We start from the raw sequence: 57,671 nt of genomic DNA, 5'->3' as shown, positions 1-57,671 counted from the left end.
AGTTTTTGAGCCGTATCTGGTTTCAGTTGTGCTTTTTTGATTGAAATTCCCAAAATCAAAATAATCATAAGGGTCATAACCTACTGAATTTGGACCGCTTTCACATTTAGTGGAGGGTGGAAGCCATACCGCGGTAATCCCGGCGCTGCCCCAGGAGGCGACTTTTCCCTGCAGTACACCCCACCAGGTTCCTCCCGTGGGCACATTCCAATAAAAGCCCTGAATCATCACAGACTTTCCGGGAATCAAGGCAAGACTCGAAACATCAAACTGTTCGGATTTGTCGGCAACCAATTTCATTTGGGGTGAAGGCACTTCACTTTTCCGACAGGATCCAAGGATGGCAATAAACAGGATAAACAATCCCGTGTTTCGAATCGTAGACACGCTTTTTGTAAAAGCGATTTTTGGTAAGCAAGCATACTTTCTCATAATAATCTGGTTTAATTGGTTAGTAAAAAATGTATATCAATTGCTAGAATTGCAATTTCTGTACAGGTAAATAAATTCTATATCGGTTATTTTGACAGACACGGTTAACGGCATTTTAAACTCTTGGAATATAATTATGATCAACGATGCGCCACACGTTATAACCAACTCAATTACAATATTTTAAATAGATTCATTCTCAAAATTCCGGCAATAACAAGCCTAAGGTCCTTTGCTGAACCATTCATTTTTATTGCAAGAAGTTTTAGTGGAATGACTATATCGGCCAGGCGAACGCGATCAATTTGACATTGCCCAAATCCATTTATTTAGGGGTTGCCTTCGTCCGAATGATGCCGTACCGGCGATGCTTTTAACCCAAGGATAAACCCCGTGGGACTCATATCAAACTGCCGCTGAAAGTCACGCGAAAAATTGGCGTGTGAAGGATATCCGATCATAAAGGCGACCTCATTCACTTTATAAGTACCTTCCGCGAGCAGTTCTGCTGCTTTTTTAAGTCGGGTTAAATTGATCAGTTCATTTGGGGTCATATCGGAAAGACTCTTGATCTTCCGGTAGAGTGTCGGACGGCTCATGTTCATCAGGCTGGAGAGTTTTTCGACATCCAAAGCAGTATCGAGGATATTACTTTCAATCATTTTGTTGAATTTTGTTAAAAAATCAGCGTCGGCCTTGGAACTTGCAATTCCCTTGATATGCGCAAGGGGGGCATGCGCAAAATAATTTTTTAACCGGTTCCTGTTACTCAACAGGCTGTTCATTTGAGCGATCAGGTGGCTAAATGAAAAAGGTTTTTCGATATAGGCATCAGCACCAACATCCAGCCCTTGTATTTTGGAGGTGAGTGAATTTTTTGCGGTTAACAGGATTATCGGTACATGACAGTACAGCAGATCAGTTTTCATCCGCTTGCACAGCTCAATGCCATCCATTACCGGCATCATAATATCGCTGATCACCAGGTGAATATTCTCTTTATCGAGTACATCGAGTGCTTCCGTTCCGTTTTCAGCTTTGATAATGGTATAATTTAAACTTAGCTCATTGAACATATAGTTTAAAATATCCCTGTTATCCTCAACCAATAATACAGTGAATTTAAAAGCGTCTGAAGAACCGCTTATCTCCTGTCTCGGGGATTCCGGCACCTGCAGGAGTTCTTCCCGGTCTCCGATGTGTAATTCCTGTTCTTGGTGCATGGGTATTGAAACCCTGAATATATTGGTAACTTCTGTGGTTCTGAGTGAAATATTTCCTTTATGTAAAAGTGCGAGCGACCTGGCGAGGGGCAGTCCAATCCCCGTTCCGGTTTCGCTCTCGGTTTCCTTTATCCGAAAAAATGGCTCAAAAATTTTCTCAAGGTATCTGTCCGGGATGATAAAACCATCATTCTGGATTTCAATATTAAAAACCTCATCTTCCGTATTTAACGGCATCAACTTTACTTTCACAACGCTTGAAGCATATTTTACGGCATTGTTGATCAGGTTTACAAAAATTTTCTTCAATGCCTCGCGGTCGACATAGGCATTGACCGTAATGAGCTTTGGCACCTCTACCTGATAATCTATCCCCTTAGACTGAGCATGAAGTTTAAAGTCATCGTACACCTCATTCAACAGTTCATTGATATCTGTTTTTGTAAAGGTCAGCCTGAAACTATTGGCCTCGGTTTTACGGAAATCCAGAAGCTGATCTGTCAGATCGATTAATCTGTCTGTATTTTTTTGGATCATGGCTAAGCTTAAGTTTAAATTGGGATGATCGTATATTTCGTTTATTATTTTTTCAAGCGGCATTTTGATCAGGGTAAGCGGTGTCCTAAGTTCGTGTGCGATATTGGTAAAAAATTCTATCTTGGCGCTGTAGATTTCCCGCTCCGTTTTCATTTTGATCGTTTCGATCCTTCTTTTGTTTTTTTCGCTGAGTGCAAGGGCGTTGTAACGGTAAATGATAAACAGTATCCCCCCGGCCAAAAGTGCATAAAACAGATATGCCCATACCGTTTTCCAAAAAGGCGGCCGGATGGTGATCAACATTGTTCGTTCATCTCTGTTCCAGAGACCATCATTGTTCGACCCTTTAACCCTGAACAGGTAATCACCCGGCGGCAGGTTGGTATAATAAATTTTTCGTTTCGCAGTCAGTTCAACCCAGGTACTGTCTATCCCATCCATTTTATACCGGTAATGGTTACTCTTTGGAGAGATATAGCTTAACGAGGCCACATCGAGGGTTATATTTGCAAGATCATACGGCAAAACCAGTTTTTTGGTGTGAATAACTGAAAGCCTAAGAGGCCCACTTGTACTGGCAACTACATCTTTATTATTGATCTGTAAAGAAGTGATATAAACGGGTGGGACAAAATTATTCTTTACGATCGTTTCCGGTCTGAAGCTGATCATGCCCCGGAGTGTTCCAAAATACATCGTACCATCTAAGTCTTTAAAAGAAGAATTGAAATTAAACTGCTCGGTGGGCAGTCCATCGGTGGTATGATAAGCGGTAAAGGTATTGTCCCTGGGATTAAAGCGGGCCAGTCCCTTGCCGGTAGCGATCCATAAAAAACCATAACTATCCTCTAATATACGGAAGGTTCGTGCATCGGGAAGTCCCTCTTTAAGACCAAAATTCCTGAATATCTTTGTGCGTGGATTAAACCGGCTGAGCCCTCCTTCTGTACAAAACCAAATGCTGCCTTTACTGTCCTCAAAAATTCCATTTACGTCCTTACTTAAAAGTCCCTGATCTTTTTTCGCAGAGTAGTTGAGCTGCCCGGAAACCCCGGTTTCAGTATTCCGGTAAAGTATACCAAAACCGTAGGTACATGCCCAAAGTGTTCCGTCTGCAGACTCATGAATAGCCTGCAGATAGCGGTTGAAAAAAGGAACGGGAGCAAAGTTGTCCTTTTTCCGGTCATATCTGATCAAACCTGAACCTGTTCCGGCCAATATCTCCCCTTTTCTGGTCCTGTAAATGGTAATGATAAAATTATCGGTTATTCCACTCTTATGGTCCTCCTTTCTGTAACGGCGTATTACTTTACGGGTCTTCAGGTCCATCAGGTCCAGACCTCTGGAAGAAGTCCCGATCCACAGCCTATCACCATCTGCAAGTAGTCCCTGAATATTTTTGTAACCGATAAAGCCTTTTTTTTCGCTTGGAATAAAATGACTGAAGAGACCTGTTTTCAGATCGAGACTGTTAAGGCCGGCATCTTCGGTACCGATCCAAAGGTTATTAAATCCTTCCCTTGTAATTTCATGGATTACGTTGCCGCTCAGGCTGTTTTTACCGGGCTGTGGAAAGTATTTTGTAAAATTCTGATACTGGCTGTGGTTATAATTGATACCTCCGTCAAAAGTACCGATCCAGTTGCCGCCTTCTTTGTCCCTGTAAATGGCCCGTATACCGTCATCGGCCAGTGCATATGGGTCTGTGTAACTTTTGCGCAGGTGCTGAACGCTCTTACTGGCTATGTTTACAATAAAAACACCACTTTCGGTTGCTAACCAAAATTCGGTTGCTCCCGACTGGAATATCGAATAAGTAAAAATATATCTGTTGCCATTTCCGGCAGAAAACAGTTCATTTACTTTTCCTCTCCTGTAGTTATAATGGTAAGCGCGGGCGCTATCGCAAACGATCAGAGCAGAATCCCCAACAGGCAGGATGCGCATAGCAAAAAGCGGTTTTTTACTTAAGCCTATCCTGGGCATTGGCACATCGGTAAAAGCGCCACTTTTTTTATCAAAGCGTTTAACCTGGCCGCTACTGGTCGTTATCCATGGATTTCCCGTTTTATCTATGATAAGTGACCTGGCCTGATTGTTCTTTAAATTATGGATAACTGCTTTTTCATTTGATTTGTCATAACTATAGATGGTCCAATCTGAAATGACCCACAACTTTCCGTTCTGTCCCTTTTTTATAAAGGTGGCATTTCCGGGTGGAATATTTTTCAGTGGAGTGAAATCTTCCTTTTTTTCGTCGTAGGCGAATATCCCGTTCGCTGTTCCCACATATAGCTTATCAGCCTCACACAAGCTTACTATTCTATTACTGCCCAGACTCTGTGAATCGGTGGGATTATTAAGAAAAACCTTGAAAGTGGATCCATCAAAACGGTTGAGCCCGTTTGGCGTACCAAACCACATGAAACCGTTTTTATCCTGGCATATACTACCAACAGTATTGCTTGACAGGCCATCTTCAATCTGGTACCGCTTAAAATAATAACTGCTCTTCTGGCTGTAGCCAAAAAAAGGAAACAAGAGGAGCAGAAAAAGCATACATGTGTTTTTCAAGATTAATATCGGCTAGAGGATCAGGTTATATTTGGTTTCCTAAATATAGGACTATAAATAACTGATCTCAAAGACCATTTCTTTTTTGAGACGATTTGGATACATTTTGATTACAGGGGGAAAGATTGATAGCAATAAATGATATTACTTCGTACTGTCAATTTTTGAACGTGCACAGGTCATCTGATTATCGATAACCTACAGCGATTCTGAAATCCAAAACAAATGACCAGATATATGATAACTGAAGTTAATACCCCGGCATGTTTCCCTCTGCACTTGCTTCCCCCTCCCAGCACTTAACATGCAGAATAGGATCAAATACTAAACGGATACAATCATTAAAATTTATGACCAACCAAATATAAATGAAGACAATTTTACAACATGGTAAACTACCAATAAAACGGGCAGGCTACACGCCTAAAATAATCCTTCTGGCATTCCTGACCACCTTTTCGTTCTTGCAGACTGATGCTAAAGCAAAACCGGCCGCAATATCTGCAAAGGTAATGGAAGCAATGGAAATGAACGTCACGGGCAAAATTTCTGACGAAACCGGGCAGGGTATACCCGGGGTTAACGTTAAAATAAAGGGCACCACCACCAGCGTGTTCAGTGACGACAAGGGTAACTATAGCATCATGGTGCCCCAGGATAATTCAGTACTTATTTTTTCTTATGTGGGCTATGTGACCCAGGAATTCCCCTTAAACGGAAAGTCCCTGCTGAATATCAGGCTTGTTGCGGACAATAAATCCCTGAACGAGGTTGTTGTTATCGGATATGGAAGCCAGCGTGAGAAAGAAATCAGCAGTACGATCACCCACATTGCCGCTAAAGACCTCTCTACCGTAGGTGGAAACAATGCATTGATGTCTCTGCAGGGCAAGGTTGCAGGCCTCTCTATCAACAATTCGGCAACTGCAGACCCCAATAACGGACCTAGTATACAACTGCGCGGGGTATCATCGCGCAGCGCGGGACTAGGGCCTTTGTATGTAATCGATGGCATACCCGGGGGCAATATTGATAATCTAAACCAAGTCGACATTTCCTCAATTGATGTCCTAAAAGGTGGCGCCGCATCAGCAATATACGGTACCAGGGGCAGTAACGGGGTAATATTAGTGACGACCAAAAAAGGTTCATCAACTGAACAGACCAATTACACCAACTATTTTTCGTTTGATGTTCCCAAAAATTCCCTGAAGGTGCTATCAAAAGAAGACTATCTGGCAAACAAACTGGGAACCGACTACAAAGGCGATACGGATTGGATGGATGCAGTTCAGCGCGATTATTCGTTTGGGCAACGCCACACTCTTTCGGTATCTGGCGGCAACGGCCGAACCAATTATTATCTTTCGGGCGATTACCGGAATGCAAATGGAATTGATCTCAGGTCATCAAAAATGGAATACGGGATGAGGGCCAACATCACCCATACGCCAGCCAGTAACCTATACACCCTTAGTTTCAGCATTGCCCCCCGGTTTCTTCACTCCAATAACAGTGATAGGAGCTGGTTTGCACAGGCATTAACCCTTAACCCCACTGAACCTATTCTAAATCCAACCAATCCCAACCTGTATTACCGTACTATCGCCGGGCTAACTTCACCATTCAACCCAGTTGAAGCCTCTAAAGTCAACCTGTCGGGTACTGATGGAAAGTATTTGGACTGGAGCGGTTCTGCCAAACTGAATATTCTGTCCAACTGGGATACACAGCTGACCCTGAGCCAGTCGAACAGAAGTTTTTTCGATTTTAATTTCAGTCCTTCCACCAATACACAGATCGTGGCTACAAACGGCGGAAGAAGTACAGCAAGCCGAAACTATAGTGTAGATGATACCAAAAACCTGGAATGGATCACCAATTATTCTCTGAAAATCCAGAAGCACAACCTGAAACTGCTCGGCGGTTATTCCTATTCCTATTTCAATAACCAGGGACTGAACGGATCCAATTCACAGTTCCCATCAGACGTGTTCACTTATAATAATCTTGGCGCTGGTATTTATAACTTGGTAGCAGGCCAGAATAACGTTGGCAGTACCCAAGGGGACTCCCGTCTAATTTCATTTTTTGGGCGTCTGAACTATAGTTTTGCCGATGAAGTATTTTTATCTGCGAGTCTGCGCCATGAAGGATCTTCAAAATTCGGCGAAAACCGCAAATGGGGAAATTTCCCAGCAGTGTCAGCTGCCTGGGATATCACCCAACGGCCATTTATGAAAAACATCAGGTGGATCGATAACCTAAAAATCCGCGCTGATTACGGGGTAACAGGCAATCAGGATTTTGCCAACTATCAGTCTTTAGATACTTATGGCGGATATGGCTATTACCAATATAACGGTGTCTATTATCAGGTCTACGGACCGAACAACAACACCAATTATGACCTTCACTGGGAAAAGTCCGTCAACTATAACGCCGGTATCGACTTTAGTCTTTTCAAGCACCGCCTGAGTGGAAGTATCAACTATTACATCCGTAAAAACCAGGATTTATTAGGGACATACAATGTACCCTTACCACCAAACGTACAGGGTACCATCTTTTCAAATGTAGGTTCTATGGAAAATTCGGGTATTGAGCTACAGCTAACCGGCACTATCATCCGCAAAAAAGACTTTAGCTATGAGGCCTCGTTTGCAGGATCAACGCTAGAAAACAAGTTTGTTTCGTTTTCTAACGACACTTACCGCGGTCAGAGTTTCGTAGATGGCGCGGGGCTTCCCGCACCGGGCAATCCCGGCAATACCCAAAGATTGCAGGAAGGAAAACGGATCGGCAGCTTTTATATGCTTAAATCGGCCGGAGTTGACGATCAGGGCAGATTGCTGGTTTACAATGCAGCAGGAAATATTATTCCGGGAAATACGGCCAATGCCAATGACAGGCAGTTTGTGGGCAATGGCCTGCCAAAATTTACTGCAAGTTTGGGCAACACTTTTAATTATAAGAAATTTGACCTGTCGGTGTATTTCAGGGGCGTGTTTGGTTACCAGATTTTCAACACCAATGCATTCTACATCGGTACTCCAGCCACTAAAGCATCGAATCTGCTCAGCACAGCGTATACCGATGAAAAATATTCGAAGTTAACCAATCCAGTTACCCTTGCTGTTGCTTCTGACTACTTTCTGGAACCTGGTGATTTTGTGAAACTGGATAATGTGACCTTTGGCTATACCTGGAATATCAACAAAAAATACATCAAGTCGGTAAGGTTTTACCTGACCGGAAGAAATCTTGGAACTTTCACCAAATATAAGGGTGAAGATCCGGAGGTTACGCCGACCAATGGCTTATATCCAGGCGTAAATGCCACCTTAAGTTATTATGCACAGACCCGTCAATACCTGGGTGGTCTTCAAGTAGGTTTTTAATCTTAACGATGAACTCAAAATGAAAAGATATTATAAAGTAATTACTGTAGTCAGCATCTTCACGGCTTTGTTATTCAATAGCTGCACTAAACTGGAAGAAAAACCATATAGCGTGATAACTTCAAAAAGCTTCCTTCAGACCAAGGATGATGTAATCAGGGACTTCTTACGATCGTTTGAACATGGCTATTATTCTATTCAAACTACATTTCCCCTTCAGGAAGATGCCTCGGATGAAATGATCACGCCTAATCGGCAGGGCGACTGGTTTGATGGTGGAACTTACCAGCGGCTTCACTACCATACCTGGACCTCGAATGAAAGCTGGCTGCCTGACTGCTGGAACATCATGTACCAGGGCATCACACTGGCGACAAACTCAATGGAAGACATAGAAGCGATCGATCCGGCTAAATTTGGAATGAGCCAGGCAGAAAAGGATGATTTTTTAGCTGAGCTACGTGTGCACCGTGCCTGGTTTTACATCCGTTTGCTCGATATGTTCCGCAATGTAGAGATCATTACCAAAGTCAAAGGAGAAAACTTAGGCACTACGCAGTCCACGCCGCAGGAAACTTTTTCATTTATAGAAAACGAACTGTTGCAAGCGATTCCAAATATCCCCACAAATACAACCCTTGGAGTGAACGGCCTTGGCCGCTGGACAAAGGGAGCAGCTGCATCACTCCTGGCAAGGTTATATCTGAATGCCAAAGTATATACAGGTACGGATAAATTCGCACAGTGTGCCACAGTATCCCAAGACATTATTGATGGTAAGTATGGAACTTACGCCTTAGATACCAGATGGGATGCACCTTTTGATTACACAAACGGTACATCAAAGGAAAGCATTTTCGCCTTTCCGACAACTTTCGGATATACACACTGGCAATACACAAGTGGTATGTATTTTTGGATGTACCCGGCAAATACCTACCTGTATTTTAACTTTACAGACTATGGAACCAACAATGCAAAATATTCGCTTTCACCAGGCCGGGATGTGGATGGAAATGAACTTCCGTATGCATTGGGCAAACCTTTTGTAAAGTTTCAGAAATATCCGGATGACGTAAGGCTTAAACTCTATAAGAATCTTGGGAACAGTGCCCGTGAAGGAATGTTTTTGTTCGGAAACCTACCTTATAAAAATGCGAGCGGGGCAACTGTCAATGTCCAGGGGACAAAAGGATACCCGTTGTATATCCGCGACGCAGTTGGTTACTTTTTGGCACTCCCTGCCGGGACTGTTCCTACGGATAAAGAGTCTAACATGAACCATGCGGATCAGAACTCAGGTATTTTACCTGTGAAATACCCATGGTATCCATCGAGTGACCCTAATAAAATAGCTTCAAATTATGCCGAAATCCGTCTTGCTGAGATTTATTATATGCTGGCTGAATGTAAGTACCGGGCTGGCGACAAGGCAGGGGCATCGGTATTATTGAACGCTGTACGTTCGAGATATTACCCTACAAATTCACCAAGTTTGTACAAGCTGGACGGGAGCAGTCTTAACGATCAGGAAATGATTGATGAATGGGGACGCGAGTTTGTAGTCGAAGGGCGAAGGAGAACAGATCTTATCCGTTGGGGCGTTTTCAATACAGGAACATGGTGGGATAAAAAACCTGATGCAGATAACCATACGCAGATTATTCCCATCCCACTATCGGTTATGAATATTAACCCGCAGCTTAAACAAAATCCGGGCTATTAATCTTTTAAGACCATCCCCTATTTACCATACTTTATATTTGTACTGCCTAAATTCGGCAGTACAGATATTTATGACTTTAAAAACGTATTTCCCAAATTCCACTCATGAAAAAGCATTTCTTCCTTTATCTTTTTTTATTTTTCTGCTCCTTTAGTTTATATGCGCAGACCCAGCCAAATTTCTATAACGATGTTAAAACGATAAAGAATTACGATAAAATGTTTCAGCAGCCGCCAAATCCTATTTTATTTGTGGGCAGCTCATCGATCAGAAAATGGGAACATCTCCAACAGGCATTCGGTACCTACAATGTGATGAACCGCGGAATTGGCGGGGCAGTGATAGACGACATTACTTTTTATCTTAACGATATTGTATTCCCTTACAAACCAAGGCAGATTGTGCTATATGTTGGCGAAAATGATGTAATATCAAATATTGCCACTGCTGATACCATTTTAAACAGAACCATTAGGCTTTACAAAGGGATAAGAAGCAGGTTACCAGAAGTACCGATAGTATATATTGCATTAAAACCAAGCCCATCGCGAGACAAATTTATGGCTAAGGCAATAAATGCCAACCGCTTAATCAGGGAATATCTTTCTCATGAGAAGAATACAGCTTTTGTGGATATATTTTCGCCAATGCTCAAAGAAGGTAAATCACGGCCCGAGCTGTTTGTCGGCGATATGTTGCACATGAACCAACAGGGTTATGATATTTGGGAGAAGGCACTTAAACCCTATCTTGATTTAAATTGAAATCAAAGCGCTCATCAAAATATTAAATGTAGTATTAACCGATAGATGAAGGTTCTTAAAGTAAAAAAATGAAAAAACTGATATTTCTTTTCTTATCCGCAGGTATATTCCTAATCTCTTTTAGTAGATTCCAGGAAAAGACCTGGCAAGATGAACAACCTGTATACAATGGTAAAGATCTTGGTGTTACTTACTCGGCGAAGGTAACTCACTTTAAAGTCTGGTCCCCTACTGCCTCGGCCGTAAAACTTAGGTTGTATGCAGCAGGTACGGGCGGTGAGCCACTTAAAACGGCGGATCTCATAAAATCAGCTGATGGCACCTGGGAGGTCTCTATAAGGAATAATGTCAAGAATCTGTATTACACTTTCCAAACCAATATCGCCGATATTTGGCAAGGGGAATGCCCCGATAGCTATGCTAAAGCAGTTGGTGTCAACGGCAAACGCGGGATGATAGTGGATATGGCTGAAACTGATCCTTCGGACTGGGCAAACGACAAGAAACCAGTGCTTAAAAACTTTAATGACATCGTCCTCTATGAGTTGCATATACGCGACCTTTCTGTAAACGAGAACTCGGGGATCAAAAATAAGGGCAAATTTTTAGGGCTTACCGAACTGGGCACAAAAAGCAAGGAAGGCGAGCCAACCGGCTTGGACCATATTAAGCAGCTTGGCGTAACCCATATCCACCTGTTACCCTCTTTTGATTTCAGCTCAGTTGATGAAACGAAAAACAACGGAAAGTACAATTGGGGTTATGACCCCTTAAACTACAATGTTCCGGAAGGAAGTTATGCGACCGATCCATACGATGGAAGGGTAAGGATAAGAGAATTTAAACAGATGGTTAAAACCCTTCACAGCAACGGCCTACGGGTTATCCTTGATGTTGTCTATAACCATACAAGCGGGATAAAAGATGCCAATTTCACACAGTTTGCACCGGGCTATTTTTATCGGCACAATGCGGATGGGAGTTACTCAAATGCCACTGCTTGTGGTAATGAAACCGCCTCCGAAAAAGCGATGATGCGGAAATTTATGACCGAATCGGTTGTATACTGGGCAAAGGAATATCATCTGGATGGGTTTCGTTTTGATCTAATGGGAGTACACGACATTGAAACAATGAACCAAATAAGTGATACACTCCATAAACTCGATCCAACAATATTTATTTACGGCGAGGCATGGGATGCGGGTGCAAGCCCGTTACCAGCTGCGCAACGTGCATTGAAGAAAAACATGCAGCAATTAAACCAGGTTGCTGCTTTTAGTGATGATATCCGTGATGCGATCAGGGGCGCGCGGGTAAAAGTAAAAGGCTTCGTCAGCGGAGAAACCAATGCAACCGAAACCCTGAAGTTTGGGATAACAGGATCTGTTCAGCATCCCCAGGTAAACTATAATCTCAGCAGGTCTAAAGCGCCATGGGCGAGGGAGCCATATCAAACCATCAGTTATGCATCATGTCATGATGACAACTGCTTATACGACCGACTTAAACTCGCTAATCCCGAAGCAGACGAAGATCAGCTCATAGAGATGGATAAACTGGCCAATGCGATCGTTTTCACCTCACAGGGGATACCCTTTATTCAGGCAGGTGAGGAATTTCTCAGAACCAAACAGATGGTAAGCAATTCCTATAATAAACCGGATTCGATCAACCAACTGGAGTGGAGCAGGAAAGCCAAATATAAAACTGTATACAATTATTACAAGGATTTTATTGCCCTTCGAAAACACCATCCCGCTTTCCGAATGCCAAGTGCCGTAATGATCCAGAAGCATTTGGAGTTCCTTGATGCAAAAGATCCCGCCCTTGTCGCCTACCAGTTAAAAGACAATGCCAATAAAGACAAATGGAAAAATATACTGGTGGTAATGAACGGGAGTTTATCCGCTAAAGACTTTCAGCTCCCCCAGGGACAGTGGACACTTGTGGCAGACGGCCAGCGTGTTAATGAAGGCGGCATTAATAAGCAGATCTCTGGAAGTAAAACCTTAGCCCCTACTGCCATTTACATATTTCACCAATAAGAACCCGAGCCAGAAAAGGCCCAAATAAAAAAAATTGAGCTCATCCAATGAAAAAAGCATTATTATCCATTTTTTTTCTCATTACCATTTTTCTAAAATCCCATGCTGAAGAGATCGAACGAATTGAACCTGCATTTTGGTGGGCGGGAATGAAAAACCCGGAACTTCAGATCATGCTTTATGGAAAAGATATTTCCAAAAACAAGCTGAGCTTAAGTTATCCCGGGGTGAAATTAAAACGGGTAGCTAAGGTTCAAAACCCAAATTATCTCTTTGTTTACCTTGAAATTACACCCATGGCGAAACCGGGAAATATCTGGTTGTCCTTTATCCAGGGGAACAAAAAATTTAGAAGGTCTTACCCTCTATTACAGCGCAAGAAACAGAATGGTGCTGCAGGCTTCTCCTCCAGGGATGTGATGTACCTTATCACGCCCGACCGCTTTGCAAATGGCAATACAGACAATGATGTTCTTGACGGCTTGCAAACAGACAGACTTCAACCAAACGCCCGCCATGGAGGAGATCTCCAGGGAATTGAAAAAAAACTTGACTACATTGCATATCTGGGTTTTACCACCGTCTGGTTAAATCCTGTGCAAGAGAACCGGATGCCCGGAGGCTCTTATCACGGGTACGCGATAACTGATTTTTACAATGTTGATCCCCGGCTGGGCACAAACAACCAATACCGGTCTTTAATCGAAAAAGCCCATTTCCGTAAAATGAAAGTAGTTATGGATATGATTTTTAACCATTGCGGCTCTATGCACTGGTGGATGAAAGACCTTCCCACAAAAGATTGGCTGAACAACAGTGGGAAATTCGTCCAGACCAACCACTATAAATGGACAATAATGGATAACCATGCTCCGCAGAGCGAAAAAAATGTACTGATCAATGGATGGTTTTCCCGCGGCATGCCAGACCTTAACCAGCGCAATCCATATTTAGCTAAATACCTGATCCAGAACAGTATATGGTGGATAGAATATTCCCAGATAGACGGGATCAGGATGGATACCTATCCCTATGCGGATTATAGTTTTATGACAGAGTGGTGTAAACAGGTGGAAAAGGAATACCCTGCTTTCAGTATTGTTGGAGAGTCATGGTATCCTAAAGAGTCTGCATCTGCATGGTGGCAGCAAAATTCGCCATTGAACCCTAAAAACTCAATGCTTAAAACGGTTATGGATTTCCCACTGACCTTCATTATGCAAACTGCGTTTGACGAGCAGACAGATTCAGAGGAGGGCAAAGAGGCTGGCCTGTTCAAAATTTATGAAAGCCTATCTCAGGATTTCATGTTTCATGATCCGGACAATATGCTCACATTTTTGGACAACCACGATATGGGCAGGTTTATCAGAAAAGATGAAAAAGATCTTAAAAGGTATAAACAGGCATTGGCGTTTTTACTGACGACACGTGGAATCCCACAGATCTATTATGGTACAGAAATACTGATGAGCGGTACCAAAGATGAGGGGGATGGCCTGATCCGGAAAGATTTTCCTGGCGGCTGGGCAAAAGACTCCATAAACAGCTTCGGTGAAAAGGGCCGTACATCTATACAGAATGATGCCTGGAACTACATGCGCAAACTGCTGCAATGGCGCAAAACAAATCCTGCCGTTACTGGTGGCCGGTTGATCCATTATACCCCGGATCAATCCGGTGTTTATGTTTATGCCAGAAAAAAAGGTGATCATATTGTTCTGGTGATGCTAAACGGCACATCCGTTGATAAAACGCTAAAAATGGACCGGTTTGCCGAAATTACAGGAAATTACCCTCACGGAAAAGATCTTCTCAGTGGTGAAACTTTAGATATCTCCAAAGATGTTAATGTACCTTCCCGGGGCACTTATATACTGGAACTATCTGAATAAAAAGCCAGGGCTATATCAATTTTGACACTGATGAACAAAGACCCAACAACCTGCTGATAAATGCATGAATACATCAATGACAATTGTTTTAAGTGGGCAATTTCGCCTCTTGAAAATTTGGTTAGGCACAGGGTATTGCCGGATAGCATGCCCTTGCCATTTTATTTGTCGATGCGAAAATAGCTGATGGCAACAAATTGACCAGATATTTAGACATTTCTTGAAAATTATTTCCTGATAATATTGTGATATGCAAACACAAGGCCAGTTTTAAATTTTAATAAGATCTGGCTTATTGTTCACGGTCCATCTAATTTTCTTTCCTATCCTGGAAAGCGAACTGGGAATTTTATATTTTATTCGCACTGCAACGAATTAACAGAAAAACACGGGGCAAAACATTGAACTAAATGGCGTTAATCCAATAATTATTTTTGAGACGATCTGGATATATTTTGATTACAGAGGGAAAGCATCTTTACTATAAATAATATTACTTCGTGTAATCAATCTCAGCCAGCATCAAATTTGTGGATTTATACCAGATCGCTGTCTGATTTCTGCAAAATACCGGACTACTAACCAAATATAATGAATACTAAAATTAAAAACCCGACAACTAAAGGTTTAATCTCCGCATTTTCATGTATCGGATACCACAGCGACACTGATCGCAATATTGAGAAAGCAACGGCAAATACCAACTGATTGAATAGGCTTAATACATTGAAATCGCAATCAATATTTTTCCACAAGCCTATCTCAACAGACCGCAGAACAAGCGCGCTCCTATTCATCTAAATATTACCAGTTTCTGAAGGTATATCTATTGACAATTTATTTTAATGAGACTGAGATCAATGCAAAATTTCATGTATTACTTCCATTATCGCGTTTAAATGGCGCTTACCAAATGCTTTAATGTTAGTTTATTCACAGGAAGGAGGGCTGGCCATGCATTGGTCTGACGGCCAAACTGGTAATCTATATGACATTCCGATAGATCTGGGCTACCAATGACTTTTATAAATTCTTAATAACCAATTATAAACCAACTAACCAAATTAAAATGAATGTTTTTACATGTAAGAATGTACGAAAGGTGATGTCTTCTCCGGTCTTAAGGCGAAGAATCCTAATCCTTTGCTGTCTGTTTTTATTTTCTTTTCCAGCCAATGCATTTTCTGATCCGCATGATATAGGTGGACCGCCAAGTTTGATTGAACGGGTGATTACGGGTATTGTAACAGATGAGAAAAACAGTCCCCTTCCCGGTGTAACCGTTAAAAACAAAGGCTTTTCAGGAGGAGTGATCACCGGGACTGATGGAAAATTCAAAATCAGGATAAATGAACCCGCTATCTTGGTATTCTCCTTCGTCGGATATATCATCAAAGAAGTTCCTGTGAGCGCGGATAATGACATAAAGGTTGTGCTTAGAGAGGATCTAAGTGCGCTTAATGACGTGGTGGTAATAGGCTACGGAACAAAAAAACGTGGCGATCTCACCGGAGCTATAGCTACAATATCAGCAGAAGATATTGGAGATACCCATGGAGGAACGACTGTAAGCTCCACGCTTGCTGGTAAGCTGGCCGGTGTGACTTTCAGACAATCGGAAGGCCGACCAGGCGCAACCGCGAGTATCCAGATCAGAAATATGGGAACCCCATTATATGTCATCGATGATATACAACAGGACGAAGGCCGTTTCAATAATTTATCACCGAACGATATTGAAAGTATTACTGTATTAAAAGACGCGGCCGCCGCAGTTTACGGCGTTCAGGCTGCCAATGGCGTAGTGGTAGTTACCACTAAAAAAGGCACACCAGGCCGGAATAATGTAAATGTGGACACCTACAAAGGTTTTCAGATCATGGGACGTTTTCCACATGTACTGACCAATACAGCCGACTATCTATTTTATGAGGCCGAGGCAGAAATGAACAGTAACAATACGACATCCATCACACCGGAAGTTCTTGATCTGGCAAAGGCTGGCACTGATCCGCAGTACCGCAGTTTTGACTGGAGATCTTTTGTTATCAACAACAACTACGCACCTCAAAACTCGGTAAATGTAAATGTAAACGGGGGATCCGATAAGGTTACTTATTATGTCTCTGCTACCCATCAATATCAGGAAGCAACGATTGGTGAAGATTATAACTATAAGCGCAGTAACCTGCAATCCAACCTGACAGCAAAGCTGGCAAACGGACTTAAAGCGGGTTTTGATATCAGTGGAAGATTGCAGACCACTTCGAACCCCGGTCTTTCCGGAGGCGATGATTACAGTAAGGCCAAGGAAAGTATTTTAAGGCTCACTCCGATGGACCGTCCTTTTGCCAATGACAATCCGGCCTATCCCGCCGATCTGGGAACCAATACGCTATGGAACTATGCGTTTTTAAACGACGAACTGGGCGGCAGGAATACAATTGATGCGCGCATGATGCAGGCAAACTTCCATCTGGATTATGCAGTACCCTACGTTAAAGGACTCTCTTTCCGTGGGCTGGGCTCTTATTCGTTCTATGATTTATTAAATGACAATTTTGAATATTCGCTGGATGCCTACACCTATAACCCTTCGAGCGACACCTACAGAATTACCGGAGGAACCAGCCGCAGGTGGCGCGAGCGTGAGCAGATGAAGCTCATCCGTACAAACGTACAGTTGCAGGCCAACTACAATATAAGCATCGGTAGGCACAACCTTAGTGCATCTATGGTAATGGACCGGACAACCGAAGCAAACACCAGGAATTACGTACACGCAAATCCGGTAAGTAATTCTGTCTCGTTGATCAATTATTCGATCGTGGATACTTATGATGACAGCCGTTACAATGATGCACGCATTGGCTTTGTGGGCAAGCTAAGTTATAAATTTGCGAACCGTTATTTTATAGATGCATCGGTTAGAAGAGATGCATCGTCTCTTTTCGCACCTGACAAGCGTATAGGCTACTTTCCGGGGGTAACAGCAGCGTGGCGCCTTACCGAGGAGAAATTCATAAAAAACCTGCTTGGTGAAAGAGGCAGTAAAATACTTTCAGATTTAAAGATACGTGCTTCTTATGGTATCCTTGGGGATGACAGAGGGGTCGTTGACAGGTTTGCCTATCTTTCCGGGTATTCCTACCTCTCCACTTCTACCCCTGCAATCTTAGATGGGACTGCGGTGACCACCTCGAGAGACAAAGGCGTACCGGTAACTTCAGTTTCATGGACAAAAAGCCGCACCTCAAACATCGGTGTTGACTTCAGTTTATTTGAAGGAAGAATAACGGGCAGCTACGAAAATTATTACCGGGAACGTACTGGTCTGGTAGGTAATCCCAACAATGTGACCCTTCCAATGGAGGTCGGCTTTGCTTTGGCCAACCAGAATGTGAATTCTGATGCTAATTTTGGCCAGGAGATCTCTTTGTTTTATAGGGGATCGCTCAACAAACTTAAATACAATTTCGGAGGCAACTTCTCATTTGCACAGACCAAATGGGTCAGCTCACCAAACCCAAGGTACTTCAATTCCCTGGATGAGTACCGCTATAGCACAAATGACAGGCTGAGCAATTTCGCCTGGGGGAAAACAATGATCGGCCAGTTTACCTCACAGCAGCAGATTTATGATTATCCTGTCAACATTGACGGTCAGGGAAACAAAACCTTGCTGCCTGGGGATTTTATTTTTGAAGATGTCAACGGTGATGGTAAAATTGATGGTCTGGACGACCGTCCGGTAGGTTATAACACTGGTACGCAGCCTATCTTCAATTTCGGCTTTACCATCGGGCTTAACTATAGCAACTTTGATTTCCGTGTTGATTTTTCTGGCGCTTCCGGATATGCCTGGAACCAGAATTTTGAGCAGCGTTTTCCTTTTTACAACAACGGAAACCTGAACAGTATTTTTACCGATAGATGGCACAGGGAAAACATCTATGATCCGAACAGCGCCTGGATACCGGGTAAATATCCTGCAAACAGATATAATCCGACGGGTGGCTCCAATTACATGGTGAATTCTTATTGGTACCATCACGTTACGCAATTACGGATAAGAACCTTGCAACTGGGATATTCTATACCAGCGGCATTACTTAAAAAGGTCAAAATCCAGAAAGCCCGGTTTTACATCAACACCTATAACTTATTCTCTTTCGACAACCTGAAAAAATATGATGTCGATCCGGAAACTGTAGATCAGAACGGTTTACAGATCCCACAGAATAAGGTAGTCAATATTGGTGTCAATCTTTCTTTTTAAGATCAAAAAAATTATCATCATGAAAAAAATATTTATCATCTTTTTATTTGGCCTGTTTGGTTTTATCGGCTGTAAACAGCAAAACGGCCTGCTGGACATCACTCCTACCAACTTTTTGGATAACAGCACAATTTTTAGCGACCCGGTTCTGGTTGTGTCAGTCCTGGCCGATTTCTACAATAGGTATATAGATTTTTCCAGTCTGGACAACGGCTGGGGGAGCTTTGGGGATTTTAGCGAAGCTTTCCCTTCGGACGGCAGTTATGGCAATGTGAAAAATACCAGTTGGGGCTACGAGTCATGGTCTACATGGGATTATACTTATGTCCGCGAACTGAACCTGTTCCTGGAACGCATAAAAGCCTCCCCTAATCTATTGGATGCTGACAGAAAGCGGTTTATTGCCGAGGGACGTTTTTTACGTGCCAGCTATTATTTTGAAATGGTTAAAAGAATGGGTGGAGTTCCCCTGATCCTCAACTCCCTGAGTTACGATTACAGTGGTGATGTAGGTTATCTGCTGTTCCCCCGGGAAAAAGAATCCGCGATTTATGATTTCGTGATCAGTGAAGCTGAGGCGATCAAGGACGATCTGCCTGCAAATGCCAATACCAAATCACGGGCAAGCAAAGCAGCAGCGCTTGCAATGGAATGCCGCGCTGCATTATATGCAGGTTCAATAGCCAAATATGGCGCATCAACGCCAACAGTTGCACTGCCTGGTCTGGAAGTAAGTATACCGGCGGATATGGCGAGGGACTATTATTTAAAAGCACTGGCCGCTGCAAAAGAAATCATCAACGGAAGTGCAGGTGCCTATAGGTTATACAACAACAGTACAAACCTGTCAGATAATTTCGCGAATATTTTTCTCGATAAATCCAGTGCCGAAACGATTTTTATAGAAGATTTTCTGACGGGCAAAACGCATAATTTTTCGAGGGATACCCAACCCTACTCACTCACCGAAGAGGGAGGCAACGCTGGAAGGCTTAATCCATCACTCAATTTGGTGGAACAGTTCGAAAAACTGGACAATACTTTTGCTCCCCTGGCTACGGTTGATGGCGCCAATAACCGTATTTACTATACCAACGTGACCGACATCTTTGCAGGACGTGATGCACGGCTTGCGGGAACTGTTTTATTACCCGGGGCCACTTTTAAAACAGGGACAGTGGATATCTGGGCCGGTTATCAGCTGGCAAACAACACCGTTCTGACCAGTGATCAGGCCACCAACAAAAAAGCTTTGCCAGGTACAGCTACACTGATCCAGGTGGTTGGACTGGACGGACCTGTAAACAACCTCTCACTACATACCCAAACTGGGTTTTATATCCGAAAATACCTTGATCCTACGCCAAAGTCCGGCCTGAACGGTACGGGCAGTACCGTCGCATTTATCAGATACAGGTACGCAGAGGTTCTACTAAACGCAGCCGAAGCCGCTTTTGAAACCGGGGACCCGGCCACAGCTACAAATTATTTAAATCAGGTCAGGGCCCGGGCCGGTTTAACTGTCCCCCTGACGCCCGCACAGATAAGCTTCGACAGGATAGTCCATGAACGCCGTGTGGAACTGGCCTTTGAAGGGCATATTTTATTTGATATGAAACGCTGGAGACTGGCCCACCTGGTATGGAGCGGGAGTGCGACTTCATTGACCGAACTTAAGGCCAATATTGGTAGTGCCACCAAAAAAAGCACCCAGCCCTGGGGACTCTGGCCATACAAATACTATGACCCAAACAGCGTGAACAATGGCAAATGGATATTCAAAGAAATTTTGCCAGCTGTCGTGACCGGTTACAACCGGTTCCAGATGGGCAACTATTATAGTTTTATCAATGCCGGAATAACCTCTGCAAACCCAAAAATCGTTAAACAGCCAAATCAATAAGTTTATGAATACGATCAACTATAAAACCGCAATACTAATTGCCAGCATATTTGGAATAGCTCTGCTGATTTCCTCCTGCACAAAACTCGATAATTATGATCCGCCAAGTGCTAAACTGTCTGGACACCTTGTATATAAAGGTGAGACTTTAGGGGTGGAATATAATGCGGTCCCTTATCAGATCTATCAGGATGGATTTGGTAAGACCGGTCCGATTTCTGCGACCTTTGCGCCCGATGGAAGCTATTCCACATTATTATTTGACGGAAACTATAAACTACTGATCCCCAATAACCAAGGTCCTTTCAGATGGAGGTTTACCCCTACCGGAAACCCGGATACGCTTGCCATTGCAATAAAGGGAGACCAGGTACTTGATCTGGAGGTAACCCCTTATTATATGATCAGGACACCGCAACTCACGGTCAGTGAGGGCAAGGTATCCGGTACTTTTAAACTGGAAAAGATCATAACAGATGCCAACGCCAAAACGATTGAAAGTGTAGCGATCTATATCAATAAAGGCCAGTTCGTATCCAACAACGGAAATGAGCGAATTGCAATGACCAGTATCAATGGTTCTGCTGTTACGGACCTGAACAACATATCGCTGTCAGTACTGATCCCTGCAATGGTACCTGCCCAAAATTCGGTATATGCAAGAGTTGGAGTTAAAATTACCGGTGTGGAAGACAGGCTGTATTCCTCGGTCCAAAAGCTGAATTTTTAAGACCTTATTAGCTGGGGCGCTAAGAATATCAGTGCTCCAGCTAAAAAATGATCTATCGCTTATTGATATCATGTCATCACTAGCCATGGTATCAATAATAATTTAACGAGTCAATTAGCTGGGAATTACCCGAATTGTGGTTAAAAATAAACAAACTGGATCCGGCTGGACTGGATATATTTGGATCGATCTTTATGGTGCCCTCAAGACCGGGCGGTAAAAAATGGGGTGTAAAAGTTGGGACGAACCTGGTGCAGACTATTGGCAAAATTCCCACACCAAAATAGATTAAACGCAAAAAAACAAGGTTTACCAAACTCATCGTAGCAAACCCGTTCCATTTTGAATAAAAAAATGGCTATCTTAATTTTTCATCCAACTATTATATATCTCAGTCTGCAAGCTATTTGGAACAGCGAGCGGACTAATGTTAAAAGTCTTCGTCTGCCAAGGGTTCAAGATCACTTTCAAATCTTTCACAGCACCGTCCCGTTTGATCTGTAAGGTGATCTGATCGCCTTCTTTCTTACCTTCCAATGGTTTGCTGAAAACAACCAGACTGGCTTTTTCGCTATCGATATTCAATATCTGATCCCCTGCCTGCAGACCTGCTTTCCAGGCGGGCGATTTCCAGGATACTTCCCTTACCTCAATTGCATTACCGTTCATGCCCGCAGATATTCCAAGGCTTTGCCCATCAACCCAATGGTTTGCTGTATCAATACCCAGGCCAGCATAAGCAAAATACTTGGCATAGTCTGGTGATATTGTAGTATTGGCATAGGAAAACAGCTCATCCAAGGCTACACCTGCTACCTTTTCGGCTTCGGTTCTAAACTCTTCTTCTGTAAAGCCCCTGTTTTTCTGCTTATAATAAATTTGGTAAAGCCCCCGCATCAGATCGTCTAACGATAGCTTATTCTGCCTCTCATGCCTTATCTTCAAATCCAGCATCAGCCCCAATGCACAGCCCTTGTCGTAGACCGAAATCGTTTTGCTTAATGCTTCGGCATTACGGTTGTTGGGATTTCCTTCCATCTCCCAAATGGCACGACTGGCCGCCGCTGCAGACTGATGAAGATGCCCTTCCTTATTCTCGTAATTGCTGATACTTTCCTTAAAGTTATCAAGTACCTCTCTTTCTGTCATCAGCTTAGCCCGTTTTGTGATTAGGTTCTCATAATAGACTGTAAAACCTTCAGATATCCAGAGCAGATTGGTATAATTTTCTTTGCTGTAATCAAAAGGGCCTAACTCAATCGGCCGGATGCGTTTTACGTTATAGGCATGAAAATATTCATGTGCGAGAAAATTATAAAAACGCACTTTGTTTCTGGGCGAAAGCAGGTTTTTGTTCCCAATGATCAGTGAGGCCGAATTCAGGTGTTCAATGCCGCTGAATCTCCCACTTTGTGGCGCGCCGACTGCCAGAAAAGTATATTGCTTATAAGGGATATCTCCAATAATCTGGCTTCCGCTTTCAAAAATCTTCTTCAAATCTGCCGTTAGCTGTACCCGGTCGAGATCTCCAAGGTCATAACCGATAAACTGGTGCGGAACCCCACTTACCATAATAACTGGCAACGCTTCCAGACGTCCCATGAGTATGGGACTATCATACAACTCATCGAAATTTGCTGCTGTAAAACTGTTGGCCGTCCCAGGCAGCCTGTTAAGCCCAGTAGCCACAAGTTCAGGCCAGTAATGGTAAGGTTTCACCGTCAAAGTCACCGGTAATGCCAAGGCCTCTTTAACGTAGAGCAGTAAAGCACCCGGGATAATGTAGCCATAATCTTCTGTAAGGTTGATATTGGCGATAAAGGGATTTATAGCCTTAACATCATACGCTATTCGAACAAGCTGTTTCTTTGCGGTGACCTCCCAGGTGGATTGACCAGTCTTTCTCCACTTGACAGGTTTATTACCGGCATCCCTTGCACTAAAGTTAGTCACTGCTGCGGCATAATCCATAATAGAGTAAAATCCAGGCGTCCATACCGGCAGGCAAAAATCGAGCGTTTGCACTTTCGCGGGCCTGTATTCCATTTCCACATGGTAGAGGTGTTTAGCCGGGTCAGGCATAGAAATCACAAAATTCATATCCGCAGACTGGGCAAGCGAACTTGATGGGATCAATGCTATGGCTGTCAGTGCAAATAAAAAATAAGTTTTTGCCTGGAGTATCGAATAATAAAAATTCATAATTAAAATAGGGAATAATTTTTTAAGATAACAGGTAATGGGAAATTGTTACAAAATTCTACATCTTTGACGTCACCTTGACTAGCTGCAGAAAAATGGTAATACAAAACATAGCCTGCGAGAGTAAAGTACAATGTGTCTTGTTTGGGTTTTACTTGTCGTTATCAACCCATACAAATTATTCACTTTATTTTATATAAAACTGAAAGGAGCAATATCTTGCTCCTTTCAGCGCCAAATAATTTTAAAAATACTCTTTTACAATAATTATTTTGAGCGTCCTGGTTTGGGAAATACCTGATTCGCATTTGCCCAATTTTTCCAAAGCACTTCAAGTTCTTTTACTTTATCCGGATTCTGCCCTGCAAGATCATTTGTTTCCGCTTTATCTTTAGACAAATCAAAAAGATGCCAAGTGGTATCATTACTCAACGAAACCAGTTTCCAATTCCCAGATCTGGCATATCGGGCACCGAAGTGTTCGTTGAAAAGTGTAGTATGCCCCACGTTTTCATTTCCTTTTAATGACGGCACTAAACTTATGCCTGGGGTAGGAATTATGCTTTTCCCTTTATAAGTAGTTGGATATTTTGCACCTGCCAATTCAACAAAAGTTTTCATAAAATCCATTACATGGCCACGCTGATTGCTGTAACTTCCTTTCTTTGCTTTAATTCCCTGGGGCCAATAAGCAATCATTGGGGTGTGAATTCCGCCTTCAAAAGATTCAGCCTTGGCGTATTGATAAGGTGTGTTTGCTACATTGGCCCAAACCCTCCCTATAGAACTATATGTCGTTTGCGGACCGGGCATGGCCTGCTTCTGAGTTGCATAAACAATCGGAGATCCCTTGCGCGTTTCACTCGGACGATCGAAACCTGGACCGTACGCGGCGGCATTTTCAGGACTTGCCCCATTATCTGACAAGAATATAATAATGGTATTATCCAATTTCCCGGTTTTGCGTAAGGCATCTATAATGCGCCCAATACCTTGATCCATTCTATCAATCATAGCGGCATGCACAGCCATCGCCTCTGCATCCCAAACTTTGTCCGGATTATTCTCCCAAGAAGTGGTACGACCGAGCGGTTTTGATAATTTAGTCGTATTGGAATCAATAAGACCAAGCTTAACCATCTTTTTATATCTTGCCTCTCTAATTATATCCCAACCGCCTTTATACGTATCCTTATATTTTGCTATATCTTCAGGCTTTGCCTGCAAAGGCCAATGAGGTGCATTCTGAGCAACATATAAAAAAAACGGTTTATTTGTTTTTTTCCACGAGTTGATGTAAGCTACTGCCGTATCATTGATCGCATCAGTTTGGTAATAATCTTTTGGGACAGTTTTTACCGGCTTTGTTCCACTCACTAAACTAAAAGGATCGAAGAAATCTACAACACCCCAAATCGTACCGAAAAACTGATCAAAACCGCGGCTTGTTGGATATTGGCTTATTGGAGAAAAATCACCAAAATCCTTTTTATGATTTAGCCATTCCAACTGCGCCTTTGGATCTTTCTGAACATTGGTATTGGATACGTGCCATTTTCCAGACATTGCAGTATTGTAACCAGCGGTTTTCAGTACTTCAGCAATGGTTACAGTGTTATCCGCAAGCCGGCCTAAGTAACCTGGCTCGTCTTCCGCATCTGTCATTTTACCAATTCCTGCTTGTTGATTGTACAGTCCGGTAAGTAACGATGCTCTGGTTGGACAACATCTGGAGGTATTATAAAACTCTTTATATCGTAAACCATTGCTTGCTAAAAAATCGATATTGGGCGTGTTGATTTCGCCGCCATAACATCCTGCATCAGAGAAACCCATATCGTCGGCCAAAATGACCACAATATTAGGCCTTTCCGGTTTAGTTTCTGTTTTGATTTTTTTAGGGTTTTGATCAAACGCACTTAAAAATATCAGCGCTGAGCCTGAGACGACCGCTAGGGAAAAGAATATTTTTTTTGATTTCATTTCTATTTTTTTTATTGAACGATCTTATTTTTTACCATTGAGCGTCTTTATGGTTTTTACCTCGTTTTCACTAAAAGGCGTTTTATCTTGCCTGAAGATATCATGAAACCATAATTCAGGTTCTTTCCCTCCTGGCATTGGGGTATCCCAGGCATAAATCGTATTGGTTTTACCAGATACAAAACCCCAGTTAATGGCACCGACATTTTCGGCTTTTAACATTGGTAAAATTGTTTGAAATAAACTTCCGTTCCTTCTGGCCATATATTCTGTACAAACCAGTGGCCTTTTATAAGCTTTTAGATCTGCAATTTTAGCCTGATGGCGATCGATATATCCATAGTGGTGGTAGGTAATGATATCTGAATTTTCAAGCTGGAACTTGTTTAGGTTCTCAAAGTGAGCACCATAATTCCAAACGCCCGCGGTAAGCGGTTGACTGGGGTTTACAGTTTTAGCCCAAGAAAAGACCTGTTTTAAAAGATTTAGGCTTTTATCTACGTAACCGTTATTTCCTGGTTCATTGTATAAATCCCACATCAGAATTCGCTTATCATCTTTATGCACGGTAAGAATATCCTTAACATAGGCTTCCAGCATTTTTAAGCTATCTGGGTTATTTCTGATATCGGTACCGGGATCGCGAAGCCAACCACTATTGTGTACACCGATCTTAGGTTCCGGCTGTTTGCCTGGAGCATATTTATCATTCCAGCAATCATCAAAAAACACAAGGATGGTTTTTACATTATGTTTGGCAGAAATATCCAGATAGTTATCCAATCTTTTCTTGAAACCTTCCTTATCCGATGTCCAGGCGATATGGTGAAGAAATACCCGCATAGTATTAAAGCCGAGTTCTTGCGCCCATCCAAGTTCTTTATCAATCTGAGTCGGATCAAATGTAGTTTCCTGAAACATTTCCAACTGGTTGACCGCACTGGCGGGCTGATAATTGCAACCGGTCATCCAGGCTTGCTTTTTGTACCAGGCATTCGCCTGCTCCGTTGTCCATCTGCTCTGTGCAAAGGATGCGCTGCTGCACAGGCACGTAATTAAAATAAATAGGTATCTCATAATTATTGTATAATATTTTTAGATCAACTGAAATGTCTCAATATCCAGTGTTTTGTGTGCAAAGTTTATTAGCATCTAATTCAGATTGCGGTATCGGAAACAGGACCCGATGATCCGTTGCATTGGCTATACCTCTTGCAATAGCATTGCTGATCAATTTACCCTGACGGACCAAATCTTCACGACGTTTACCTTCGGATACAAACTCCCATCCCCTTTCTCTTAAGATAGCATCCCTAAATAATTCTTTCGATGCAAAATCTGTCAACATAAGCGATACAATCCCCGCCCTTGTTCTTACTTGATTAAGTAAACCTAAACTCTCGGCAGTTGGCCCAGTCAATTCATTTAAGGCTTCAGCACGGGTCAGTAGAATATCGGCATAACGCAATACCGGTACATCCGTTCCGCTATTGTTTCCAACAGTTGCATTATCCCAATATTTGAAACTTCTGGCATTATCCCCTGTTGATAAATCCACAGTTGCATTGCTGGTATTTATATAACTTGTGCAGATTAACGAAAGTCGTTTATCATTTGGTGCAAAAGTACTTGTAAAAGCAGTTCTTAAACGGTACATCGTTGCAAAATTGGACATTGATGATGCGTAAACGTAGTTTGGAAACTGTGGACTGTTTTTATATGCCGGAGGTAAAGCACCTGCCTGATACCAGTTTCCAAAAGGATCTTCCGGACGGCATTGCAAGGCTAAAATAATTTCTTTATTCCGCTCATTTTCAACCCTAAACAAACCTTCAAATGAAGGGAACAGGGAGTAATAACTATAGTCCATTACGGCCTTAGCGGCATCAGCAGCTTTTTGCCATTGTTTTGTGTTCAGAAAAAATTTAGCCAAAATCGCATAAGCCACACCTTTATTATATCTCCCAAAAGCAGCCTCGGCACCGGGGTTAGGTAAATCAGGAATTGATGAGGTGATATCAGATTCAATAAAATCTAACATTTGTTGATTAGTTGCTTTAGCTAACGCACCAGTTTGTGTTTCTGGGGTTCTTAGCGGGACAGCGCCAAAATTATTGTAGAGAATCGCGTAAGCTTGGCCTCTAAGCACCCTTGCCTCAGCAGTGTACAATTTTTTATTGGCATCAGTGGTATTTACCGCAGCAATATTTTGAATCACACTGTTTGCATCCCGGATGGCTCTATAGTTGGGTGCCCAAAGGTCGTCAAAAAATGTTCCTGTAGTTGGATCCCAGGTATAGTTAATCAGCGTAAGTAAACCACCGTTTTCAGCTCCTCCGGTGTTATAACCAATATCGGTAGACACTTCGGCGCCGTTAATTACCCAACGTGAGTTGGTTTGGGTTTGCGCTTGTGCATAGGCACTGAAAAGCAGCGACTTTATACCTGCATCTGAGGTTAAGACATTGTCCGGCGAAAATTCTGAATTTGGAGATACTTCCAGCGATTTTTCGCATGAAGCAAACGAAAATAGCATTCCCGACAATAGTATATATGTTAATATTTTTTTCATCATGACCGATTTTTAAATGTTAAAGCTGAAGATTTACCCCAAAAGTGTAGGTTCTGGAAAGTGGGTAAGAGTTATAATCTACCTTTTGAATATTATCCCCCAAAGAGTTCGCTGCTGGATCCGATCCCGAATATTTAGTCCAGGTGTATAGGTTGGATCCATTTGCAAATACCGATAGGCTGCTTACAAATCTGTTCTTGGGCAATGGCACTTTAACCGTTAACCTTACCGCTTGTAGTCTTAGATAAGAAGCGTCTTCGACAGTTCTGGTATTAACCTGTCTCTGCCCCTGAACATCGTTAGGCAAGAAAGATGGATAATCGTTTGTTGGATTGGTTGGTGTCCAACGGTTCAGATAAGGCTCTGCTAATTTATTTCTTCGAAGATCTACCGGGTAAAGTGCATCAACTAAGCTACTGTTTAATAATTTAGCACCCTGAGATCCTTCCAGAAACACCTCTAGGTTAACAATTTTATAACCAAAGCTGGCATTAAAACCGTAGTAGAAATTTGGCATCGATTTACCAATAATGGTACGGTCATTGGCATCAATAATTTTGTTACCATCTAAGTCACGGTACTTTAAATCTCCGGGACGAACGCCTGCTTGTGCGGTTGAAAAATTATCACCGGTCTGCCAAACACCATCAACAATATAGCCGTAATAAGAACCGATGGATTCGCCCGGTTTTAAAATCCCCAATGCACCGATAGAGCCTACACCGCCGTAAATTACCTGATTTAAATCTCCAAGACTCAAAATTTGATTTTTTAGGGTTGTAATGTTAAATCCGGCATCAATGGTAAAATCTTTTCTATTTAAAATTGATCCTTTTAGGGAGAATTCAAGGCCTGTATTGCGCATGCTGCCGACATTTTGGGTTTGTGATCCAAAACCTGTACTTGCGGCCTGTGGGGTATCATAAAGTAAATCAGATGTTTTACGGTTATAATATTCAATGCTTCCGCTTACCCTCGAACTAAACAAAGCAAAATCTAAACCTAAATCTACCTGGTTAGCCGATTCCCATTGTAAATCAGGATTGGCGCTTCTAGTCGGATTTAAAGAGCTGTATCTGGTTCCGCCAAAAATGGCATTTCTACCTGCAGAATAAGTGCTGAAATAAATATAGTTGGCATTAGGTTGATTTCCGGTTGCGCCATAACTTATTCTCAATTTCAAATCACTAAGAATTTTGTTCTCTTTTAAAAAATCTTCATCATGGATTTTCCAGGCCACTGCCGCCGATGGAAAATAACCGAACCTTCTGTTCGGTCCGAACCTGGCAGAACCATCTGCCCTTAACGATGCGGTTAATAGATATTTGCCCTTATAAGCATAATTAACTCTGCCTAAAAACGAAACCAAAATATTTTCTTGCCGGCTATTGCTGACACTATTTAATGTGTTATCGCCCGTACCCAAACCATCGTAAGTTAAATCTGGCAATGCAAATGATCTTGAGCTCCCAATTAATGAACTGGAAGTATAGCGCTCATAAGTGGAACCTGCAACTGCAGCGATACTGTGATCGCCAAATGTTTTATTAAAATTCAATGTGGCCTCACCTAAATAGTACGCACGTTTACCGTCGCGGACATCAGCGTATCCATTATAAGATGCTCCTGTTAAAGTAGTTGGATCAATCCAGAAATAACGTTGGCTATCGTTTACATCCGCACCGGCTCTTACCTTTGCAGACAAGGAAGGGATAAAATAATATTCTGCATAAATATTTCCGATTGTCCTATAAGTATCGCCCATTCCATATTGTCCATTAATTACGGCCAGGGGATTGTCCATCGGATTCATTAATGCCGAACGATTGTAGCCGCCTGTAGCAGTATAAGGTGCGGCAGTTGGATCATAATTTTGAGCCATGTAAAGCGCACTAGCATTATCATTCAAACCAACGCCTGTTGCATTATAATTATCTCTGCTGTAGGAAGATTCTAAACTAATCCCTACTGCATATTTTTGTGCCACCGAATGCTCTAGGTTTACACGGCCACTGTATCTTTTATTCCCGGAATTCAACATAATTCCATCCTGATCGTATAATCCGGCGGAGATATAAAACTTGGTATTGCCTCCACCCCCGGAAAACGAAATATCATGACTTTGAAGCGATGCTGTTTTCAGTAATAAAGATTGCCAATCGGTATTGGCATTTGTGCCTGTAACACGGGTGGTTGGTAAATTGCCCAAATCAATAATGCCGTTTATGGCCTGTGTATATTCATCACCGGTCATAAATGTGAGCAAACGTGTGCCCTTTTGCGTTCCGACAGAACCATTGTAGTTTACTTTTAGTTTTCCGTTATCGCCTTTTTTAGTGGTAATAATTACAACTCCATTTGCACCCCTGGAACCATAAATTGCCGTTGCCGAAGCATCTTTCAAAATTTCTATCGAAGCGATATCTGATGGATTTAAATTATTCATCGCTGAGCGAAGATTCGGATTACTGGTTGTTCCACCGGGGGCAGAACTTCCAATTGCAGATCCATCATTAACTGGCAGACCATCGATTACATAAAGTGGGCTGTTATTACCCGTAATGGAAGTAATTCCTCGGATCTGGACACTCATTGCAGCACCGGGCTCCCCACTTTTCTGGTAAATTTGAACGCCGGATGCTCTGCCTACCAAAGCCTGTTGTACGTTTACATTAGCACCTTTTGTCAGGTCGCCGGCTTTTAGTGAAGTAACCGAACCAGTAAGGTCACTTTTACGTACCGTACCGTAACCCACCACCACAACATCCTCTAAATTCCCGGCTTCTGGTTCTAATGTAATATTTAAGCTTGCTCTTTTATTTACTTCGATTTCAATATTTTTGTAGCCCACAAAACTCACCTGCAAAACTGCATTTGAAGGCGCATCTATCGTGAAGATTCCAGATGCATTGGTGCTTACTACAATAGGTTGGTTTTTAACTTTTACAGTAGCACCAACAATGGTTTCTCCCTTTTCGTCTTTCACTACACCCGTTACGCGTGAAGTTTGGGCATAAACTGCGTTGGTTATACTGCCACAAAAAATCAGTAATACACTCAGCAATTTAAAAAGCTGGCTTTTGCCTGTAAAGGGGAAATTGAATGCCATTCTCGAAAAATCAAACCTTCGAGTTTTCATTTTTTCTTTCATTTTTAATGATGGTTAGGGAATTAAGATAAAATAAATAGCACCTGCAATTGTTTGTTGCTAAATATTCGATAGGATTTTTTTATTAATTGAGACTACCTCAATTTTACATTTTTCGACATCAGCCCGATGCCGGATATAAAACTTTAAAAATTGGCGATCTTAAATTGTAAGTTATATTCATGAAATAAGGACTGACGTGTAAATACATAAAAACAACACCAAAAAAGTCTCTAGATTTTGTTTTCTTTTTAATCAAACCCTGTCTGCACAGAATATGTCACCACTTCTATAGGTTAAACCCGAAGCTAATTTCAAAAAATTAGGTCCCTTTATTTTTTGTAGGGTTAAAGTCTACCTCCTGGGAATGGAGCTTATTGATAAGCGTCTTTTGTAAAGTTTTTTTCATAACGTTTAATATTTGGTTTGTAAGTCGATCAATTTCAAATTTGATCAATCAAATAAAAACAATTCGAATATTACATTCTGATCAATTTTTCGCGGAATTGTCTCAAAATAGTATCGTTAATTTACTTTTCGTTATTACATAGTGGTTTAATCTTTACCTTGACTTCCGATTACACCAAACAGCCCCAAAATACATTTGCAACTCTTCTTCGATTTTTTAACTTTGGATACCAAGTTATGAGCCTTCTTCAAACCAGATTATTTATTTTTTGTCTCTTTCTGTTTTCAATTAGGCCAGCGTTTGCCCAACCCTATTATTTCCGGCACTACCAGGTTGACGAAGGACTATCCCATAACACCATAATCAGTTTACTTCAGGATCATAACGGAATGATCTGGGTCGGCACAAAAGGCGGTCTAAATTCTTTTAACGGACATAATTTTAGGTCATATTTTAATAAAGCCACCAGCTATGGTACAATTGGAAACAATTTCATCAATTCATTGAATGAAGACAAAAATGGTATGATCTGGATTGGCACCGGACGAGGAATTTTGCGTTTTGATCCCGTTAACGAGGTTTTTTTTCAGATTCCGTTTAACATTGCGGACGGAATAGAACAAATTAAAGTTGATCAGGCAAATAACATCTGGTTTTTGAAAAACAACATGCTCTGCAAATACAATCAGCTAAAAAAGCGCCTCACTTACTTCCCTGGTGTTATTGGGAATGCGATGATGTTTGATAGCAATGGGAAATTGTGGATTGGAAATCATTATGGCGAAGTGTTTAAATTCGATCCCGCAAATAATAGTGTGTCGGACTTTGTTCAGGTATTGAATAAAAAATTGCCCTACAATCAAAAACTCATCAGCAAATTACTGATTCTGAAAGATCAGATCCTAATTGGCACGACCAAACATGGTCTGCTGACTTATAGCCTCATCACAAAAAAGACAAGAGCGCTTCTATCCGAAAACAAAGATAATACAGATATCTACGTGAGAGACATTATCTCTGCAGAACGAGAAAATTATTGGGTAGCAACAGAAGCCGGAATATATGTTTACAATCTCAAAACAGGCCGATTTACCAAAGTTGAGAAAGTTCTGAGCAATCGCTATTCAATTTCTGATAATGCGGTTTATTGCCTACTTAAAGATAACGAAAAAGGATATTGGGCGGGCACTTTTTTTGGTGGATTAAATTATCTTTCTCCAGAAAACATCAAGTTCGAAAAGTACATCAATATTAAAGAAAAAAATTCCATATCCGGTAATGCCGTGCGCGAAATTTGCAGTTACGATAACAAAAATATTTGGATTGGTACAGAAGATGCCGGCGTAAATCGGCTAGAGCTCAAAACAGGTAAATTTACTCAATTTACCACGACGGGGCTTTCCAATAATTTGTCTTACCCAAATATCCATGGCCTTTTAGCTACAAAAGATAAACTCTACTTAGGCCCATTTCTGCACGGCTTGGAAATCATGGACATAAACTCGGGCAAAATTATTAAAAGACATGGTTTTATTGATTCGGGAGATGGATTTACAAGCGATTTCGTAATGTCTATCTACCAAACCTCGGATAAAAGAATTTTAATCGGGACGGTTAATGGTGGGCTGTATGAATTTGACGAAAAACGGGATAAGTTTAAGCGTTTGATGTTTATGCCTGAAAACTCCAGTATATATGCACTTTGCGAGGATCACAATGGCACAATCTGGGCTGGAAGTTTACAAAACGGTGTGTTCTATTATAATCCTAATAGTGATTTAAATGGTAATATAAAATTCAACAAAAAAAATGGCTTTGACTATCAGATTCAGGGTATATATGAAGATAGCCGCCATTTTTTGTGGCTCGCCAGCGAAGGTGGGGGATTGATCCAGGTTGATCCAGATCGAAAAAAGATCACTAAAATTACGACAAGAAATGGCCTGCCAAGCAATTATCTATTTAGAATGCTGGAAGATAATGCTGGCAATTTATGGATAAGCTCACTTAAAGGATTGATCTGTCTAAATTTAACTTCCAAAAAGATCAAGATTTTTACCAGAGCCAACGGATTGATTACCGATCAGTTTAATTACAATTCCGCCTATAAGGATATAAACGGAAAGATGTATTTTGGAACGGTACAAGGGCTTATTTCTTTTAATCCTACTGATATATTGTTAAAATCAGTTGCGCCCCCACTCTACTTAACCGCATTCCAGGTAAATAATGAGGAAGTAACACCGAACAAAAACGGCGCTGTGCTTTCTCAGGCAATCCAATACACCGATACTATACATTTAAATTACAATCAATCGAGTTTTAACATTGAATTTGCCACTTTCAGTTATACTTCTCCAAAAACGATCGATTACACCTATCGAATGGAAGGCGTAGGCAACAACGAATGGACGAATCTAAAAAATAATCAAAAGGCTTATTTTACAGATTTAGCACCAGGCACTTACAATTTTATGATTAAAGCCAGTGATCATCTTGGCGGCTGGGTAAGTAAAACCCGACATATCGTTATTCAAATCCATCCACCTTTTTGGAAAAGCGGATATGCTTATTTTTTTTACCTGTTGCTGGTTTTGATTCTATTTTATCTTTCGGCAGATTATTATCGAAAGATGCTCGAATCTAAAAATCAAAGGAAACTTCAGCTTTTCGAATTTGAAAAAGACAGGGAAATATACCAGGCTAAGATCGAGTTTTTCACCAATCTTACTCATGAGATTCAAACTCCGTTAACGCTGATAAAAGGCCCGGTTGAACGGATTCTTAATCGCATTGAAGATGCACCCGAGATTAAAAAAAGCTTGCAGATGATTGATAAGAACACCAACAGGCTCCTTGCACTCACCGCACAATTGCTGGATTTCAGGAAGACCGAGATTAACCAGTTCGGATTGAGTTTTGTAAAGCTAAATATTATTCAGGTTTTAAGGCAGGAAGTGATTCTCTTCAAGCCTGAAATAGAAAAAAAACATATTAAATTCGAACTTAAGCTCCCAAAGACCATTTTAATTGCTTTTGTAGATCATGAGGCATTTAGGAAAATCATCAGTAATCTGCTATCCAATGCCCTAAAATATGCGCGTTCAATAATAATAATCGAGCTGTTGCCAACTGTCGAAGATAATAACGAATTTGCGATTCAGTTTGCTACGGATGGCGAACCTGTCCCAAAGGAATTGAGGGAGAAAATATTTGAGCCTTTTTACCGAATGAGTAGAAACATTGATAAGCCGGGAACTGGTATTGGTTTACCAATTGCCAGATCTTTAGCAGAATTACATAATGGAACGCTAGTTATGGCTGACTCCGAAAATGAATTAAATATCTTTGAATTAACATTGCCTATTCACCACTCAATAGAATTTAACTTAAGCAAGTGGAAAAAAATTTAACTAAAACCGATCTACTTCTGATTATAGATGACAGCGAAGATATCCTCGATTTCCTTACCGAGATCTTCTGCGATGGCTATGATATAGTGACTGCAGAAAGCGCAGAACAGGCGTTATCAATATTGAAAAACAATGTTATCGATTTAATTATAAGTGACATTATGATGCCCGGAATTGATGGGTTTGAGTTTTGCCAACAGGTTAAATCAGATATCGATTATTGTCATATTCCGCTGATCCTGCTAACTTCTAAAAATACCTATCAGGCTCAGATAGCGGGCTTGGAAGTCGGTGCTGATGCGTATGTTCAAAAACCTTTTTCTCCGCAGTTTCTGTTACTTCAAGTCGCCAATCTATTAAAAAACCGATTTAAGGTTAGAGAGCACTTTTCGAATACACCGGCTGAAGAGAGTTGGATTACAACACATCGTAAAACCGATGGGGTATTTATGAAAAAAGTTGAAGAATATATTCACTTGAATATAAAAGATACAAATTTAGAAATCGATCAATTGGCTTATCACATGAATATGAGCCGCCCTACTTTTTACCGTAAAGTAAAAGCAATTTCTGACGTTAGCCCAAAAGATCTGATTAACATTGTGCGCTTAAAAAAAGCGGCAAAATTAATTGAGGAGAACGGCTTAAAACTTTTTGAAGTTTCCCAATTGGTTGGTTATCGTTCGCAAAGCATTTTCGGAAAGAACTTCCTTAAATACTTTGGGATCAATCCCATTGAATATGCAACTCAATTCAAGAATGTATAACCTGTATATTCACTGATAGTACCCCTATTAGCGAAACAATGTTTTTTAACATTCAAGATATCCTCAATAGCAGAAAAAGGGAGCTTGGACAGCCCATCTCCACTCCAGAAGCACTTGTTCTTCGAGGATTCTTAAAATGTCCAAAATGCCACCGATCTTTAAGTGGAAGTTCATCAAAAGGAAAGCAAAAATACTTTACATATTACCATTGCACTTCTGCATGCGGTATACGTTTTCGTTCTGAAAAGGTAAATGAAGCATTTGCGCTAGAGCTATTGAGTTATTTACCGCGTAATGGATTTGAAGAGATATTTATTGAAACTATTGCAGATGCTTATCAAAATCAGGTTGGTTCAATTTTGGATGAGCGAAAAGTTTATTCTAAACAGATACAGGACCTGAATAAAAAAATTGAAAAGGCAAGAGATTTACTATTAGATAATGATATAGATGCTATAGACTTTAGGGCAATCAAAAATGAGTGTAGTGAGAAAATCTCTATTGCAGAATCTAAGTTATCTGAACTCCATACAAAAAACAAGGCAGTCCTGAACATCAGACCTATCGCTGAAAGAGCAATTAAGAATTTAACGAATCTTGATTTATTTTACGAAAATTCCAGTGTTGAAGGGAAAAGATACCTGGTGAGTTGCCTTTTTCCTGAAAAAATGGAATATGATGGAGACCGATATCGAACACTTTTGTAAGGCTTTGAAAGAATCGTGCATCGGACTCAAATTTTAAACCGCGAATATCCTATTTTATTCGCTTAGTCCACAGATTTTGTAACTGATCCCGTATCTACTTGATAAACAAGAAATTAGAAGGCAAAAAAAAGGGGCAAAAGACTATTAAAAATCTCTTGCCCCGTACGGGGTGGCTGATGGGGGATGAATCCAACAAAAAAGCCAACGATTTAACCGCCAATATAGTTACCTCAATTAGTACATACTTTATCATAGTTGGATTACTGACGCAAGAATTTTAATATATTTTACAATAAAATTATTTCAATCCGACCATTTTTAGAAGCTCCGCTTCTTTGGCTGGATCATTTAATTTGATTGTGATGCTGACCTCGTACGCTGACTTTACCAATACGGGGTTCGTTTTTACGTCAGACACGGAATGTACGTTTTCCATCAAATCATAAACTGAAACCTGCAATAGTTCAGCAACTTCATATAGTCTATTTATAGTTAAATCAGATTTTCCACTTTCGATTTTACTATATGCCGCCTGTTTTATGCCAAGTTCATTGGCAACATATTCCTGACTAAAGCCTTTGCTAGCCCGAATATTCCTGATTTTAAGCCCTAAATCATTCATGGATGTAAAATTATTGCATTGATTTTGAATTAGTTATGACTTAAAGTATTATTTTATTCATTAAAAAGTTGTTTTTATTCATTAAAGTAGTGAATATTGCTGTATGGAATTATTACTTAAAAGAATAAATCATTTGTTTGACTTTGTAATAATGCAAATGCAATACCTATAATTTATGTTATGATATATATAAATGAGTAATTGCCCAATAAACGTAATAGAGCAATTCCGAATATTATCGCTAAAAAGAATAATTACAATTTGACTACAAACAAATGGAAACTTTAGAAAAACGCCGAGCCACTAGAAAACCTATAGGTAAAAATGATGTATCGAAAAACAGAAAAACCCAAATAAAAAAACATACAACTATGCACACCAACACAATCCAATCACTGCTTACTGCTAAGGGCTTTAAAAAGGTAGTACCTACTGACGAAATATTGCAGGCATTAGATAACATGACTTTGCACCGTTTCAACAAAATTTTAGATAACAAAGTAAAAATGACATTAGAGGAGGCAGCGGCTTTTGCTAATTGGTTAAGCGTTCCTATTGAAGATTTAACCACCACCCCTACCCAACAAACACACACTCTTGCAGACAAATTCGGCCTAAATCATTAAGTCATGAGCAAACAAACTAAAACTATTTCGAACGCTTGGGAGGCGGAAGAATTAATAATTAAAATGATGGCACAGCAGGACGAAATTAGAACCGCTAGGGATCAGGCCAGAACTAAAGCCACAAATGCCGTCCGTGATGTACAATACCAGTTCTATATGTGCAAAGCCACAATATTTGACAACCAGTTTGTCGAGTTAACCCAAAAAATTGATCCGGTCGCTGAATTTTTAATTATACCGCAATGACACCGGCAGAATATTTAGAAAGCCAAACCAGGTATAAGGAACTTTCAAAACGACAGTTGCAGCTTGAAGCGCAAATCTTATCAAACCAAAATGATCAGAACGCTTTAAGCCAATTAAGAGCCGAATATCGGCAGGTAACAACAGAACTATCAAATATTTTAATTAACAACATTGATCAGGCATCACATGGCAACTCTAACTAAAAAAGAACTAAAAGTATTAAAAGAATTTGGCGATAACCCTAACTACAGGATCGAGACAAACAGCCGAAACCAAATCGTAGCTGTACCTGTAAAGCCAGATAACAGTATGGAACGCTTCGAAGCTGGCCAGGAATTTAAATTAAACAAAAACGCTTCTTTTTTCACAAATATTATATACCGATTTGATCCATCAACCGGTGTAGTAACCAATAATGAAGGGGTTGATGCTATGAAGATCATTGCGGCGTATCGTGATGGTTTCATAGTTGGTAGAACTGGCAGGGAATCACGAATTATCAATTTTTCGGACGTAACCTTTAACGACCATGATTAAAGATAAAAATTTCAGAGGTATAGTGTTGCGAAAAATCGATGATGACGATGAAGCAGTAAATTTCGCGATTATGGAATTAGCTACCGGCAAATTTGTAGATCATGTATCTAAAACTGGCCGGATCACCTTTAGGGTAAATCCGTTTAACGCAAACTATTTTTTATCTAGGAGTTACGCAAACCGTTGGTTAACAGAAAAAAAAATAGATGACACAAAGTTTCAAGTTGTGGCTTTCGAAGAAGCTTACGATAAAGAAACAAAGGAATTAGACGATTTTATCAATTACGGAATTTTACCTGATCTTGAAAATGACTAATAGAGATAGATTTTTAGCTGGCGAAAGCTTTTTCTATCGCGGTTACCTCTACCGGTATAGCAATGATTGGCTTTTAAATTACCTTGGTGCACGTTGGAATTATTATGCTGCATGTGATCCCAGCAATGAAACAGCGCTTTGCGTTATTTACGTCTTTGGTAACCAGGTTACTGAAATAATTGATTATACCTTACTAAGTTTTGGGACACGATGAAAAAGCCATTTGAAACCTATAACGGTGGCAAAGGTGCCAACGGTGTACACCAACAGATTATAAATCACATTCCGCAGTGTGGTTTATTTATTGATGCAATGGTAGGTAACGGTAGCATATTTTTAAACCTTTCATTACCACGGTTAACCATAATAAACGACATTGATCGCAACGTTATAGCGAAATATGACGTTAGTGGATCTAAAACTGAGATATTAAAATATAACACTACTTATTCCTGGCTGATCGTTCAATATGATGGAATGCCCGGGGTTTTCTTTTATTTCGACCCGCCCTATCATTTTGATGTTAGAAAATCCAAACAGGCTCTTTACAACACAGAATGGAATCACGATGAACATGTGGATTTCCTGGAGCAATGTATCATGGTCAAAAGTAACTGTATGATATCGCATTATCCATGCGAATTATATGATGAAATGCTAAAGGGTTGGTACACGCACGATTTTCAAGCCACGACCAGGAACGGCGTCCGAACCGAGCGTATTTATATGAACTATCCACCACCGGTAATATTGCAGGATTTCCGATACCTGGGCAAAAATTACAGGGAGCGCCAACGTATCAAAAGAAAGATCGAGCGTCATTTGAGCAAATTGGAAAGCTTACCGGCCGACGAAAGAACTGCGATACTTTCATCGATCACAGTTAAATACAGCGCTACTGCAGAAAGATTTATTAATTCAGCAACGCCACTTACAACGATATTAGAATCGACAGATTTTGCTCGAGCATCGTCAAAAAAGGAGTTGTTGGCCATAGACACTTTTCTAACCGACAAAACCAGATAAATATGAGCGACCAAACAAACAACCGTATCAATTTTAATGAAAATTGGAACGGTAAACTTCTTTGTAACTGTTTCACAACGATAAGGCTTTTTGATGTTAAATACGAATTGGGAGGTATTTACGACATAGCATTAAAAGATAAGGTATCGGGACCGGCTGAAATAGTTTTTCTTAAGGAAATAACCTTAAATCAAATAACCGTGGCAATGGCTTACACTGATATTGGTTATTCACCTACCCAGGCGCGGGAAATGATAAAACAGTTTTATCCGTCTGTTCCCGACATTGAAAATGCAAAATTTATTTACATCGTTCTAAAACGCACTACTCAAGATGTTAACCTTTCTAACCAAATTGACAAAATCGGAACTATTCAAGCTGCTGACATTCCAATACAGAGATGACTTCACTACATCAGCTTTACTATGGATGTTTATCGTAGTTATAGCCCAAAAACTTCAACTAACTTTTTTCAATTAAGAAGCACGAAAAAAGCGGTGTCACATTGGGAGTGTGTACACCGCTTAAGTTTTACCAAACAAACTAATTATGCTAACGCAAGAAACACGCCAAAAAACCAAATACAATATAAAAAAACGGTTACTTAAGCTTCCAGGCGAATATTATAAAAACCGTTACCAGTTATGTTTATTAATCGGGATCACCGATAGAACACTGATAAGATGGATTGAAACAAAAATCGATCAGCATTTTAGCATTCCTACAGACCAGTTCTACGAAATAGCCGGTTTCCTTGATTGCAATCCAACTGACCTAATCAATATGCCTGATGAATAATCTATCAACTGCCGACCTGTATAGAACAGCATACAATAATGATGCTCCTGATGTGCTGCTTAAGAAAATATCGGAACTACAGAACACTTTGGATCAGGCAAAACAAAATCCATCCAAAAACCTAAAGGCAATAACTTTTTACGAAAGTATTGTTGGCGCAATGAAATACGCATGGTCACAGATGATTGAACAGGATCAGGTATATAAACAAAATCAGTTTTTAAAGCGTGAAAACGACTTTTTAAAGGAACAGGCAGCCTATCTGAACAATGAACTTAACAAATACAAAACTGTGGAGCAATTAACGGTAAGTGGCGAATTAAACGAAACTATCGCAGCTGTTAACGAATTCCTTAAAAACAAACTTCCAAATGAGTAATATCGATATAGAAAACGAAGAAATAGACCTGTTAGAGCCGGAATTAGAGGACGGAGAAACGTTAAGCCCTCACGATGTAAAATTTTGGAAAACAACCTATGAAACTAATAAGGAGACAGGAAAAGCGCGACTAAAAAGCATTACCATCAATAAATTAAAATTATTGAAGGTATTTTTTCTTTTAGGTTTCCGAAGGCTAGACATTGACGATCAATCGACGTTTATCCGGATCGAAAATAACCGTGTAATTAAGCGTATAACAATTAACCAGGTAATTGATACATTCTTTGAATACCTGGATGAAAAGGATTTTTGGTTTGATGATGAAAAATCGCTCAACCTGGATATGATAAAAGAGAAATTTATCACGAGTCCGGGCAGTTATTTTAAAGAAGATAAATTGTACCGGCTTAATCTGTTTACAAAGGAAAAGATCGAATTTAACACTGATACGCTTAACGAAAAATTCCTTTACTATAAAAATGGATTTGTCCGAATCACTAAGGCAGGTGTTGAATTTAATGACTACAGTAAGCTTGAAAAGTATATTTGGGAGAGTGAGGTACTAACACGCAATTTTACTTTTACTAAGTACGAAAACAGTTACGTTGGCCAGTTTGTAAATAAAATCTGCCAAAGTGAAGCTGCCGACGTTGGAGATCGAATAAAAGCTTTAAAGATATTAATGGGCTATTATATGCATTCTTTTACCGATTGCAAGTTAATGGCCTTAATGCTTACGGATAGCAAGATCAGTGAAGAAAACGAAGCCAACGGACGTACAGGAAAATCTCTTTTTTGCAAAATTTTGGGGTATATGCTAAGTAGGAACCCAGAAAAACTGGACGTTAAAACTTTTATCGATATATCCGGCAAAAATTTCGATCCAAAAGAAAAACATCGTTATCAGGATGTAGGCTACGAAACCAAGATCGTTGTATTAAATGACCTAAAAAAATATTTTGATGTTGACTGTATCTACAACGACGTTACCGAAGGTGTAACGGTGGAGCGAAAAAACATGTCTCCTTACCGAGTTAAACCAAAGATAATTTTGACTACCAATAAAACGGTAAAAATCGAGGGCGACAGCTCTAAAGACAGATTTTTAGAGTTTGAGTTTTCAGACTATTTCAGTAAGAAACGCACACCAGAAATGGAATTTAAACACTGGTTTTTCCGCGATTGGGATGCTGATCAGTGGGCGCAATTCGATAATTACATGATTAGTTGCGTTCAAGATTATTTCGTTGCTGATTGTAAGCTTATGGAACCTGAGCATATTAATCTTAACGCACGCAAGCTTAAAGAAAACACGGCTGTTGTATTCCTGGACTTCATGAGCGATTTAAAAATACAGTTTAACCAATGGTACAATAAAGCGGAATTGTTTAGTGCATTTATAAGGAGATACCCTGATTACGATAACCAAAAATTCAAACAAATGCACTTTACAGGATGGGTTAAGCTTTACACCAAATATATGCCAGAGTTTGAAGAGTTCAAAAAAGAACGGGATGAAAAACGGAGTGATGATGTTATCGAAATGATGTTTAGAAAAGCTTCCAATGTGGAAGATGAAATAATGTAAAATTTAATTGAGATATGACAAATCAACTAGCGATTGAAGATTACTGCTGGTATCTATCGAGACCAACAAGTTACAACTTGCCTCCATGTATTGTATTTAGAGGCACGTTTAAAATTGAAGCCTTACCCGTATTTGGATTAAACCCAGGTGATAAAGTTAACCAGATAGGTGTCAAAGTTGGCGGGTCGGCCGCAGTAAATAGAGAAGATTACTTTAAGACTTATGTGGAATATGTGGGTATAAGACATGAACGGATGGGTGAGCGCATAGAAAAATTGTTGATGTTCAAGGTTCAGCAATCGGAATCCGATGGTACAGATGACCCAACGCACTTAGGATACATAGTCATAGAAGCCGATGGGATTACCGAATTGAAAGTACCATGCATAAAAACAAACACTAACAGAATTTTTAAGCCATATTTTAAACTATACAACAATGAAAAATTACACGAAAACACACAAAAACCCTAAAGCAGCTGCAAGCCACAACAATAAGATTAAAAAGCGTGGCGGGATTGTAACAGCAAGGAAAACGAAAAGCGGAACCGTACTTGACTACAAGTTTCCTATATCGAAGCAAAAGGAGTTATTTTAAAACAGAAACGGCCATAAGTTTAAAACCTATGGCCGTTTTCTTTAATTAACGCTCTCAATACAATAATAGCAAAATTAATTAATCTGGGCAACCGTATCGATCAAAATTTCGGCATCTGCCGCCGTAAACTGATCAGTGTTAAAATACACTTTCCATCCATCCATTGTGTGATTGATGGAACCACGGTAAAATCTATCTATCATAATGTCATAGCTCCCACTACCGCCATTTGGTTGCGACAGCTCAACATTCTTTATTTCGTCTCCGAAAGCTGCTTTAAATTCAATCTTGCTCATAAGATTTTTATTTATTACCTGTAAGAACATTTTTTTTGGGGATAAGTTTTTTGCTTGCCTCTCCCCTATCGGAGAGGTTTTTTTATTATTTATAATCTACTCTTTTCCATTTAATAAAAATATCAATATTAACCTCGTTTTCTATATATACTATTCCCTTATTCCTAAACGTAGTTAAAAAAAAGTAAATCAAGTAGTTAAGTAAAACAGTATATATTCCAAACCTATTCCGAGACTATTCCGAAGTATTCCGTTAAATGATTGCACCGGAATAGGTAAAACTGCACTTAGGACTTTTTCGGAATAGCTACGGAATACCCTATTTTACATAACTACTTGATTATCAACCAACGGGAGAGCGGAACACGTAAAACGGAACAATTTGACCCCCACTTTGTAAATGACAGTCGCTGTTGTCAGCAAACAAGCTTTAAACCGCGTTTACATAGTTCCATATTTGTAGTGTTGGTACTCCCAATACCAAACCAAACAAACTAAAAAACTAATGTCTTTAACCGAAAACACAGACCAAAACCCTGCTGCAACTGCTGTTGAGCAAAAACCCGATCCGTCTGCTGTACCTGTTCCGGTGCCAGCTGCTCAACCGGCGGTACCGGAAACGGTTAAACAACCCCGAAATCAGCATTTAAGATCAGATAATCCAAAAATCAAACAGTTTTCGGCACGCTGTACGCAAGCCCAATTTGATAAGATTGAAAGCGCAATGAAAGCAAACAAATGCGTTGATATTGTCGATTTGATGCTGTTTTCAATTAAACTGCATGAAAACGATGTGTTTTCATCATTTAAAACTAAACAGAATGCGTAGAGGTCAAAACACAGTAAAGTTTAATGAACTAGCTAAAAGAACTATGGAACTAAAACCAACAAATGAAATTTTAACCAATGATAATCCCGAAAACGCTGTTTTAGTAGAATCTGATTTGGTTGAAGTAAGTAAAACGCAGTTGAATGAACTGATCGAACAGAACAAATCAATGAAAACAGATATTGGCGAACTGGTCGGTTTGTTTCAAATCTTTACCCCGATACTTTCTGGTAAAGGAATAATTGGTTTAATGGCAGCTATTCCGACACTGGTCAGTGATCCCACTATCACTGGAAAAGTAAATAGCCTAATGCCAATTATTGAAAAGTATTCAGTTAATCAGCACCATGCACAATAAACCATTTGATTTGGGCGATGTACTTGCAGCACCGGTAAACGTTGCTGCATCGCCGGTGATGTCCGAAGAAATTTTCGATACTGAAATGGGCGAAGAAATCCTGCAACCGGTTAAAGAGCCTATTCAGGAACAACCCTTTGTTGATGATCCGCAATTTGCTATGCCGCCAAATCACCTGGCAGAAACCATTGTGGGTATGCTCGACGGTTTGCAATCGTCTCTGATCCCGCTTTGGCGTAAAAAATCCATGTTTACAGCTAAAGAACTGGAAATACTGGATAACATGGATACTACCGGCGGTCACGCTTACCTCGAAAACAGCCCCGAATTTCGCATCTTATTAAAATGGAAAAAGCATTTAGAGGTTTGCGAAAAAATGCCGTTTACAGTGTCTGAAAAGGAGCGGTTGGTCATCGCTACCGCCCGGTATTGCGCTACAATGCAGGTACAGGTATCACCGTTTACGGGGTTATTAATGGCTTTTGGCGAAGTTGCTGCAACTCGATTTGTTTACATAATTTCTGAATAGATGAGGTTTTCTATAGGTACAAAACTTGCAATATTGCTAGCTAGTTCTGGTCTTTCACTGGCTGGTGCTTCCGCAATGATCAGTGTAGAATCCAGGTCACACACGGTGCTTGTACTAGAAGATAATACGAAAGCAGTTATTCCAACAGAAAAGCGCAAGGAATCGGAAGCTATTAAAATCGATCCATACACCGGCGGACTGGATCTTAATCCCATTTCATTTAGCATGCCTGGTATGTCTCCAAAGGAATATGGTTTATCAATTTACCACGGAAATAAACGTAAACGTACTAATAGGTTACGTTTTAGCCATAATGCAAAATTAAAACGCCGATAATGTTAATTGCTTTGATATTCTTTTGTGCCGCTGTTTTCGTACTTCTTTGGTTGTTCAAGGAGGTTCTAATTTATATCCATTGCACGTGGGGTATCAGAAATTACATTTTGGATCACCTCTATTATCTGTACACACTGATAATCAAAATTTTCAATTTATGAAACGCTTTATTTTCGGCTTTACAGTTGGCTTTGTAGCTGCTGGAGCATTTATCCCACGTATGCTAAGAAATATTTTAACCGAAAACAGGCTGATCAGTGATAACGGGCATATCGAGCGGAACAAAAAACTAATGGCAACGATAACCAAAAACCAACTTACCAACCATGAACACAGAAACAACTATTCCAACAACGATTAAGGCATTCGGCAATGATTACGTTTTTCAGGCGGTGATTGACGATGCTACCGATATGGAAAACACCAAAGAAAATTGGCGCAAAGCCGGTCATTTTACAATGGTCAAAAAAGGCAATAGGTTGTATGCCAGCCAGGAAAGATTAAGAGGTTATTAATGAGCCGCGACCTTCATTACAGCGCCATTGTTGTTGGCCAAAAGGGAGTGGGTAAAAGCACTAAACTGGCAACGATTGCTAAGCAGTATCATCCCAGCTTAAAAGTTCTTATAATCGATGTAAACGGATCACCTGCATACAACGCATTTAAACAGGTTGAACCCAAAGATATAGTAAGACTTCAAAAGGGAATTTTCAGGCTCTTAGGTACGCCTGATCTGGCAACACTGACAACAATTGCAACCAAGTTTAGGGATGGACTTGTAATCTTTGAAGATTGCACAAAATACATATCCGGCGCGGTACATCCGTCGATCAAAACATTCTTAGTTGATCATAGGATGTACAATTGCGACCTGATCTTTACTTTTCACTCTCTTAAACGGGTTCCACCTTTTTTTTGGGAAATGATAAGTTATTGCGTTCTGTTCAAAACCGCAGAAGTATTTGAGAACCCGACAAACAAATTTCGCATTCCCAACTATGAAAACATGCTTAAAGCCTTTAATGAGGTGAAAACAAATAAGGATTTAAGATTTAATAAAACTGTAGAAACACTGATCTAATGACTAAACGAGACAAAGAAATTGCAGGTAAACTGTTGGTGCTTATAACTGCATACGAAGCCAATCAGATCGAAATCAAAAAGGCCTCAACTTATCAGCGTAAAAGCCCAAAAGAGGGCTATGTTTGGTACAAAATAACTTACATCGCTGACAATAAATGTGTTTACGATGGTGCTTTCGAAATGAAAATTGAGGCAGAAATGCAGCTGGGCGATAACATCAACAAATTCTTATTAAATCAATTAGCAACGGTGCTTTAACTATGGTTACTCAGGTTGAGTTTACGATAAAAGCGTATTCCATTAAAGAAATGTACATTTTCTATAATGTAACGTATAAAACGTTCATCGCCTGGTTAAAAAGAGTTGATGACCTGGGAAATTACACAGGCAAAAAATATACACCTGCACAGGTACAAAAAATTGTAGACCACTTAGGTTATCCATAATGAGCATTAAAAATAAAGCTGAAATAGGTGATCAGTTTAAATCTGGTAAATTAAATTACACCGATTGGTTGGGCATACAGAAAGGCCCTGAAAAATTTTTCAATTCAGATGAGTTCCAGAAGATTAAAAACCGGAACCGTAAGAATAAACGTTAAGATTTTACAGAATTTAATTAGAGAGCCCGACACGATCGGGCTTTTTTTTGCCCTAAAATGCCCTTGATTTCCCTTGTATACAATTGTTTGCAGTTGTTATCCCGTAGGTTCCGGAACTGATATGCACGGTCTGTACCTGCCGTAATTTTGAGGTAACGATAACAAAAAATCATAAACCAAACTCAAAAAAGCAAATGTTAAAACACATTAATTGGGGGCAGGTAGCCACAATCGTAATTGCAGCTGTCATTGTCTTTTTCTTACAGAAATACCTAACTAAAACGGTAAAAAAATCTGATGGTACAACAGTTTCCTATGTAGGTAACGACGCGATCGGCACATTTTAATTAACCGTTTTCAATTAACCAACTAACAAACCAAACAAAAAAGAAGAATTAGTATGTACATGACAGCAGAACAGATGGAAGATGAAGCAAACGGGTTATCAAACTACGGTGGACGTGGATATGATGGCCGTGGCGATGACTTTTTACAGTTTTCGGGGCCAGGTGGCGCCGGTAGCTTTGCCGACCCGGTTCATCAAGGAAAAATTTTCAATTTAACAATCACCAATACCACTTCCGGTGGTAGTTCAGCAAACTTAACTGCTTTGCTTTGCCCTGGTCTTATCAGTAACGCTACTGGTTTGATCGCCGACGGTGCATTCAATGCAGTTGGCGGTACCGCTGGCTTAACTGGTGCGGGTTCACCTGGATTGATTGCGCACTTAAATGCATTCATCCAAAAATTCCCTTCGCAGATCGTAGGTTTCAAAATCTCGTCTACCAATCCGGCCCAATTTGAACAAAACATTGTTTTACAAAAACAGTCTCCGTTCAAAACGCACACTAGTAAGCCAATCAACGTAGCTATCTATGCAAGTGAAGCTAATCCAAACACCCAATTGATCACCGTTAAAGAAACTTTCTTTATGGATGCTCAAAGCCAAATTTCTTACCAGGTATTACCGAATACTACGGTAACATTAGGTTTAGTTTTCGGTGTGTCACTTAACACGGCTGGTGCTTTGCGCAAGAAAACGCAAAAAGCTGCTGCATCAAAGTACATCGGGTAATTTGAACTCATAAGGTGAGCGATTTTAAGACAATAGCAGAGCGACACCCTGAAAGTGTCGCTCTTGTTTTTCAAAAGCACAATATAGCAGCCCCATCGAACGAAAAAAACCTGATCAATGCAATAAAAATCAAAGGTGAAGTTTTCACTTATGATTTGGCAGATGCCATTGATAACGAACAAAGCAGTTTTTTAGGGCTGTTCGAAAGCAAAGAAAAACGGGCTGCAAAAAAAGCAGCCAGGCAAGCAAAAAGGGATGAAGCTGCAAAGCTTGCAAAAGAGAATCCCGAGGCCGCAAAAAAGGGCTTTACATTAGATAAGGCACTAAACATTTTGGGTTCCGTGGCCGGTATAGCCGGTACGTTCCTGGGTAGTAAGAACGCCGCTAGATCCGACACAGCTAATAATGGTGTTGCTTCAGCTGATCCCGAAGATTTAAGAACCGAAAGGATTTTGGGAATTGACCGCAACATGTTCTATGTGTTGTCAGTTTTGGGGATCATCTTACTGTTCATGATCATACGGAAAGCTGCAAAATCTAAGTAATATGGTAGAATGGGCAAAAGGCATCACCAAAATAATAATGGTAGATGACCTGGGCGATACACCTGCAAAGGTCAACCGCCGAACCGGTGAAATGTACGGAAGCCGTAAACACCTAACCCGATTACCAAAAGAACAGGTGCTATTTATTTTCTTACACGAAAAAGCACATGTCGAATTACAGACTACCAGCGAATACGAGGCCGATGCAAAAGCCTTTCAGGAATACGCCGATTTAGGCTACTCTTTAAAGGCCAGTGTTAAGGCACTTACCCAGGTGTTGAACGACAAAAATTTAGAACATAATTACCGGATGTACCTACAGCTCCAACGGGCAAAGAAGTACGATGCCACGCATAACGGTAATGTTAAAATTTTAAAAAATGACTAGACCAAGCAGATCAATTTTAGATACAGTCGATAATACCATCAATTCCGAAGCACCTTTATTGACCGGCCTTACCAATGGTGGGCCGGTCACCCTGGGCGAACCAATGCCTTTGGATTATTCAAGGCCAAGCCGTAACGTGGGCGGTGTTTTTGGAAATACGCCATTGACCAACTCACTGAATAACGATGATGGGGATGAGGACTGGCAGGATACCGATCCGATGAGTTTTAACGACGATCAGATTTTTGAAAGTTCCGCTTTCTTAGGTATCCGTATCGGTAAAAAAGCAAAAGCCCGTGGTGCCGCTAAAAAAGCGGCCAGGCAGGCAAAAAGAGCGGAAAAACGCGCTGCTAAACAGGCGGAAGCCGATGCAATAGGACAGGACAGTGTTTGGAAACAACCCGACCTGGTTACACCTACAACCTATGATCCTTTGGGATTGGCCGGCGCTACTCCCGCTGCAGCAACATCAAATGCATCTATGCTCGAGACGCTGAACAATCCAAACAGTACATTCAATCTTAGCAATTTATTGGCACAGGCCGGCATTGCTGCTGGGGGTGTTGGTGTTGCAACCGGTTTAACTGGTTTTGAAAACACCAATACCGAAGATTACGGCTATGATCCTGATGAAGAGGGTGGAAGCCAAAGAAAGCCTAAAACGGCAAAGAACAATACTTTGCTTTATGTCGGTATCGGTGTAGCAGTTGTAGTGATCCTTATTGTTGCCTTAAAAAGTAGAAAATAATGGCAGACTTATTCGCAAAGGAAACTGATAACGTCCTCGACGTTGTAAACCAGGACAGCAGTATTGCCGACGAATTTCAGGGCGGTTTTTTCGATGATGCAGAATCCAATTTTTTGGGGATTGCAATAGGAAAGAAAGCCCGCGCCAGGAAAGCCGCAAAGCGTGCAGACCGTCAGGCTAAACAGAAATATAAGTTGGAAACCGAAAGGATACGCGCTTTGCAGGGCCAGCCGAAAGAAAATGTAGTTTCAGAGATCGCCGGCGGTATCTCAAATATCGCAAGCTCGATTTTTGGAAAGGGTGGCCAGACCGAAGCTGCCGAACCGGCGCAAACATTACTGCAACAGAGACAGGCAGCACAGCAACAGGCGCTTTATGAGCAGCAACAGGCGGCAATGGGCCAACAACAACAGGGCGGTTATGCTGCCCCCGCTCCTGCACAGCCAACAAAGAACAATACTGTTTTATATGTGATAATCGGAGTTGCCGTAATCGGCGCTGCTTTTTTCCTACTAAGAAAAAAATAAATGAAATTTCCAACCTCTTTTAATCCGTACATGGCCTATGCCAAAAAAAATTCGGGATGGATTATCATCGCCGTAATTGCTTTAGGTGTTGCGATATATATCTACTTCAAAGGTAAAAAAGACGGGAAAATTTACATTCCCGATGCGCCATACATCAATGGAGCCGAATCAATCCCTTCCGGATGGAACCCGAATACACTGGCCGACAAACTGTTTAAAGTAATGAACGATGTAATTGTTGCAAGTGGCACAAAGGACGCAGCCTGGAAAGAACTGCTGGCCCTTCCCACTGATGATATGATCATTGCCGTTTATAACACTTTCAACAAGAAATATGCGACTAAAGGCAAAGGCAGTCTAACCGAATGGGTAAATGATGAAATCTATTACGATTACCTGAGCGGTGTAAAAAGCAAACTGTACAATAAACTCAAATCTCTAAGACTAAACTAAACCAAAATGACAAACAACGTTAAATACATGGTAATCGCATTGGTTGTGGCTGGTATCGGCTATTTCCTTTACAAAAAGTACAAACAAGTAAAAAAGTAAGTTATGCGTAATAAGGCGGTTATCATTATTCCATGTGCCATAGCGATTGGCATTATATTATTTTTTGAATACAAGAAAAAATATACTAGGGCTTTAGATATGGCGAACGAAATCGCGAAAACCGCTAAAGGCATCCACAAAGAACTGGAGGTGAATTTATCTAAAGTCCTCTACCTGCCGGATTTTGCTTTCCGTTCAATTGTTAGAAGTTGGATGAAGAAAAACGGGATTGTAGAACTACGCGATACACCTTTGGTTCTTTCCCTGGGGAATTTGAAAGACCCAACCTATCAACTGGTTTCTGATTTTTATATCAGGTCAATAAACTTAAATGTTTCTGGAATTAACAACATATAAATATGACTTTTTTAGACAGTCTCTTAAAAGAAAATAAGCTACCCACTGTAAATGTGGAGGCACAGGTAAGCAAAAAATCACTCGTTGATATTGCGGTTGCCGGAATCATTATGGCGGTTGTCATTATGATGATTAACAAACTTGTTTTTAGCAGACTATAATTATGGGAGCAACAGCAAAACAGGCACAGCAATTTATTGACAGGGCCAAATCAGCAGTTTTAAACGATCCGATGCCGGGGCTTTTTGCTTCTGTAGCAATCGCGCAGGCGGCTTTAGAAAGTGGTTACGGTTTATCGGGCCTGTCTCTTAAATATCAGAACTATTTCGGCATTAAAGCTTCTTCCGGTTGGAAGGGCCAAACTTCAGTAATGAAAACCGATGAATACGAAAACGGCAAAAAAGTAACCATTAAGAGTGGTTTCCGTGTTTATCCAAGTTTACAGGACAGTATCGCTGATCGGAACAACTTTTTAAAAGTTAATACCAGGTACACAAAAGGCGGTGTATTTGCTGCAAAAACACCGGAAGATCAGGCGAAGGCTTTACAGTCATCCGGTTACGCTACTGATCCGAACTATGCCGCGAAGATCATCGCGATCATCAACCAGTATAATTTAAAGGAAACCGATCAAAAGGTTGCCGTGATCATTGCAGAAAAAGCAAAAAAAAAAGTTTAACGCTGATCATCGTCGGAATATTGGCGGTAATCATCCTGATAACACTATTTAGTAGGAAAAATGGCTAAGAAAATTTATAAAGGATCACAGCGCCCGGGCAATCTGACCGTTACCCAGCTGATCAGCAAAATCGGCCCTTACGCGGTACGTGCATGTATGAACACCGGTATATTGGCCAGTGTTGCAATTGGCCAGGCGATCAAAGAAAGCGCAAACGGCAATGATTATAAAGCTTTTGTTTTTAACAACTATTTCGGCCACATGGCCAGCGGAAGTTGGAGCGGTGACAGTGTTACAGCAAAACAGAGCGGTGCCGGTCCTTACTGGCGTATTTATCCTACAATTGAAGCTGCTTTCGAAGCGCACGTAAAAAACCTACAACAAGGTAGATACAAGTTGCAGGGGGTTGCGCTGAAAAAAACACCTTTAGCACAGCTAAATGCGCTACAGAAAGCCGGTTACAATGTCGGTGCAGATAAACATACCTATGCAACGGCGATAAACAAAATTATCAATACCTACAACCTTGATGAGTTTGATAACCGTATGCTGGCAATGGAAAGGCAATCAAACCCGAACGGGCTTGCTTTCCGCGAACAGGACGGCATTACCAGGGCATTACGCAACCTATTCGGATAACAACCAAACAAACTATAAACCAAACAGGCTTAAAAAGGGCAAAGCATAGCGTTTTGCGCAGTATGTATGCCGACCAGCTTTGCCCGGCCCTGTTTTAAAATCTTAAACTATGCTAGAATATACAGGTGAAGAAACCATTGGCGTAGCGCCACCCCTCATTGATATAACCGACCCGGGCGATAAGCCTACACCGGTAGACGGTGGTACCATTCTCGGTAACGTCCGACCACGGGCCATAACCAATACAACTTTCAGTCTATTCACAACCGCAACTGTTCCGGTTGGCAAAAACGTTGTTATGCCATTGCACAATACGACCCGGGCCAAACGGGCAATTATTGTTTTGGAAGCCGCCCCGGGGGCTGCTCAAAATGCAATCATTGCAAGGTGCTGGATGGACGGTAGTTTTCCAACGCCGGAAAGGGGCCTACAGTTTAAAGATGGTGGTGTTATCGAACTTACGAGCGCCGAAGATATTTTAAACTTTAGGATCATCACATGCGATAACAGGCCACACGTTGTACAGGTTCAATATTTCTTATAATGCATCCATTAAATAAAAATCAGCTTTATTACCCTGGCTTTGTCAACAGTGGCAACGGGAACGGCAATGGCGGTGATGGTATTATATTGCCTACTGATTTTGGAGACTGGACGGATTTGCCGGCAAAATCAGCACAGATTTTTGATGAACAGATCGCAATCCAATACAAACTGGATATGGCAAATTATCCAACTAAGGCCATTCTGTACCTGATTGGACAGTTTGGTATAAAAAATACGTTCGTTGGAAGCCTATTATTGCTGGGTGTACTTCCCGAAGATACCAGGCCAAAAAACAGGATTAATAAAAATATTACCGTTCAGGGTACCGAATGTTATCTGATTATTGAAACCAATGGAAATGTTAAATTATCAGCTGTTACTGGCGATCTGCCTGTGACTGATGGTGACACCGAAAGCTTTCCATATTTCCTGAACCTGGACTATAATCCTGACATTACAGACGCCCCGCCGGTTGAAACCTTTACAGCCAACAGGTCGGGAAATTTTACGCGTAATAATTGCGGTGTAGGTTATACCGGTTCGGTGGTGACATTTTCAAAAGCTTATACATCAAACGTAAGCCAACAGGCCGCAGAAACTATTGCAGATGCAAATTTTGCCAATGATGGACAGGTTTATGCAAATAATCCTGATCACGGAACCTGTACGGTTACTGAAGCACCGTCATTTTCGGCACAGAGATCGCAAAGTTTTACGCGGAACAATTGCGCGGCTGGTGAACTTGGTTCTGCCGTTCCGTTTACAAAAAATTACACCGCTTCAACCCAACAGGCCGCGAATGATGCAGCTGCCAACGATACTGATTTTGCGACCGAAGGACAGGCATTTGCTAATGATTCGGCCAATGGGGCTACCTGTACTGTGATTGGCGGCACTTACTACGCACAAAGAACACAGAGTTTTACTCGCAATAATTGTGCGCAAGGTTCGACCGGTTCAGCTGTTGCGTTTACAAAAAACTACACCGGTTCTACTCAACAGGCCGCGGATGATGCTGCCGCTAACGATCCTGATTTTGCAACCGAAGGACAGGCATTTGCCAACGATTCGGCCAATGGCGCTACCTGTACGGTCGTGGTTTCACCAGGATATTACCTGTACATGGACAGTTTTAACCCTGGTAGTGATCCTACAAGTGTTGTCCGTGCAAGCCTGACCGATCCAAATGGAAATTCGATTAATGCGCCGCAAAACATTCAATTTAATTGGAGCCTTAAAATAAACGGGAATCCGCAATCGGGTACCGCTACTATCGTCGCCGGTACATCATATTGGCCGGTTTGGGAGTACGACACAGCTTCGGAAACGGTTACCGATTTACAAACATCCAATCCGGTTCCCAACCAGATTGGAAACCTTACTATAATTACCGGCTAACAATGGCAAAGAACAGATATTTAAAATTAAGCGATTTACCTTTTCCTGGTGGAGGTGATATAACAGAGCTAAAAATCGGGTTAATAGACGGTGCTAAAATACCAGTCGGAAAAGCTTACTTGTACGGGGATAGTATAACCGGTGGAGCTTATGCAGAAAACGGAAAAGATTACGTGTCGGTCGTGTGTTCCTATCTGGGTGTCGAACTTAATAGGTTTAGCATTAATGGTGGGGTACTGGAATTTAGATCGCCTAATTCTCCATTGGGTGGGATGAGCATTCTTTCCAATCTTCAAACAATACCGCATAAAATGCCGGGCGATGCTTTTATCAGTTTTCTTTATGGAATAAACGATTTCACCTATGCAGGTGAAAATTATAATCCTGTAAACTTCAAAGCAGATTACCAGACGCTTATTACGCACGTTTTAAGCAAAGGTTGGTTACCTAGCGATATTATTGTTTGCTCACTCCCTTACATGAACCCCGAAACGTATCATCCGATTAGGGAAGAATTTTTGCCTACTTTGGAAGGTCACCTGGCATTTAACCAGGCTGTAGCAGATATAGCTGTCGAAAATTCATTGCGGTTTGGGGATGTATATACCCAGATGAAGCGTAACGGCGGCAACATCCTTTTAGATGATTATGTACACCCTAATACCGAGGGTCACCGTGTGATCGGATTTACAATCATAAACGAGTTGCTAAAGGAAATTGTAGACAGCATACAAAAGGTAGCGATACAGGCGGTAAGTGAATTTTCTGACCTGCGGTTGAGCAGCCGTGATTTTATCGGTGATGATGATGGTGAAGTAATGATTCTCGGTATCGATAAACATGGTAAAATTGGAATAATACCATATTTACCCACTCACCGGGTTAAGGGCGATATTATTGCAGGCGGAAACTACATAACAGAGGGTTTAAAGAAATGGGTCAACCTCGGGCCTAATGACTTTCTTCTAAAAAACGGCACAAGGATAATCGGAGAATGGGGCAATGGTAGCCATTACAATTATTTTGAGCCCAGCGGAGCCGGTAGCCAAATGAATTTTGTAACAGCTGGATTCGCAATAAAATTTAAAGTTGGTAATGATGTTCAATTAACACTGGATGGTGAAAGCGCTAAATTTGGAAATGGAGGGGGTGAAGGGACACCGCACTCAGGGACAAACTCAGCACAGTTGGGCCAAAACGGGGCGGTACATTCAGGTTATGGGGGTTCATGGGGAGCCTTTTTACCATTCCTGAATGGTTATACAGACTATAAAAACAACTATTTTGCCGAAGAAAACACAGTAGCAGGTGGCCACCGTTTCTTTTGCAAGAAAAACAACGTAGATGAAACGGAAGTTCTACACATATTACCTACCGGAGATATAGAAATAAAAGGTATTGATAATGGAATTATTTTTAATACACCTACCGGTGAACGGGTAAAAATGTCAATGACAGTCGTTAATGGTATCCCAACTCCTCTATACACAATTATTTAAAAACCAAACAAACAAACGATGAAAAATGACAACTTATCGATCAGTAACCTTGTTGATCGTGCCACTTCCAAAACGCCTAGCTTTTGGAAAAGGTTCCAAAAATACGCCGCAATAGCCGGTGTAATTGCAGGAACGGTTTTAACGGGCGGCTTTGCCGTACCAGCAGCTTTTACCACGATCGCAACTATTGTTGCGTCAATGTCCGGTGCCGCAATCACCATTGCTCAGTTAACGAAGGAGGATGCAGCCGATGACAGCGCCGAACCAGCAAAATAAGCTTATAGCCTTTTTACCTTATTTATTGTCCATTATAACATATTTCGGCGGTTCGTACATTAACTCATTGAACTATACAGACAAAGTGGATAACCTTATCACAACTGTAAATACCATGAACCAGAAGATGGACAGCAAAACCGAAAAAGATAACGCAATAGATAAACGGGTTAGCAAAATCGAATTTTACCTTTTTGAATATAAAAAGCCGGTTGAGCAGACCGTTACCGTAACACAACAGAACTGATCAAAGGCCACCAAATTGGTGGCTTTTTTGCATTAATGTCTAAGGCCTATGATAGTCAGCTTAAATCTGTTAGCTTTGTAGTACTAATATAGAGTGATGAAAAAAAACAATTTACGGATCAATGTATTTTTGATTTTGATTTCAGTTTCAGTGGTCGGACTTTGTTCTGCATTGATGTTGTCAAATGATGTTATCAATAAAAATTTACCATCGGAAACCGTCGCTTATTCTAAATCTAAAGAACTGGTTTCAGCACATTTCAAAAGTGCTAAAACGGAATTCCCTGGGTTCTGTAGCGCCAAAATTAACAGTTCGGATAGCACGTATATTTTAACTACCTACGTCGATGTTGCCAATGGAGTTACCCCGCCCGTTAGAATTGACTGGGCAATTAAATTAAAATACCAGCGGGATAAAAATTGGAGTGTTGTAAAACTTGTGATTAAACAATAATTTTAAGAATTTAAAGCCACCCTATTAGGTGGCTTTTTTGCTGAAGTACAGCTGAAAATAACGAGTATGGCCAACATCGTTAACTTTGGCTATGTGATATCGGTGCCGCACAGATAAAAATGGCGGTGTTTGATCATAAATGCTCGAGCATAGATATTACCGGCTATGTCGGATCTGAAGTTAAATCGAGGGTGCGTTATCGAATGCCGTTAGATCGGCGATCAGCCCCAAAGATTTTAGATAGGTGTCCGTTTCCTCT

Annotated in this window: 59 protein-coding genes (2 of these 59 cut by a window edge); 49 read left to right on the top strand and 10 right to left on the bottom strand. The window is 40.9% G+C overall.

Going from position 1 to position 57,671, the window contains the following annotated elements; translation table 11 throughout:
• Positions 1-387, bottom strand: partial view of an alpha-amylase gene (locus R2R28_RS23630; protein ID WP_316828122.1) — the start only. It extends 993 nt beyond the left edge of the window; only the first 387 of its 1,380 coding nucleotides appear in the window; it begins with the start codon at positions 385-387; the stop codon falls past the left edge of the window.
• A gap of 374 nt (positions 388-761) precedes the next feature.
• Positions 762-4,751: a two-component regulator propeller domain-containing protein gene (locus tag R2R28_RS23625; RefSeq protein WP_316828121.1), complete on the bottom strand. Its 3,990-nt coding sequence runs from the start codon at positions 4,749-4,751 to the stop codon at positions 762-764.
• A gap of 383 nt (positions 4,752-5,134) precedes the next feature.
• Here R2R28_RS23625 and R2R28_RS23620 point away from each other — a divergent pair, with 383 nt between their 5' ends.
• The 8 genes from R2R28_RS23620 to R2R28_RS23585 all read left to right on the top strand — a co-directional run bounded on the left by R2R28_RS23620 (position 5,135) and on the right by R2R28_RS23585 (position 21,512).
• Positions 5,135-8,167 carry a SusC/RagA family TonB-linked outer membrane protein gene (locus R2R28_RS23620; protein ID WP_316828120.1) on the top strand — a complete coding sequence of 1,011 codons (3,033 nt, stop codon included), beginning with the start codon at positions 5,135-5,137 and terminating at the stop codon, positions 8,165-8,167.
• Between the two features lie 19 nt (positions 8,168-8,186).
• On the top strand, positions 8,187-9,893 hold the full coding sequence (locus tag R2R28_RS23615; protein ID WP_316828119.1) for a RagB/SusD family nutrient uptake outer membrane protein: 1,707 nt from the start codon (positions 8,187-8,189) through the stop codon (positions 9,891-9,893).
• 104 nt (positions 9,894-9,997) lie between these two features.
• The gene (locus tag R2R28_RS23610) at positions 9,998-10,657 is read left to right on the top strand and encodes a GDSL-type esterase/lipase family protein (protein ID WP_316828118.1); all 660 of its coding nucleotides are present in this window, start codon (positions 9,998-10,000) and stop codon (positions 10,655-10,657) included.
• 68 nt (positions 10,658-10,725) lie between these two features.
• A complete protein-coding gene (pulA, locus tag R2R28_RS23605) occupies positions 10,726-12,705 on the top strand; it encodes a type I pullulanase (protein ID WP_316828117.1) in 1,980 nt (659 codons plus the stop codon).
• Between the two features lie 47 nt (positions 12,706-12,752).
• The gene (locus R2R28_RS23600; RefSeq protein WP_316828116.1) at positions 12,753-14,600 is read left to right on the top strand and encodes a glycoside hydrolase family 13 protein; all 1,848 of its coding nucleotides are present in this window, start codon (positions 12,753-12,755) and stop codon (positions 14,598-14,600) included.
• A 1,069-nt stretch (positions 14,601-15,669) separates the two neighbouring features.
• A complete protein-coding gene (locus tag R2R28_RS23595) occupies positions 15,670-18,879 on the top strand; it encodes a SusC/RagA family TonB-linked outer membrane protein (protein ID WP_316828115.1) in 3,210 nt (1,069 codons plus the stop codon).
• 19 nt (positions 18,880-18,898) lie between these two features.
• A complete protein-coding gene (locus R2R28_RS23590; protein ID WP_316828114.1) occupies positions 18,899-20,782 on the top strand; it encodes a RagB/SusD family nutrient uptake outer membrane protein in 1,884 nt (627 codons plus the stop codon).
• A gap of 4 nt (positions 20,783-20,786) precedes the next feature.
• Positions 20,787-21,512, top strand: coding sequence for a DUF3823 domain-containing protein (locus R2R28_RS23585; protein WP_316828113.1), 726 nt, complete (start codon positions 20,787-20,789; stop codon positions 21,510-21,512).
• Between the two features lie 363 nt (positions 21,513-21,875).
• Here R2R28_RS23585 and R2R28_RS23580 read toward each other — a convergent pair whose 3' ends face one another.
• From R2R28_RS23580 to R2R28_RS23560, 5 genes are all read right to left on the bottom strand, one after another.
• Positions 21,876-23,714 (bottom strand): M61 family metallopeptidase, encoded by a 1,839-nt coding sequence (locus R2R28_RS23580; protein WP_316828112.1) that lies wholly within the window; start codon positions 23,712-23,714, stop codon positions 21,876-21,878.
• Between the two features lie 267 nt (positions 23,715-23,981).
• Positions 23,982-25,697: an arylsulfatase gene (locus tag R2R28_RS23575; protein WP_316828111.1), complete on the bottom strand. Its 1,716-nt coding sequence runs from the start codon at positions 25,695-25,697 to the stop codon at positions 23,982-23,984.
• Positions 25,698-25,721: 24 nt separating this feature from the next.
• On the bottom strand, positions 25,722-26,774 hold the full coding sequence (locus tag R2R28_RS23570) for a glycoside hydrolase family 2 TIM barrel-domain containing protein (RefSeq protein WP_316828110.1): 1,053 nt from the start codon (positions 26,772-26,774) through the stop codon (positions 25,722-25,724).
• Between the two features lie 37 nt (positions 26,775-26,811).
• Entirely contained in the window at positions 26,812-28,272 is a 1,461-nt protein-coding gene (locus R2R28_RS23565; protein ID WP_316828109.1) for a RagB/SusD family nutrient uptake outer membrane protein, read from the bottom strand.
• Positions 28,273-28,288: 16 nt separating this feature from the next.
• Positions 28,289-31,408 carry a TonB-dependent receptor gene (locus tag R2R28_RS23560; protein ID WP_316828108.1) on the bottom strand — a complete coding sequence of 1,040 codons (3,120 nt, stop codon included), beginning with the start codon at positions 31,406-31,408 and terminating at the stop codon, positions 28,289-28,291.
• Positions 31,409-32,062: 654 nt separating this feature from the next.
• Between R2R28_RS23560 and R2R28_RS23555 the strand changes: the two genes are divergently transcribed.
• From R2R28_RS23555 to R2R28_RS23545, 3 genes are read left to right on the top strand one after another with little or no spacing between them, the layout of a single operon-like run.
• Entirely contained in the window at positions 32,063-35,239 is a 3,177-nt protein-coding gene (locus R2R28_RS23555; protein WP_316828107.1) for a two-component regulator propeller domain-containing protein, read from the top strand.
• Entirely contained in the window at positions 35,224-36,006 is a 783-nt protein-coding gene (locus tag R2R28_RS23550) for a response regulator transcription factor (protein WP_316828106.1), read from the top strand. The genes R2R28_RS23555 and R2R28_RS23550 overlap by 16 nt, the downstream gene beginning before the upstream one ends.
• A 38-nt stretch (positions 36,007-36,044) precedes the next feature.
• The gene (locus tag R2R28_RS23545; RefSeq protein WP_316828105.1) at positions 36,045-36,713 is read left to right on the top strand and encodes a recombinase zinc beta ribbon domain-containing protein; all 669 of its coding nucleotides are present in this window, start codon (positions 36,045-36,047) and stop codon (positions 36,711-36,713) included.
• A gap of 298 nt (positions 36,714-37,011) precedes the next feature.
• Here the strand turns inward: R2R28_RS23545 and R2R28_RS23540 are convergent, their stop codons facing one another.
• Positions 37,012-37,335 carry a helix-turn-helix transcriptional regulator gene (locus R2R28_RS23540; protein WP_316828104.1) on the bottom strand — a complete coding sequence of 108 codons (324 nt, stop codon included), beginning with the start codon at positions 37,333-37,335 and terminating at the stop codon, positions 37,012-37,014.
• Positions 37,336-37,610: 275 nt separating this feature from the next.
• On the opposite strand from R2R28_RS23540, the gene R2R28_RS23535 reads away from it, so the two are divergent.
• The 11 genes from R2R28_RS23535 (at position 37,611) to R2R28_RS23485 (ending at position 43,327) form a co-directional block, all read left to right on the top strand.
• A complete protein-coding gene (locus tag R2R28_RS23535; RefSeq protein ID WP_316828103.1) occupies positions 37,611-37,961 on the top strand; it encodes a hypothetical protein in 351 nt (116 codons plus the stop codon).
• Positions 37,962-37,964: 3 nt separating this feature from the next.
• Positions 37,965-38,207, top strand: coding sequence for a hypothetical protein (locus R2R28_RS23530; RefSeq protein WP_316828102.1), 243 nt, complete (start codon positions 37,965-37,967; stop codon positions 38,205-38,207).
• Entirely contained in the window at positions 38,204-38,410 is a 207-nt protein-coding gene (locus R2R28_RS23525; protein ID WP_316828101.1) for a hypothetical protein, read from the top strand. Before R2R28_RS23530 ends, R2R28_RS23525 begins: the two co-directional genes overlap by 4 nt.
• Positions 38,394-38,744 carry a hypothetical protein gene (locus R2R28_RS23520; protein WP_316828100.1) on the top strand — a complete coding sequence of 117 codons (351 nt, stop codon included), beginning with the start codon at positions 38,394-38,396 and terminating at the stop codon, positions 38,742-38,744. The genes R2R28_RS23525 and R2R28_RS23520 overlap by 17 nt, the downstream gene beginning before the upstream one ends.
• On the top strand, positions 38,737-39,060 hold the full coding sequence (locus tag R2R28_RS23515; RefSeq protein WP_316828099.1) for a hypothetical protein: 324 nt from the start codon (positions 38,737-38,739) through the stop codon (positions 39,058-39,060). The genes R2R28_RS23520 and R2R28_RS23515 overlap by 8 nt, the downstream gene beginning before the upstream one ends.
• Positions 39,061-39,270: 210 nt before the next feature.
• The gene (locus tag R2R28_RS23510) at positions 39,271-40,086 is read left to right on the top strand and encodes a hypothetical protein (RefSeq protein ID WP_316828098.1); all 816 of its coding nucleotides are present in this window, start codon (positions 39,271-39,273) and stop codon (positions 40,084-40,086) included.
• 2 nt (positions 40,087-40,088) lie between these two features.
• Complete coding sequence (locus tag R2R28_RS23505; protein WP_316828097.1) at positions 40,089-40,490, top strand: hypothetical protein; 402 nt, start codon at positions 40,089-40,091, stop codon at positions 40,488-40,490.
• Between the two features lie 145 nt (positions 40,491-40,635).
• Positions 40,636-40,884 (top strand): hypothetical protein, encoded by a 249-nt coding sequence (locus R2R28_RS23500; protein WP_316828096.1) that lies wholly within the window; start codon positions 40,636-40,638, stop codon positions 40,882-40,884.
• Positions 40,877-41,263, top strand: a complete 387-nt coding sequence (locus tag R2R28_RS23495) for a hypothetical protein (RefSeq protein WP_316828095.1) — start codon at positions 40,877-40,879, stop codon at positions 41,261-41,263. The genes R2R28_RS23500 and R2R28_RS23495 overlap by 8 nt, the downstream gene beginning before the upstream one ends.
• Positions 41,256-42,854 (top strand): hypothetical protein, encoded by a 1,599-nt coding sequence (locus R2R28_RS23490; RefSeq protein ID WP_316828094.1) that lies wholly within the window; start codon positions 41,256-41,258, stop codon positions 42,852-42,854. Before R2R28_RS23495 ends, R2R28_RS23490 begins: the two co-directional genes overlap by 8 nt.
• 14 nt (positions 42,855-42,868) lie before the next feature.
• Positions 42,869-43,327, top strand: coding sequence for a hypothetical protein (locus R2R28_RS23485; RefSeq protein ID WP_316828093.1), 459 nt, complete (start codon positions 42,869-42,871; stop codon positions 43,325-43,327).
• Between the two features lie 198 nt (positions 43,328-43,525).
• Here R2R28_RS23485 and R2R28_RS23480 read toward each other — a convergent pair whose 3' ends face one another.
• Positions 43,526-43,747 carry a hypothetical protein gene (locus R2R28_RS23480; RefSeq protein WP_316828092.1) on the bottom strand — a complete coding sequence of 74 codons (222 nt, stop codon included), beginning with the start codon at positions 43,745-43,747 and terminating at the stop codon, positions 43,526-43,528.
• Between the two features lie 505 nt (positions 43,748-44,252).
• Here R2R28_RS23480 and R2R28_RS23475 point away from each other — a divergent pair.
• From R2R28_RS23475 to R2R28_RS23345, 27 genes are all read left to right on the top strand, one after another.
• The gene (locus R2R28_RS23475) at positions 44,253-44,576 is read left to right on the top strand and encodes a hypothetical protein (RefSeq protein ID WP_316828091.1); all 324 of its coding nucleotides are present in this window, start codon (positions 44,253-44,255) and stop codon (positions 44,574-44,576) included.
• Complete coding sequence (locus tag R2R28_RS23470) at positions 44,569-44,934, top strand: hypothetical protein (RefSeq protein WP_316828090.1); 366 nt, start codon at positions 44,569-44,571, stop codon at positions 44,932-44,934. The genes R2R28_RS23475 and R2R28_RS23470 overlap by 8 nt, the downstream gene beginning before the upstream one ends.
• A complete protein-coding gene (locus tag R2R28_RS23465; protein ID WP_316828089.1) occupies positions 44,897-45,463 on the top strand; it encodes a hypothetical protein in 567 nt (188 codons plus the stop codon). Before R2R28_RS23470 ends, R2R28_RS23465 begins: the two co-directional genes overlap by 38 nt.
• Positions 45,464-45,799 (top strand): hypothetical protein, encoded by a 336-nt coding sequence (locus R2R28_RS23460; RefSeq protein WP_316828088.1) that lies wholly within the window; start codon positions 45,464-45,466, stop codon positions 45,797-45,799. It begins immediately after the preceding gene.
• Positions 45,800-45,956: 157 nt separating this feature from the next.
• Positions 45,957-46,160, top strand: coding sequence for a hypothetical protein (locus tag R2R28_RS23455; protein ID WP_316828087.1), 204 nt, complete (start codon positions 45,957-45,959; stop codon positions 46,158-46,160).
• A complete protein-coding gene (locus R2R28_RS23450; protein WP_316828086.1) occupies positions 46,126-46,314 on the top strand; it encodes a hypothetical protein in 189 nt (62 codons plus the stop codon). The genes R2R28_RS23455 and R2R28_RS23450 overlap by 35 nt, the downstream gene beginning before the upstream one ends.
• Complete coding sequence (locus tag R2R28_RS23445) at positions 46,314-46,880, top strand: hypothetical protein (RefSeq protein ID WP_316828085.1); 567 nt, start codon at positions 46,314-46,316, stop codon at positions 46,878-46,880. The genes R2R28_RS23450 and R2R28_RS23445 overlap by 1 nt, the downstream gene beginning before the upstream one ends.
• Positions 46,880-47,140: a hypothetical protein gene (locus tag R2R28_RS23440; RefSeq protein WP_316828084.1), complete on the top strand. Its 261-nt coding sequence runs from the start codon at positions 46,880-46,882 to the stop codon at positions 47,138-47,140. Before R2R28_RS23445 ends, R2R28_RS23440 begins: the two co-directional genes overlap by 1 nt.
• 2 nt (positions 47,141-47,142) lie before the next feature.
• Entirely contained in the window at positions 47,143-47,328 is a 186-nt protein-coding gene (locus R2R28_RS23435) for a hypothetical protein (RefSeq protein WP_316828083.1), read from the top strand.
• A complete protein-coding gene (locus R2R28_RS23430; protein WP_316828082.1) occupies positions 47,328-47,483 on the top strand; it encodes a hypothetical protein in 156 nt (51 codons plus the stop codon). Before R2R28_RS23435 ends, R2R28_RS23430 begins: the two co-directional genes overlap by 1 nt.
• A gap of 194 nt (positions 47,484-47,677) precedes the next feature.
• Positions 47,678-47,830 carry a hypothetical protein gene (locus tag R2R28_RS23425; RefSeq protein ID WP_316828081.1) on the top strand — a complete coding sequence of 51 codons (153 nt, stop codon included), beginning with the start codon at positions 47,678-47,680 and terminating at the stop codon, positions 47,828-47,830.
• A gap of 59 nt (positions 47,831-47,889) precedes the next feature.
• Positions 47,890-48,558, top strand: a complete 669-nt coding sequence (locus R2R28_RS23420; protein WP_316828080.1) for a hypothetical protein — start codon at positions 47,890-47,892, stop codon at positions 48,556-48,558.
• 155 nt (positions 48,559-48,713) lie between these two features.
• On the top strand, positions 48,714-49,103 hold the full coding sequence (locus tag R2R28_RS23415) for a hypothetical protein (RefSeq protein ID WP_316828079.1): 390 nt from the start codon (positions 48,714-48,716) through the stop codon (positions 49,101-49,103).
• Position 49,104: 1 nt separating this feature from the next.
• Positions 49,105-49,491: a hypothetical protein gene (locus R2R28_RS23410; RefSeq protein ID WP_316828078.1), complete on the top strand. Its 387-nt coding sequence runs from the start codon at positions 49,105-49,107 to the stop codon at positions 49,489-49,491.
• Positions 49,484-50,239: a hypothetical protein gene (locus tag R2R28_RS23405; RefSeq protein ID WP_316828077.1), complete on the top strand. Its 756-nt coding sequence runs from the start codon at positions 49,484-49,486 to the stop codon at positions 50,237-50,239. Before R2R28_RS23410 ends, R2R28_RS23405 begins: the two co-directional genes overlap by 8 nt.
• Complete coding sequence (locus tag R2R28_RS23400; protein WP_316828076.1) at positions 50,239-50,766, top strand: hypothetical protein; 528 nt, start codon at positions 50,239-50,241, stop codon at positions 50,764-50,766. Before R2R28_RS23405 ends, R2R28_RS23400 begins: the two co-directional genes overlap by 1 nt.
• The gene (locus R2R28_RS23395) at positions 50,767-51,219 is read left to right on the top strand and encodes a hypothetical protein (protein ID WP_316828075.1); all 453 of its coding nucleotides are present in this window, start codon (positions 50,767-50,769) and stop codon (positions 51,217-51,219) included.
• 102 nt (positions 51,220-51,321) lie between these two features.
• The gene (locus R2R28_RS23390) at positions 51,322-51,675 is read left to right on the top strand and encodes a hypothetical protein (RefSeq protein ID WP_316828074.1); all 354 of its coding nucleotides are present in this window, start codon (positions 51,322-51,324) and stop codon (positions 51,673-51,675) included.
• Between the two features lie 2 nt (positions 51,676-51,677).
• Positions 51,678-51,836 carry a hypothetical protein gene (locus R2R28_RS23385; RefSeq protein ID WP_316828073.1) on the top strand — a complete coding sequence of 53 codons (159 nt, stop codon included), beginning with the start codon at positions 51,678-51,680 and terminating at the stop codon, positions 51,834-51,836.
• A gap of 2 nt (positions 51,837-51,838) precedes the next feature.
• Positions 51,839-52,354: a glycoside hydrolase family 73 protein gene (locus R2R28_RS23380; protein WP_316828072.1), complete on the top strand. Its 516-nt coding sequence runs from the start codon at positions 51,839-51,841 to the stop codon at positions 52,352-52,354.
• 60 nt (positions 52,355-52,414) lie between these two features.
• Positions 52,415-52,993 (top strand): glucosaminidase domain-containing protein, encoded by a 579-nt coding sequence (locus R2R28_RS23375; protein WP_316828071.1) that lies wholly within the window; start codon positions 52,415-52,417, stop codon positions 52,991-52,993.
• 109 nt (positions 52,994-53,102) lie between these two features.
• Positions 53,103-53,537: a hypothetical protein gene (locus R2R28_RS23370; protein WP_316828070.1), complete on the top strand. Its 435-nt coding sequence runs from the start codon at positions 53,103-53,105 to the stop codon at positions 53,535-53,537.
• Positions 53,537-54,937 carry a DUF5977 domain-containing protein gene (locus tag R2R28_RS23365; protein WP_316828069.1) on the top strand — a complete coding sequence of 467 codons (1,401 nt, stop codon included), beginning with the start codon at positions 53,537-53,539 and terminating at the stop codon, positions 54,935-54,937. The genes R2R28_RS23370 and R2R28_RS23365 overlap by 1 nt, the downstream gene beginning before the upstream one ends.
• Positions 54,938-54,939: 2 nt before the next feature.
• The gene (locus R2R28_RS23360) at positions 54,940-56,436 is read left to right on the top strand and encodes an SGNH/GDSL hydrolase family protein (protein ID WP_316828068.1); all 1,497 of its coding nucleotides are present in this window, start codon (positions 54,940-54,942) and stop codon (positions 56,434-56,436) included.
• A gap of 18 nt (positions 56,437-56,454) precedes the next feature.
• Positions 56,455-56,712 carry a hypothetical protein gene (locus R2R28_RS23355; RefSeq protein WP_316828067.1) on the top strand — a complete coding sequence of 86 codons (258 nt, stop codon included), beginning with the start codon at positions 56,455-56,457 and terminating at the stop codon, positions 56,710-56,712.
• Positions 56,713-56,737: 25 nt separating this feature from the next.
• Positions 56,738-56,959, top strand: coding sequence for a hypothetical protein (locus tag R2R28_RS23350; protein WP_316828066.1), 222 nt, complete (start codon positions 56,738-56,740; stop codon positions 56,957-56,959).
• A gap of 96 nt (positions 56,960-57,055) precedes the next feature.
• Positions 57,056-57,412 (top strand): hypothetical protein, encoded by a 357-nt coding sequence (locus R2R28_RS23345; RefSeq protein ID WP_316828065.1) that lies wholly within the window; start codon positions 57,056-57,058, stop codon positions 57,410-57,412.
• Positions 57,413-57,592: 180 nt separating this feature from the next.
• On the opposite strand, the gene R2R28_RS23340 is transcribed toward R2R28_RS23345, so the two are convergent.
• Positions 57,593-57,671: the final stretch of a tyrosine-type recombinase/integrase gene (locus R2R28_RS23340; protein ID WP_316828064.1), read on the bottom strand. 1,073 nt of this gene lie beyond the right edge of the window; the window shows 79 of its 1,152 coding nt (coding positions 1,074-1,152); its start codon lies beyond the right edge, outside the window; it ends in the stop codon at positions 57,593-57,595.

The organism is Pedobacter miscanthi (assembly GCF_032678605.1).
Taxonomy (GTDB): domain Bacteria; phylum Bacteroidota; class Bacteroidia; order Sphingobacteriales; family Sphingobacteriaceae; genus Pedobacter; species Pedobacter miscanthi_A.
This window is presented reverse-complemented; position numbering and strand designations above follow the sequence as displayed.

Coding starts and splice junctions, on each gene's coding strand:
- R2R28_RS23625 (WP_316828121.1), bottom strand. CDS start 4,751: ATGCTTTTTCTGCTCCTCTTGTTTCCTTTTTTTGGCTACAGCCAGAAG.
- R2R28_RS23620 (WP_316828120.1), top strand. CDS start 5,135: ATGAAGACAATTTTACAACATGGTAAACTACCAATAAAACGGGCAGGC.
- R2R28_RS23615 (WP_316828119.1), top strand. CDS start 8,187: ATGAAAAGATATTATAAAGTAATTACTGTAGTCAGCATCTTCACGGCT.
- R2R28_RS23610 (WP_316828118.1), top strand. CDS start 9,998: ATGAAAAAGCATTTCTTCCTTTATCTTTTTTTATTTTTCTGCTCCTTT.
- pulA (WP_316828117.1), top strand. CDS start 10,726: ATGAAAAAACTGATATTTCTTTTCTTATCCGCAGGTATATTCCTAATC.
- R2R28_RS23600 (WP_316828116.1), top strand. CDS start 12,753: ATGAAAAAAGCATTATTATCCATTTTTTTTCTCATTACCATTTTTCTA.
- R2R28_RS23595 (WP_316828115.1), top strand. CDS start 15,670: ATGAATGTTTTTACATGTAAGAATGTACGAAAGGTGATGTCTTCTCCG.
- R2R28_RS23590 (WP_316828114.1), top strand. CDS start 18,899: ATGAAAAAAATATTTATCATCTTTTTATTTGGCCTGTTTGGTTTTATC.
- R2R28_RS23585 (WP_316828113.1), top strand. CDS start 20,787: ATGAATACGATCAACTATAAAACCGCAATACTAATTGCCAGCATATTT.
- R2R28_RS23580 (WP_316828112.1), bottom strand. CDS start 23,714: ATGAATTTTTATTATTCGATACTCCAGGCAAAAACTTATTTTTTATTT.
- R2R28_RS23575 (WP_316828111.1), bottom strand. CDS start 25,697: ATGAAATCAAAAAAAATATTCTTTTCCCTAGCGGTCGTCTCAGGCTCA.
- R2R28_RS23570 (WP_316828110.1), bottom strand. CDS start 26,774: ATGAGATACCTATTTATTTTAATTACGTGCCTGTGCAGCAGCGCATCC.
- R2R28_RS23565 (WP_316828109.1), bottom strand. CDS start 28,272: ATGATGAAAAAAATATTAACATATATACTATTGTCGGGAATGCTATTT.
- R2R28_RS23560 (WP_316828108.1), bottom strand. CDS start 31,408: ATGAAAACTCGAAGGTTTGATTTTTCGAGAATGGCATTCAATTTCCCC.
- R2R28_RS23555 (WP_316828107.1), top strand. CDS start 32,063: ATGAGCCTTCTTCAAACCAGATTATTTATTTTTTGTCTCTTTCTGTTT.
- R2R28_RS23545 (WP_316828105.1), top strand. CDS start 36,045: ATGTTTTTTAACATTCAAGATATCCTCAATAGCAGAAAAAGGGAGCTT.
- R2R28_RS23540 (WP_316828104.1), bottom strand. CDS start 37,335: ATGAATGATTTAGGGCTTAAAATCAGGAATATTCGGGCTAGCAAAGGC.
- R2R28_RS23535 (WP_316828103.1), top strand. CDS start 37,611: ATGGAAACTTTAGAAAAACGCCGAGCCACTAGAAAACCTATAGGTAAA.
- R2R28_RS23530 (WP_316828102.1), top strand. CDS start 37,965: ATGAGCAAACAAACTAAAACTATTTCGAACGCTTGGGAGGCGGAAGAA.
- R2R28_RS23525 (WP_316828101.1), top strand. CDS start 38,204: ATGACACCGGCAGAATATTTAGAAAGCCAAACCAGGTATAAGGAACTT.
- R2R28_RS23520 (WP_316828100.1), top strand. CDS start 38,394: ATGGCAACTCTAACTAAAAAAGAACTAAAAGTATTAAAAGAATTTGGC.
- R2R28_RS23515 (WP_316828099.1), top strand. CDS start 38,737: ATGATTAAAGATAAAAATTTCAGAGGTATAGTGTTGCGAAAAATCGAT.
- R2R28_RS23510 (WP_316828098.1), top strand. CDS start 39,271: ATGAAAAAGCCATTTGAAACCTATAACGGTGGCAAAGGTGCCAACGGT.
- R2R28_RS23505 (WP_316828097.1), top strand. CDS start 40,089: ATGAGCGACCAAACAAACAACCGTATCAATTTTAATGAAAATTGGAAC.
- R2R28_RS23500 (WP_316828096.1), top strand. CDS start 40,636: ATGCTAACGCAAGAAACACGCCAAAAAACCAAATACAATATAAAAAAA.
- R2R28_RS23495 (WP_316828095.1), top strand. CDS start 40,877: ATGAATAATCTATCAACTGCCGACCTGTATAGAACAGCATACAATAAT.
- R2R28_RS23490 (WP_316828094.1), top strand. CDS start 41,256: ATGAGTAATATCGATATAGAAAACGAAGAAATAGACCTGTTAGAGCCG.
- R2R28_RS23485 (WP_316828093.1), top strand. CDS start 42,869: ATGACAAATCAACTAGCGATTGAAGATTACTGCTGGTATCTATCGAGA.
- R2R28_RS23480 (WP_316828092.1), bottom strand. CDS start 43,747: ATGAGCAAGATTGAATTTAAAGCAGCTTTCGGAGACGAAATAAAGAAT.
- R2R28_RS23475 (WP_316828091.1), top strand. CDS start 44,253: ATGTCTTTAACCGAAAACACAGACCAAAACCCTGCTGCAACTGCTGTT.
- R2R28_RS23470 (WP_316828090.1), top strand. CDS start 44,569: ATGCGTAGAGGTCAAAACACAGTAAAGTTTAATGAACTAGCTAAAAGA.
- R2R28_RS23460 (WP_316828088.1), top strand. CDS start 45,464: ATGAGGTTTTCTATAGGTACAAAACTTGCAATATTGCTAGCTAGTTCT.
- R2R28_RS23455 (WP_316828087.1), top strand. CDS start 45,957: ATGAAACGCTTTATTTTCGGCTTTACAGTTGGCTTTGTAGCTGCTGGA.
- R2R28_RS23450 (WP_316828086.1), top strand. CDS start 46,126: ATGAACACAGAAACAACTATTCCAACAACGATTAAGGCATTCGGCAAT.
- R2R28_RS23445 (WP_316828085.1), top strand. CDS start 46,314: ATGAGCCGCGACCTTCATTACAGCGCCATTGTTGTTGGCCAAAAGGGA.
- R2R28_RS23440 (WP_316828084.1), top strand. CDS start 46,880: ATGACTAAACGAGACAAAGAAATTGCAGGTAAACTGTTGGTGCTTATA.
- R2R28_RS23435 (WP_316828083.1), top strand. CDS start 47,143: ATGGTTACTCAGGTTGAGTTTACGATAAAAGCGTATTCCATTAAAGAA.
- R2R28_RS23430 (WP_316828082.1), top strand. CDS start 47,328: ATGAGCATTAAAAATAAAGCTGAAATAGGTGATCAGTTTAAATCTGGT.
- R2R28_RS23425 (WP_316828081.1), top strand. CDS start 47,678: ATGTTAAAACACATTAATTGGGGGCAGGTAGCCACAATCGTAATTGCA.
- R2R28_RS23420 (WP_316828080.1), top strand. CDS start 47,890: ATGACAGCAGAACAGATGGAAGATGAAGCAAACGGGTTATCAAACTAC.
- R2R28_RS23410 (WP_316828078.1), top strand. CDS start 49,105: ATGGTAGAATGGGCAAAAGGCATCACCAAAATAATAATGGTAGATGAC.
- R2R28_RS23405 (WP_316828077.1), top strand. CDS start 49,484: ATGACTAGACCAAGCAGATCAATTTTAGATACAGTCGATAATACCATC.
- R2R28_RS23400 (WP_316828076.1), top strand. CDS start 50,239: ATGGCAGACTTATTCGCAAAGGAAACTGATAACGTCCTCGACGTTGTA.
- R2R28_RS23395 (WP_316828075.1), top strand. CDS start 50,767: ATGAAATTTCCAACCTCTTTTAATCCGTACATGGCCTATGCCAAAAAA.
- R2R28_RS23390 (WP_316828074.1), top strand. CDS start 51,322: ATGCGTAATAAGGCGGTTATCATTATTCCATGTGCCATAGCGATTGGC.
- R2R28_RS23385 (WP_316828073.1), top strand. CDS start 51,678: ATGACTTTTTTAGACAGTCTCTTAAAAGAAAATAAGCTACCCACTGTA.
- R2R28_RS23380 (WP_316828072.1), top strand. CDS start 51,839: ATGGGAGCAACAGCAAAACAGGCACAGCAATTTATTGACAGGGCCAAA.
- R2R28_RS23375 (WP_316828071.1), top strand. CDS start 52,415: ATGGCTAAGAAAATTTATAAAGGATCACAGCGCCCGGGCAATCTGACC.
- R2R28_RS23370 (WP_316828070.1), top strand. CDS start 53,103: ATGCTAGAATATACAGGTGAAGAAACCATTGGCGTAGCGCCACCCCTC.
- R2R28_RS23365 (WP_316828069.1), top strand. CDS start 53,537: ATGCATCCATTAAATAAAAATCAGCTTTATTACCCTGGCTTTGTCAAC.
- R2R28_RS23360 (WP_316828068.1), top strand. CDS start 54,940: ATGGCAAAGAACAGATATTTAAAATTAAGCGATTTACCTTTTCCTGGT.
- R2R28_RS23355 (WP_316828067.1), top strand. CDS start 56,455: ATGAAAAATGACAACTTATCGATCAGTAACCTTGTTGATCGTGCCACT.
- R2R28_RS23345 (WP_316828065.1), top strand. CDS start 57,056: ATGAAAAAAAACAATTTACGGATCAATGTATTTTTGATTTTGATTTCA.